This window comes from Flavonifractor hominis (assembly GCF_040095835.1).
Taxonomy (GTDB): domain Bacteria; phylum Bacillota; class Clostridia; order Oscillospirales; family Oscillospiraceae; genus Flavonifractor; species Flavonifractor hominis.
In genome coordinates this window covers 1-43,486 of the sequence record NZ_JBBMFT010000013.1, presented here as the reverse complement: position 1 = coordinate 43,486, position 43,486 = coordinate 1, and the positions used below count along the sequence as shown (strand labels likewise).

The 43,486-nt window shown below is 55.9% G+C and carries 55 protein-coding genes and 1 pseudogene; 27 read left to right on the top strand and 29 right to left on the bottom strand.

From position 1 onward, the window contains the following. Positions 1-678 (top strand): S-layer homology domain-containing protein (locus WMO45_RS13025; protein WP_349141301.1); only part of this gene is annotated, 678 nt, incomplete at its 5' end. A gap of 93 nt (positions 679-771) precedes the next feature. Here WMO45_RS13025 and WMO45_RS13020 read toward each other — a convergent pair. Together WMO45_RS13020 and WMO45_RS13015 are read right to left on the bottom strand one after the other, a co-directional pair. Further along, complete coding sequence (locus tag WMO45_RS13020) at positions 772-1,494, bottom strand: YoaK family protein (protein WP_349141300.1); 723 nt, start codon at positions 1,492-1,494, stop codon at positions 772-774. Positions 1,495-1,915: 421 nt separating this feature from the next. Continuing rightward, positions 1,916-2,086 carry a helix-turn-helix domain-containing protein gene (locus tag WMO45_RS13015; RefSeq protein WP_349141303.1) on the bottom strand — a complete coding sequence of 57 codons (171 nt, stop codon included), beginning with the start codon at positions 2,084-2,086 and terminating at the stop codon, positions 1,916-1,918. 80 nt (positions 2,087-2,166) lie between these two features. On the opposite strand from WMO45_RS13015, the gene WMO45_RS13010 reads away from it, so the two are divergent. Both WMO45_RS13010 and WMO45_RS13005 read left to right on the top strand, forming a co-directional pair. Then, positions 2,167-3,165, top strand: a complete 999-nt coding sequence (locus WMO45_RS13010; protein WP_349141299.1) for a hypothetical protein — start codon at positions 2,167-2,169, stop codon at positions 3,163-3,165. 495 nt (positions 3,166-3,660) lie between these two features. Then, a complete protein-coding gene (locus tag WMO45_RS13005) occupies positions 3,661-4,872 on the top strand; it encodes a tyrosine-type recombinase/integrase (protein ID WP_349141298.1) in 1,212 nt (403 codons plus the stop codon). Between the two features lie 71 nt (positions 4,873-4,943). Here WMO45_RS13005 and WMO45_RS13000 read toward each other — a convergent pair whose 3' ends face one another. Both WMO45_RS13000 and WMO45_RS12995 read right to left on the bottom strand, forming a co-directional pair. Then, on the bottom strand, positions 4,944-5,951 hold the full coding sequence (locus WMO45_RS13000; RefSeq protein ID WP_349141297.1) for a helix-turn-helix transcriptional regulator: 1,008 nt from the start codon (positions 5,949-5,951) through the stop codon (positions 4,944-4,946). A gap of 84 nt (positions 5,952-6,035) precedes the next feature. After that, complete coding sequence (locus WMO45_RS12995; RefSeq protein ID WP_349141296.1) at positions 6,036-6,236, bottom strand: helix-turn-helix domain-containing protein; 201 nt, start codon at positions 6,234-6,236, stop codon at positions 6,036-6,038. 153 nt (positions 6,237-6,389) lie between these two features. On the opposite strand from WMO45_RS12995, the gene WMO45_RS12990 reads away from it, so the two are divergent. Further along, positions 6,390-6,947, top strand: a complete 558-nt coding sequence (locus WMO45_RS12990; protein ID WP_349141295.1) for an SHOCT domain-containing protein — start codon at positions 6,390-6,392, stop codon at positions 6,945-6,947. Between the two features lie 34 nt (positions 6,948-6,981). Here WMO45_RS12990 and WMO45_RS12985 read toward each other — a convergent pair whose 3' ends face one another. Both WMO45_RS12985 and WMO45_RS12980 read right to left on the bottom strand, forming a co-directional pair. Continuing rightward, positions 6,982-7,569: a recombinase family protein gene (locus tag WMO45_RS12985; protein ID WP_349141294.1), complete on the bottom strand. Its 588-nt coding sequence runs from the start codon at positions 7,567-7,569 to the stop codon at positions 6,982-6,984. 56 nt (positions 7,570-7,625) lie between these two features. Continuing rightward, positions 7,626-7,904 carry a hypothetical protein gene (locus WMO45_RS12980; RefSeq protein WP_349141292.1) on the bottom strand — a complete coding sequence of 93 codons (279 nt, stop codon included), beginning with the start codon at positions 7,902-7,904 and terminating at the stop codon, positions 7,626-7,628. 318 nt (positions 7,905-8,222) lie between these two features. On the opposite strand from WMO45_RS12980, the gene WMO45_RS12975 reads away from it, so the two are divergent. Next, positions 8,223-8,459: a helix-turn-helix domain-containing protein gene (locus WMO45_RS12975; RefSeq protein WP_349141290.1), complete on the top strand. Its 237-nt coding sequence runs from the start codon at positions 8,223-8,225 to the stop codon at positions 8,457-8,459. A 282-nt stretch (positions 8,460-8,741) separates the two neighbouring features. On the opposite strand, the gene WMO45_RS12970 is transcribed toward WMO45_RS12975, so the two are convergent. The 6 genes and pseudogenes from WMO45_RS12970 to WMO45_RS12945 all read right to left on the bottom strand — a co-directional run. Further along, positions 8,742-8,879: a hypothetical protein gene (locus WMO45_RS12970; protein WP_349141289.1), complete on the bottom strand. Its 138-nt coding sequence runs from the start codon at positions 8,877-8,879 to the stop codon at positions 8,742-8,744. Further along, on the bottom strand, positions 8,876-9,067 hold the full coding sequence (locus WMO45_RS12965) for a hypothetical protein (protein ID WP_349141288.1): 192 nt from the start codon (positions 9,065-9,067) through the stop codon (positions 8,876-8,878). The genes WMO45_RS12970 and WMO45_RS12965 overlap by 4 nt, the downstream gene beginning before the upstream one ends. A 212-nt stretch (positions 9,068-9,279) precedes the next feature. Beyond that, positions 9,280-9,924 carry a hypothetical protein gene (locus tag WMO45_RS12960; protein WP_349141287.1) on the bottom strand — a complete coding sequence of 215 codons (645 nt, stop codon included), beginning with the start codon at positions 9,922-9,924 and terminating at the stop codon, positions 9,280-9,282. 81 nt (positions 9,925-10,005) lie between these two features. Further along, entirely contained in the window at positions 10,006-10,503 is a 498-nt protein-coding gene (locus tag WMO45_RS12955; protein WP_349141286.1) for a hypothetical protein, read from the bottom strand. A 40-nt stretch (positions 10,504-10,543) separates the two neighbouring features. Next, positions 10,544-10,930 carry a hypothetical protein gene (locus WMO45_RS12950; RefSeq protein ID WP_349141285.1) on the bottom strand — a complete coding sequence of 129 codons (387 nt, stop codon included), beginning with the start codon at positions 10,928-10,930 and terminating at the stop codon, positions 10,544-10,546. A gap of 457 nt (positions 10,931-11,387) precedes the next feature. Then, positions 11,388-11,561, bottom strand: a pseudogene (locus WMO45_RS12945) (ferritin family protein); the annotation flags it as partial. Between the two features lie 136 nt (positions 11,562-11,697). Between WMO45_RS12945 and WMO45_RS12940 the strand changes: the two are divergent. Then, entirely contained in the window at positions 11,698-12,909 is a 1,212-nt protein-coding gene (locus tag WMO45_RS12940; RefSeq protein WP_349141284.1) for a tyrosine-type recombinase/integrase, read from the top strand. 70 nt (positions 12,910-12,979) lie between these two features. On the opposite strand, the gene WMO45_RS12935 is transcribed toward WMO45_RS12940, so the two are convergent. From WMO45_RS12935 to WMO45_RS12910, 6 genes are all read right to left on the bottom strand, one after another. Next, positions 12,980-13,861, bottom strand: coding sequence for a DUF6414 family protein (locus tag WMO45_RS12935; protein ID WP_349141283.1), 882 nt, complete (start codon positions 13,859-13,861; stop codon positions 12,980-12,982). Positions 13,862-13,877: 16 nt separating this feature from the next. Then, the gene (locus WMO45_RS12930; RefSeq protein WP_349141281.1) at positions 13,878-14,912 is read right to left on the bottom strand and encodes a helix-turn-helix transcriptional regulator; all 1,035 of its coding nucleotides are present in this window, start codon (positions 14,910-14,912) and stop codon (positions 13,878-13,880) included. A gap of 638 nt (positions 14,913-15,550) precedes the next feature. After that, a complete protein-coding gene (locus tag WMO45_RS12925; protein ID WP_349141280.1) occupies positions 15,551-16,114 on the bottom strand; it encodes a tyrosine-type recombinase/integrase in 564 nt (187 codons plus the stop codon). 111 nt (positions 16,115-16,225) lie between these two features. Then, positions 16,226-16,525 carry a DUF6809 family protein gene (locus WMO45_RS12920; RefSeq protein ID WP_349141279.1) on the bottom strand — a complete coding sequence of 100 codons (300 nt, stop codon included), beginning with the start codon at positions 16,523-16,525 and terminating at the stop codon, positions 16,226-16,228. A gap of 13 nt (positions 16,526-16,538) precedes the next feature. Next, positions 16,539-17,192, bottom strand: a complete 654-nt coding sequence (locus WMO45_RS12915) for a SprT-like domain-containing protein (protein ID WP_349141278.1) — start codon at positions 17,190-17,192, stop codon at positions 16,539-16,541. 128 nt (positions 17,193-17,320) lie between these two features. Then, complete coding sequence (locus tag WMO45_RS12910) at positions 17,321-17,599, bottom strand: hypothetical protein (protein ID WP_080907055.1); 279 nt, start codon at positions 17,597-17,599, stop codon at positions 17,321-17,323. A gap of 211 nt (positions 17,600-17,810) precedes the next feature. Between WMO45_RS12910 and WMO45_RS12905 the strand changes: the two genes are divergently transcribed. Beyond that, positions 17,811-18,017 (top strand): helix-turn-helix domain-containing protein, encoded by a 207-nt coding sequence (locus WMO45_RS12905; RefSeq protein ID WP_349141277.1) that lies wholly within the window; start codon positions 17,811-17,813, stop codon positions 18,015-18,017. 12 nt (positions 18,018-18,029) lie between these two features. Then, a complete protein-coding gene (locus WMO45_RS12900; RefSeq protein ID WP_349141276.1) occupies positions 18,030-18,161 on the top strand; it encodes a hypothetical protein in 132 nt (43 codons plus the stop codon). Positions 18,162-19,317: 1,156 nt separating this feature from the next. Here WMO45_RS12900 and WMO45_RS12895 read toward each other — a convergent pair. Next, entirely contained in the window at positions 19,318-19,527 is a 210-nt protein-coding gene (locus WMO45_RS12895; protein ID WP_349141275.1) for a helix-turn-helix domain-containing protein, read from the bottom strand. A 100-nt stretch (positions 19,528-19,627) separates the two neighbouring features. Between WMO45_RS12895 and WMO45_RS12890 the strand changes: the two genes are divergently transcribed. Beyond that, entirely contained in the window at positions 19,628-20,290 is a 663-nt protein-coding gene (locus WMO45_RS12890; protein ID WP_349141274.1) for a hypothetical protein, read from the top strand. Positions 20,291-20,357: 67 nt separating this feature from the next. Here WMO45_RS12890 and WMO45_RS12885 read toward each other — a convergent pair whose 3' ends face one another. The 9 genes from WMO45_RS12885 to WMO45_RS12845 form a co-directional block, all read right to left on the bottom strand. Next, on the bottom strand, positions 20,358-20,798 hold the full coding sequence (locus WMO45_RS12885; RefSeq protein ID WP_349141273.1) for a hypothetical protein: 441 nt from the start codon (positions 20,796-20,798) through the stop codon (positions 20,358-20,360). A 35-nt stretch (positions 20,799-20,833) separates the two neighbouring features. Then, positions 20,834-21,046, bottom strand: coding sequence for a hypothetical protein (locus WMO45_RS12880; RefSeq protein WP_349141272.1), 213 nt, complete (start codon positions 21,044-21,046; stop codon positions 20,834-20,836). Between the two features lie 46 nt (positions 21,047-21,092). Continuing rightward, positions 21,093-21,527: a hypothetical protein gene (locus WMO45_RS12875; RefSeq protein WP_349141270.1), complete on the bottom strand. Its 435-nt coding sequence runs from the start codon at positions 21,525-21,527 to the stop codon at positions 21,093-21,095. A gap of 478 nt (positions 21,528-22,005) precedes the next feature. Then, complete coding sequence (locus WMO45_RS12870; RefSeq protein WP_349141269.1) at positions 22,006-22,548, bottom strand: NADH peroxidase; 543 nt, start codon at positions 22,546-22,548, stop codon at positions 22,006-22,008. Between the two features lie 116 nt (positions 22,549-22,664). After that, a complete protein-coding gene (locus tag WMO45_RS12865) occupies positions 22,665-23,285 on the bottom strand; it encodes a ribonuclease M5 (RefSeq protein WP_349141267.1) in 621 nt (206 codons plus the stop codon). Continuing rightward, on the bottom strand, positions 23,272-23,715 hold the full coding sequence (locus WMO45_RS12860) for a toxin-antitoxin system antitoxin subunit (RefSeq protein WP_349141264.1): 444 nt from the start codon (positions 23,713-23,715) through the stop codon (positions 23,272-23,274). The genes WMO45_RS12865 and WMO45_RS12860 overlap by 14 nt, the downstream gene beginning before the upstream one ends. Positions 23,716-23,720: 5 nt before the next feature. Next, positions 23,721-24,758, bottom strand: coding sequence for a DNA polymerase III subunit delta (gene holA / locus WMO45_RS12855; protein WP_349141262.1), 1,038 nt, complete (start codon positions 24,756-24,758; stop codon positions 23,721-23,723). A gap of 11 nt (positions 24,759-24,769) precedes the next feature. Continuing rightward, complete coding sequence (locus tag WMO45_RS12850; RefSeq protein WP_349141260.1) at positions 24,770-27,043, bottom strand: DNA internalization-related competence protein ComEC/Rec2; 2,274 nt, start codon at positions 27,041-27,043, stop codon at positions 24,770-24,772. Beyond that, positions 27,036-27,254, bottom strand: coding sequence for a helix-turn-helix domain-containing protein (locus tag WMO45_RS12845; RefSeq protein WP_349141258.1), 219 nt, complete (start codon positions 27,252-27,254; stop codon positions 27,036-27,038). The genes WMO45_RS12850 and WMO45_RS12845 overlap by 8 nt, the downstream gene beginning before the upstream one ends. Before the next feature lie 218 nt (positions 27,255-27,472). Here WMO45_RS12845 and WMO45_RS12840 point away from each other — a divergent pair, with 218 nt between their 5' ends. The 10 genes from WMO45_RS12840 to WMO45_RS12795 all read left to right on the top strand — a co-directional run bounded on the left by WMO45_RS12840 (position 27,473) and on the right by WMO45_RS12795 (position 34,859). Beyond that, positions 27,473-28,126 carry a MerR family transcriptional regulator gene (locus tag WMO45_RS12840; RefSeq protein WP_349141256.1) on the top strand — a complete coding sequence of 218 codons (654 nt, stop codon included), beginning with the start codon at positions 27,473-27,475 and terminating at the stop codon, positions 28,124-28,126. After that, positions 28,107-28,427, top strand: coding sequence for a YbjQ family protein (locus WMO45_RS12835; RefSeq protein ID WP_349141254.1), 321 nt, complete (start codon positions 28,107-28,109; stop codon positions 28,425-28,427). The genes WMO45_RS12840 and WMO45_RS12835 overlap by 20 nt, the downstream gene beginning before the upstream one ends. Before the next feature lie 67 nt (positions 28,428-28,494). Beyond that, a complete protein-coding gene (locus WMO45_RS12830; protein WP_349141252.1) occupies positions 28,495-29,463 on the top strand; it encodes a stalk domain-containing protein in 969 nt (322 codons plus the stop codon). 98 nt (positions 29,464-29,561) lie between these two features. Continuing rightward, positions 29,562-31,481 (top strand): S41 family peptidase, encoded by a 1,920-nt coding sequence (locus WMO45_RS12825; RefSeq protein ID WP_349141251.1) that lies wholly within the window; start codon positions 29,562-29,564, stop codon positions 31,479-31,481. Between the two features lie 180 nt (positions 31,482-31,661). After that, positions 31,662-31,904, top strand: a complete 243-nt coding sequence (locus tag WMO45_RS12820; RefSeq protein WP_349141250.1) for a hypothetical protein — start codon at positions 31,662-31,664, stop codon at positions 31,902-31,904. After that, on the top strand, positions 31,894-32,058 hold the full coding sequence (locus tag WMO45_RS12815; protein ID WP_349141248.1) for a hypothetical protein: 165 nt from the start codon (positions 31,894-31,896) through the stop codon (positions 32,056-32,058). The genes WMO45_RS12820 and WMO45_RS12815 overlap by 11 nt, the downstream gene beginning before the upstream one ends. A 230-nt stretch (positions 32,059-32,288) precedes the next feature. Beyond that, positions 32,289-33,011: a WecB/TagA/CpsF family glycosyltransferase gene (locus tag WMO45_RS12810; RefSeq protein WP_349141247.1), complete on the top strand. Its 723-nt coding sequence runs from the start codon at positions 32,289-32,291 to the stop codon at positions 33,009-33,011. A gap of 2 nt (positions 33,012-33,013) precedes the next feature. Continuing rightward, positions 33,014-33,688 carry a dTMP kinase gene (locus WMO45_RS12805; RefSeq protein ID WP_349141245.1) on the top strand — a complete coding sequence of 225 codons (675 nt, stop codon included), beginning with the start codon at positions 33,014-33,016 and terminating at the stop codon, positions 33,686-33,688. Positions 33,689-33,703: 15 nt separating this feature from the next. Next, positions 33,704-34,249 carry a DJ-1 family glyoxalase III gene (locus WMO45_RS12800; protein ID WP_349141244.1) on the top strand — a complete coding sequence of 182 codons (546 nt, stop codon included), beginning with the start codon at positions 33,704-33,706 and terminating at the stop codon, positions 34,247-34,249. Then, positions 34,227-34,859 carry a 5-formyltetrahydrofolate cyclo-ligase gene (locus WMO45_RS12795; protein WP_349141243.1) on the top strand — a complete coding sequence of 211 codons (633 nt, stop codon included), beginning with the start codon at positions 34,227-34,229 and terminating at the stop codon, positions 34,857-34,859. The genes WMO45_RS12800 and WMO45_RS12795 overlap by 23 nt, the downstream gene beginning before the upstream one ends. A gap of 4 nt (positions 34,860-34,863) precedes the next feature. Here WMO45_RS12795 and WMO45_RS12790 read toward each other — a convergent pair whose 3' ends face one another. Next, the gene (locus WMO45_RS12790; protein ID WP_349141242.1) at positions 34,864-35,013 is read right to left on the bottom strand and encodes a hypothetical protein; all 150 of its coding nucleotides are present in this window, start codon (positions 35,011-35,013) and stop codon (positions 34,864-34,866) included. A 102-nt stretch (positions 35,014-35,115) separates the two neighbouring features. On the opposite strand from WMO45_RS12790, the gene mltG reads away from it, so the two are divergent. The 8 genes from mltG (at position 35,116) to WMO45_RS12750 (ending at position 43,325) form a co-directional block, all read left to right on the top strand. Continuing rightward, positions 35,116-36,297, top strand: coding sequence for an endolytic transglycosylase MltG (mltG, locus tag WMO45_RS12785; RefSeq protein WP_349141241.1), 1,182 nt, complete (start codon positions 35,116-35,118; stop codon positions 36,295-36,297). Then, complete coding sequence (locus tag WMO45_RS12780) at positions 36,290-37,507, top strand: peptidase U32 family protein (protein ID WP_349141240.1); 1,218 nt, start codon at positions 36,290-36,292, stop codon at positions 37,505-37,507. The genes mltG and WMO45_RS12780 overlap by 8 nt, the downstream gene beginning before the upstream one ends. Next, positions 37,504-38,616, top strand: a complete 1,113-nt coding sequence (locus tag WMO45_RS12775; protein ID WP_349141239.1) for an acyltransferase — start codon at positions 37,504-37,506, stop codon at positions 38,614-38,616. Before WMO45_RS12780 ends, WMO45_RS12775 begins: the two co-directional genes overlap by 4 nt. A 121-nt stretch (positions 38,617-38,737) precedes the next feature. Then, on the top strand, positions 38,738-39,283 hold the full coding sequence (locus WMO45_RS12770; protein ID WP_349141238.1) for a hypothetical protein: 546 nt from the start codon (positions 38,738-38,740) through the stop codon (positions 39,281-39,283). Continuing rightward, positions 39,273-39,728: a hypothetical protein gene (locus WMO45_RS12765; protein WP_349141237.1), complete on the top strand. Its 456-nt coding sequence runs from the start codon at positions 39,273-39,275 to the stop codon at positions 39,726-39,728. The genes WMO45_RS12770 and WMO45_RS12765 overlap by 11 nt, the downstream gene beginning before the upstream one ends. 318 nt (positions 39,729-40,046) lie before the next feature. After that, on the top strand, positions 40,047-42,716 hold the full coding sequence (alaS, locus tag WMO45_RS12760; protein WP_349141236.1) for an alanine--tRNA ligase: 2,670 nt from the start codon (positions 40,047-40,049) through the stop codon (positions 42,714-42,716). Position 42,717: 1 nt separating this feature from the next. Continuing rightward, the gene (locus WMO45_RS12755; protein WP_349141235.1) at positions 42,718-42,894 is read left to right on the top strand and encodes a DUF4250 domain-containing protein; all 177 of its coding nucleotides are present in this window, start codon (positions 42,718-42,720) and stop codon (positions 42,892-42,894) included. Between the two features lie 92 nt (positions 42,895-42,986). Further along, positions 42,987-43,325, top strand: a complete 339-nt coding sequence (locus tag WMO45_RS12750; RefSeq protein WP_349141234.1) for a histidine triad nucleotide-binding protein — start codon at positions 42,987-42,989, stop codon at positions 43,323-43,325. Positions 43,326-43,486: the final 161 nt, after the last annotated feature.

Sequence of the window (43,486 nt, the reverse complement as noted above, 5' to 3'; positions counted from 1 at the left end):
GTGGTGGGCGAGGGCATGACCACCGTCACCGTCACTACGAGCGACGGCGGCTACACCGCCCAGTGCCTGGTGCAGGTTGGCTCCTACAACGACGGCAGCGACTCGGATAACGAGGACACCACGCCTCCCACCGAGACCGAGGAGCCCGGTGAGACCACCGAGCCCGGCGAGCCCGAGACGCCCGCCTTCTCCGACGTGCCCGCCACCCACTGGGCCAGCGAGGCTGTGGACTATGTGGTGAGCGAGGGCCTGTTCAACGGCACCTCCGACACCACCTTCTCCCCCGACGCCTCCATGACCCGCGCCATGTTCTTCACCGTCCTGGCCCGTCTGGACGGCGTGGACACCACCGGCGGGGCCACCTGGTATGAGAAGGCCATGGCCTGGGCGGTAGCCGAGGGCATCACTGACGGCACCAACCCCGAGGCCACCATCACCCGGGAGCAGCTGGCCGTCATGCTCTACCGCTACGCCGGCTCCCCCGCCACGGAGGGCAGCCTGAGCGGCTTTGCCGACGCCGCTTCCGTGTCCGCCTGGGCGCAGGACGCCATGGAGTGGGCCGTGGCCGAGGGCATCCTCACCGGCAAGAACGGCTCGACTCTGGATCCCCAGGGCACTGCCAGCCGCGCTGAGGTAGCCACCATGCTCATGCGCTTTACTCAGGGACAGGGCAAATAACGGCATCCAAAAAGAGCGGGCCCTCCCGGCCATGACCGGGAGGGCCCGCTCTTTTCCTCTGTGCGGATAACGTCCCCGCTTTGGGGCTCCCGCTTATACCCCCTTGGGCAGGGTCCCTTGCTTCAGATCCGCATGCAGGAGATCCATCAGGATAACAGTCAGCGGCACCAGTGCCACCCAGATCGCCCTTCCCTGGATGCGGCGGCACAGAACCGTGGAGAGCACGCCGCCCAGGGTAAAGACCGCCAGCATGCCCAAATGGCACAGGCAGCGCCGGACATACTGGTGTTCATGGGTCCGCAGCGCCATGCAGCAGGCGATGCCGGTCTGGCGCAGATGGTTGGTACAGAAGGTCGTGGCCATGGGCACCCCCTGGGCGGCCCGGAAGGTATTATACTGCATGGAGCACATGAAATTGATGGCCACCTGCGAGATCTGATAGGGGGCGCTCTCCGGCAGCAGACCCAGGAAGACCACCATCCCCATCTCCACCCCTACCAGGATGGTCTCCCAGCGGATGGGCATCCGCCAGCGCAGGGAGGTGCGGGCAGTCTCCGAGAGAAAAGCGCCCAGAAAATAGGCGCTCATGGGAATCAGATAGTACAGCGCCCTCCCCACATGGGCGTCGCCGACGGCCATGGCAAAGAGTACGAAATTGGCCGTCTGCGCGTTGCAGAACACACCGCCCCGAATGGTGTAGGTAAAGGCGCCGTAAAACCCGCCCACACACATCAAAATGGCATAGATCCACCATCGCTGACTCTCCAGATAGTCCTCCCCATCGGTATCTGCAGCCTGCCTGTGGAGCCGAAACATAACATCCCTCCGTCTGTGGGGCTCGGCCTGCCTCCCTCTCCCCGCGCCCCTTGCAACAACCCGCCACGGCAAAAAAATCCCCATGGACAAGTCCCATGGGGCCCCGATACTTTGTAGGAAATCCACCTTTACCAATTCTGCGCCAGAAAAATCTGAATCTTCTGAATCCACCGGGGCACGCCGGTGCATAAGGAAGGCATAGAAACGTCGGCGTTGGCTCGATTCATCCTGCCAGTCTGCCTTTGCCGCTTGTAATTTTCAAAGGCACTTGGAGCGGATAAATGCTCCGGCCACACCAGGACGATCGCAGCGGATGCGGGAGTTGGACGCACACAAGGCAAATGTTCTCAAAACACTATGCAGCCAGGATATTGTATTGACCACATAGGGCCGTTAAGCTTATTAAGCAGAATTATCTTCCTCAATGCAGCAAAAACGGGCGGGTTTCCCCGCCCTGCAATTCACTTTCATCGTCTCTGATATATTTCATAATATCACCCACTTCGCAGTCCAGAATACGGCAAAACACCTCGATGGTATGGGTGCTAACGCTCTCATTGCGCTTCAATCTTGTAATCTGCGCTGGACTGATATTGTATTTCTTATTGAATGTTAACCGAAAATTAGATTAACCAATATCGGTTAATATATTTACGGAGGAGGAAAAGAAACGTGAAAAAAATATGGTTCCTTGTTCTAACGGCGGCTCTCATATTGTCCTTGGCAGCTTGCGGCGGGGACACTACCAGTGATACCAACGTATCAGGCAGCAATGAAACGAATACGCCAAACAGCAGCGAAACACTCGGCAACGAGGCTGATAGCGGTAAAGAAGCAGAGGTTCCCAACAACGGAGAGTGGGACGAAATCCTTTGTTCCGGGGACGGCTATCACCTGGTAAAAAAAGAGGTTGATGCCTACGATGGCTACAAATTCACACTTGGCGTAGTGGATGATGAGGGCCAGTGGGTACAGGAAATGACCGATACCGGAACTTTTGTAGACGAAGTACGCTTCCGCGCCGAAGGCAGCAGTGAAACCCTGCGGGACAGTTCCTGCTACATGTATCTGGGAGAAGGCGTGTTTCTTGCTTCTCCAGGTGTGTCCGTATACACAAAGGACGAAGAATACCGGGTTGGTCCTTGGGAGAACAGCGTATCTTACAGCCCTACTGGACGGGCTGAGGTTGCAATCTGGGAATGCCTTCTTTGGAATGTAAAAACTAATATGCAGACAGAGATTGACGCATCCAAGATGTCCACATTCCAGGACGGATACTTGCTGTTCTGCGAAGAGGACGAGTCCGGCAGCGGTACACTCAGTGCCATGAATACGAACGGCGAAATCACCGAATTCACCTGTCAGTTCTTGCCCAATAAGCCCGGCCACAATTTCCCCGTCTATTCGGAGGGATTGTTCTATGCCTGTACTGACAAGGGGTCTCATCCCGGTTTTTTTGACATCTCGGGTAATATGGTCATTGATTTATCGTCGTATGATGTAGGTAGGATACCCTATTCCAATGAAATGGGAGTAAACGCCCCGTACTTTGAGAATGAGAAGGCTACTATTTTATTCGCCAACAATGCCGGGAGCGTGTTCCAGGCAACGATTGATAAAACAGGAGCTTTCGTGGGAGAACCCGAAAAAGTGGATGTTTCTGTTTATTAAGCACAAAAAGAGAGGACGGTACTGCTGATGTACCGTCCTCTCCCATTTTATATTCCATGTACTTGGGAAACTGGGTTTCAAACCAATCCCGCACAAACTTGTAGGGACTGGGCCGCTCCAGGGAACAGGTCTTGACCACCTCAAACTGAGCCAGTAGCTCGACCGAGTTGCACACTTCGGCAGCACAGACGCAAAAAGAGAGGGAATCGGTTTCCCGATTCCCTCTCAAAACGTGCTTGATTATCCAGTTTGGATTAGCCGAAGTAGCGCTTCAGCAGGCCCTCGAAAGCCTTGCCGTGGCGGGCCTCGTCGCGAGCCATCAGTCTCGCCGACGGGCAGGCCGCTTCGCGTCCTATGGGGGTGGCTTCGCATTTCACGGAGAAACGCAGAGTTTTCAAGGCTTTTTCTGCTGTTTTTCTTCCACACAGTTCTTTTCCCAAAAGTAAGTGATTTTAGAAAAGTGCCACTTCAAAATCCACTTTTGGGAGGCACATCATGGCAAAGCTGAATGACACGGGCGTTTACCAGCTGAAAGGTGGGAACTGGGCGTTCCGCTACACCATTACCGCTGACGGGAAAAAGAAGGATGTCCGCAAGGCAAAGGATGAATTCGGAAATCCTCTGCGCACAAAGACAGATGCAATCAGAGCCAGAAACAGAGCGACTGAGATGGAGCGGGCGGGCAAAACACCCACCCCCAAAGTCAGACGGACGGTCAAGGAAGTGTTCACGGAATTCTGTGAAACCGGCAGAACCGATAGAGCCTACCGAACAAAACAAAAGCAGGACAGTCTATGGGAAAACCATCTGAAAAATAGGTTTGGCAAGCGGTTTGTAGATGAAATTACCTCCGCAGAGATCAATGATTATCTCTCAGAACTCTATTATGTGGAAGGGTTTTCCTATCAATACACACAAGCTTTCTTGAAGATGTTCTATCTGATTTTCGGTCAGGCGTATTCCAGAAACTATCTGGATGTGGATATTTACAACAAACTTTGCGTAAACAAAGACACAAGAATCAAAATGCCGAAAATGAAAACAGAGGATGATACCGACATTGTGGCGTTCAGCCGAGAGGAACTATCCCGCTTGGATGATTATTTCAAAGGCACCAACGCAGAAACAGCCTACTTGCTGGGAAGGTATTGTGGACTGCGTATCAATGAAGCCTTTGGGCTAAAATGGGATAATGTCAATCTGGAGGTGGGAACCATCACTATTGACCGCCAGATGCAGTATCAGGATGGGTTAATCAAACTTGTCGCCCCTAAAACCCGCAATTCCAGAAGGACAATTTACCTTTGCCCCCACCTTCTGGAACATCTCAGAAAACGGGCAGAACAGAGGGAGAAAGATGCCGTGGAACTGGCTCCCCTTCGGAAGCAAAAACAGCGCTTCATTGATGACATTGACGGCAAGAAAATCTCTTCCACGGAACTGGTGAACTGTTTGCCTGATGGCACAATCCAGACAGTCAATTCCTTCAAATATCCTTCCCGTGAGATTAAAAGTAAGCTGGGCATCAACTTCAAATACCATTTTCTTCGACACACCTACGGAACCCTAATGGCAGAAATGAATACTCCTACCCACTTGCTTTGTAATCAAATGGGGCATGGCAATGTTCACACGACACAGCGATACTATATTGCCGTATCTAAGTCAGGAATTGAGATTTTGCAGAACAATCTAAATCAGCTGTGACCTGCTGGGAGCATCTTTGAACATCTTTTTACATCTGCGAACGAAAGGGAAGGTGACTGCACACCTTCCCTTCATCTTTCCACATCTTCATACATATCTGCGGTTGCTTTGATGAACTCCCGCATTTTATCTACTACGACGGCGGGTTCCAGTATTTTTACCCTCCGTCCAAAGGTGGAAATCCACGCAAAGAAGGTTGGACTGACTTCCACGGGAACGGTGATGGTGAAATGAGAATCGTCTAAAGGCATCATCATGACATCTTTGCCAAATTGGTCAATGACCACATCCGCCAGTTCATTGCGGAAGCGGATGTGGACATTGTATTCTTTCCCGCCATACATATCAAAAACCTTTGCCTTTTGGCCTGTGAGGTTCTTTTCGTGAAACGCCTCTTTTCCCTCTCTCTTTTCGGGGAGCGGGTAACTGATGCGCTCCATCCGATCTACACGGAAATAGCGAAACTTTTTGCCATCATAGGCGTAAAGATAATAGTTTCCGTTGTTCCAGTAGAGAGCATAAGGGCTGACTATCAGTTGATTGCCGTTTTTGGAATAGCTCTTGGGGGTGCTTTTGTCCGGTGAATAGTGGAAATAGCGGAACGCAATCTGACAATCCTCCGCAATGGCTTCATGGATGCGGTCGGCATCCTTCACCACGCTGTCATTCATACTGCGGACACGATCAGCCACATACGCCTGACGGTTGAGTGTGGCAAGGGTATCTTTTCCCGCAAGTCGCTTGATCTTACCCGTAATCTCACGGGCTTTTTCTTTTGTGATGAACTTGGAGGACTGCACGCCATCCACCAATAACCGCAATTCATGAGGTTCAAAGGGCGGGTTCAGAAGGCGGTAGCCCTTCTTGTGAACATCATATTCCAGTTGCAGGCCGAATTCGCTTTCCAAAATAGCAAAATCAGAATACAAAGTTTTCTTTTCTACTGGATAGCCCCGCTCGGTTAAATATTCTTCTATTTCTCTGCGGCTTACAATATGGTTTTTTCCCGCGTTGGCCTCCAAATACTGCTTTAGCAGTAAAAGGCGAATGCCAATATAATACTTTCCATAATTCGGCATATTACGCCCTCCCCCGCATTTTGCTTCATTATACTATGCTAGGAATGAAAAAAGCAACGGATGATCAAAGTGCCATCCATTGCCCTAATCTTCAATGTATTCTGCAATATCTTCCAATTTGCAATTTAGGATTTTGCATAGCTGGTTAATCGTATAGGTGCTGACATTGCCGTTTTTCCTCAGCCGATCCAACTGCCCACTGCTGATTTTATATTCTTTTATGAGTTTATATTGGGAAATTCCTCTCGTCCTCATTGTTTCCCAAAGCTTATCAAATACGATCATGCAGACACCCCCATGTCGTTATAACAATCGTATTATCAAGCCCTTGCATTGACAATTGCCCATAAACGGGCTATAATTTAGGCATCAATTTACTATATAATATTAGAAAATTGGTTGCCAGCAGCTTCAACCTAAAATGAAGGAGAAATTGTAATGAGAAAGAAAATAGCAAATGTTGTGGAGCTAATATTGCTCGTAGGTTCATTTATCATTTTAAACTTGGCGAATATTCAAGTAGTAAATCTTAGTGTCACAACTTCTACACCTGGACATATGAAGCCGTTCACTTTAATAGCTCATTACCCAATAGTTTATTATATTTTGCTATTTTTTTATGCTGTTTGTGCAGTTATGTGCATCATTTCTATTGTAACCAAAAGCGAGCACAAAGACGGAATAATGCATAGTATAGTCCCCATTCTTTGGTGTCTGGTCATTCATTACAGTGTCATCTCTCTTGGAAGTCAGGTTGGGAACTGGGCGATTATTGAAAGTAACTTCCCTATTGCAGCTTTCGAGGTTTGTGTTCTTGGCGTTGTAATCATTGGATTCGCAAAACGTTCTACTTTAATCGCGGGTTTTCCTAAGACCGTGGAAGTAAAACAGGAATTCACGAAGGCTGATGAATTAAAGAAATTCAAAGATTTATTAGATTCTGGCGCTATTACGCAGGAAGAATATGATGTAAAAAAGAAAGACCTGCTAAGCTAAGAAGGACAGGGAGCTAATTTGGCTCCCTGTCCTTCTACCTTTCCAAAAGGCCAAGATATTTATAGACTGTTGTTCTACTCAAATCACATACCCTTGCAAACTCAGATACATTCAGACTACCATTTTTGAACGCCGGATAATGCCGATAAAACGCGGCGGGAATGTCCTCTGCGGTGGCTTGCGGTCTGCCGATCTTGGCTCCCTTGGCTCTTGCATTTGCCATGCCGGAACGCACCCTTGCACGAATCATGGACAGTTCCAGTTCTGCAAAGATGCCGGACATTTGCAGAAAAGCCTTTGTCATTGGGTCGAGTTCACCGGAACGGCAGTCGATGGTGATACTCCCCAAAATCTCCAATCTCAGCTTTTGCTTCTGGATGCGGTCAATAATCTCACAGAGTTGCTTTGTCGAGCGGGACAGGCGGGAGACCTCCGTGGTGATGATTGTATCCCCTGGCGTGGCCCGCTCCAGGAGCAAGGCAAGCTGTTTTTTATCGTCAGCGTCACCGTGTTCATATTCCACAAAAAAGCTCTCTGCGCCCGCTGTTTTCAGCTCCCGCACCTGGCGGTCAATGTCCTGTTTGCTCTCGCTGGTGGAGCATCTGGCGTATCCGTATTTCATGTTCTATCCCTTCCCCGTCCCGCGGGCTTTGAGCTGCCCGCAGGACGGTTTTTGATTTAGCAAGAGACTGTGAAGCGGCGGCTGGAAACCGGCTTTGTAAAGTCTTTGTAGAGGTCCGCATACAGCCGTTTGAAGGTGGTGCTGTCAAAGCGGTTGGAAATCACGCTGGTGTAGCGGATGATATAATTTCCGGCAGTCAGTTCTTCGGTGTCGCGCTCTTCCATCTCTGCTTTAATTGCAGAACGGATGGCATCGGCCTTGGCTTTCGCCTTGGCAGCAAGGTCATCGTAGTTGTTCATGGTCTCAATCATGGAAATCAGTTCGTGCTTGCTCATAGTTCATTTCTCCTTTTGGATTTGATTTTTTGGCAAGTGGTGGTTGGCGTTAAGCATCTAGCGTTCTTCTCAGTGCGTCCCAATCTCCCTTATCCAGTTCCACTCTTGTCTTGCGTTCTTGGTTCGGCTTTCGCTTACTTCGTCCGCCTTGACTTGCCTTTGGGAATCTCTCTTAACCGTCTTCATTATAGCACGAATATTCGTGCAAATCCATTGGCAAATTGCACGAATAATAGTGCTATTTTCTGTGCGGAATTGCACTTGATTTCGTGCAGTCCTTGCGCTATAATGTGGACAATGGAAAAGGAGGCGAATTTTGTGCCGCTGTGCTACAAGATTGATATTTTGGCAGCGTTGAAGGAAAAGGGCTACAATACGAATCGAATCCGCACAGAAGGATTGCTTAGTCAATCCACACTCCAGAAATTCAGAAACAAGCAAGGAATTTCATGGGAAAACCTTGAAACTCTCTGCGCCCTTTTGGACTGCCAGCCGGGAGATTTGATTGAGTTTGTGAAAGAAGATGTTCAAGAAAAGGGGGAAATACTTCCCTGAACAGAAATCCCCTGTTTTTCGTCTGATTACCCCTTCGGTTTTACTGATCGGAAGTGTAGTTGAAAACAAATGGTTGATTGAACAGGGGGTATATTTCGGGATAAAATTTTTTCAAAACAACCTTACGGTTTTGGGGTGGGCAACGCTCTCTTGTAGAGGTATTTTCAATTCAGCTGACGGTTTTGTGGGCTGTGATTGGCAGAAGCAAGACTGACCCGCCAGACGGCATATAACGAAAAAAGGCGGGAACCGTTCAGTTTTGGAACGGTTCCCGCCTCTACATTATTTCCAGTCTTTTAAAATATCATCTAGTGCCACATCTAGTGCGGTCTTTAAGCCTTTTTCCATTGCTCGAAAAACTTCGGCCTCTAAAATAGATTGTTGCTTTTTCTTCTTTTTCTTTCTCTCCGCCTCTGTCATTTCTTTACCCTCACTTCACTACCGATTTTGATTTCAGCAAAATTATAGTTTATGCTCTGCTCGTTTGCTAAGCTCTGCATCATAGAGCGCCGATGGGCGAAAAGGATTTCTTCAGGGGTAACGCCATCCAAATACATCCCGTGGTAATATTCTGGAACTTTTCTCATTTGATACTCATATAAAGTCATCTGGGATTCCTCCTAAAAATTGTATTAAAAAAGCCTGTGGGAACCACAGGCTTTTGGGAGAGGGAAAACTTGTTTTCCCTCTCTTCTCTGTTATATTTGAAAAAATAACCTGATAATTTGACCTATCTCATCCAATACCGCTTAAAAGCAAAATTAAGTCATGCATTTAACAACAATTATAATATAGTTACTGTTAAATGCATGACTTAAAACTAATCCCCCATCTCATTTTCAATGCTTTGGACGATAAGCCCCATCATATATTCAATTTTATCATTGTAGATGCCGTTAATATCAGGGATGGCTTGCTTTCGTGCCACTCCGCCATAGTTCACCCGCATATCCCAAATGGCATCGGATGACGGGGATCCACCATTGACACTTTCCCAATATTCACGCCATGCCTGATTGTATTCTGCTCGTTCCGCTCTTCGTTGAGTCTGCCTGTTCGCAAAGTAGTAGACAAAGTTTGTCGTATTTCGATTGATAAGTCCTTTGGCATCCAATTTGCCGATATAGGTAGCTATTGTCTGGCGGGTAACGGGGTTACCTTCTTTCTTCATACGATACTCTTTGACTTCATCGGGCATCGCCATAAACTCTTCATCATTGAAGTAATAGTAATAGAAGTTGCGGACTTTGTGGAAGTCTGTCCCACCATCAAAATCCAGTTCGGTAATGCAAAAGATTTTAAAAGGGTCTTTAATGGCGGTGATGGTATAGGTGGCTCGGTTTCCTCTGCCTGACTTCTCAAAAGTTATGCCGTAGCGCTCCATTTTACGTTCAAGGCCTTGTGTGTTCCTCGTGCCGAACAATGCCGATAACTCTGCCTTTTGGTATGTTTTCAATTCCAACATAAAGTATTCCTTTCATTTTTAAGTCATCCTATCAACACTAACTAAAATATTTTACTGTTAAATGCATGACTTATTATCGAGTTAGGATGCCTTTCTTGCCCTTTCCTCTGCGTCCTTTTCGGCATCCTCCTTAGTCTCTTGAATGATGGTGTTGAAATCCACCGTTTTCACATCGTTGTAGAAGTAGAACATGGGGTTCTTGCGAAACTCGGGGAACTGTGCCACAAACCAACGGCGGACGGCAGTATAACGGGAGGTAAGGGGGAGACTTCCGCAGTATTTGATGAAAGTGTAAGCCTCGATGAACTTCTGGTTGTTGGGCAGACCGTTGATGAAGTTTTCCATATTCTCATAGGAGAGGTTTTTGAACTGATTACAGTGGAACTTCTCGCCTGTTGCCTTAGAAGTATAGGTGCGCGGGGTGGCGTGGGTCTTACGGATGACAGTCAGCCCCGGGATGTCCTTCATCAACCGCATATAGGTTTCATAATCCTTGCCCTCACCCGTGGCAACGGCTTCTTCAAAAGCCTTGGTAATAGTCAGAGTCTTGGTGGCCAGAGAAAGAGTGTAGTTTTTCATAGTAGAAATTTCCTTTCTATTATTTGTCTTTTGGACTGGATTAGGCAGTGATCTCAGCCAGCACTGCCTCTTCAATTGCATCGTTGATAGCTTCCATCTTGATACCTTCAAAGACGTTCAGGAACCACTTGCGAACCAGAGGGAACTTGCCCATTTCGGCGGCTTTCAAATACTGCTTCTGGAGATCGGTAGCGTTCGGTTGAATGGAGATAAACTTTTCGATAATGGCCTTGTTCAGCCCCTTGTAGGTTTCCTTACCCACGGCCACCTTGATTTCCTTCTCGGCAATCTGGAAGGTGGGGTTCTGCTTCATCAGCTTCATCAAAGCCTTGTATTCGGCGGAGTTGGGGACGCCGGCCTTTTTCAGAGTGGTCTTGGAAGCAGTGATGGTGTTGTTCGCAAAATCGACAGTAAACAGGTTCTTCATAGTAAATCCTTTCTGATGCTTTTGGCATCCTGCGTATTTCTTAGGTCGCCACCATTATTTTGTTTTGTGAGGTCTTGTTTCATCTCTCACTTTCTGACTGTATTATAATATCTAACCTATCCAATATAATGGGATAGGTTTAAAAGAATATGGCCTCGCTTTAAATTCTTTTTCCTTTTGGAATTGAAGCAAGATGCGTGATGATGTATAGGCGTGTTGAAAGACAAAAAAACACGTTCAAAGATGTTCAATAAAGTCCCAACATCTTGTTTCCTGAACATCTGAGCGCGTATAATACCAATATCCACTTTTCTAATATCCACTTTTGGCAGTCTGGGAGGAAGCAGGAGGCAGTTGTATCCACCCTTTTATCCACTCTATCCGGAGCGGGAGCAAAAAAGAGAGGGAACCGGTTTCCCGATTCCCTCTCAAAAAGTGCTTGATTATCCGGTTTGGATTAGCCGAAGTAACGAGCCAGCAGGCCGGCGAAAGCCTTGCCATGTCGGGCCTCGTCGCGAGCCATCTCGTGGACGGTGTCGTGGATGGCGTCCAGGTTGTGCTCCTTGGCCAGCTTAGCCAGCTCGAACTTGCCGGCGGTAGCGCCGTTCTCGGCGTCCACACGCATCTCCAGGTAGCCAAACGGCTGCGCCGTTCGGCGCCGGGAACTCTCTCACTCACACAAAACTAGTTGCACATGTGCAACTTTTCACATGCTGGAATACACCAGAACTTGCACCCCAAATTGCACACTTTGGGAGGCAAGAACTATGGGAACCGAAAACAGCGCAAGTGTATTCCAGCTTGGGAGCGGCATGTGGGCATTTCGTTATACCTACACGCAAAGCGGCAAGAGAGTATCGAAACAGGTCAGCAAGGACGAAAACGGCAACCCATTCAAAAGTCGGCGGGCGGCGACCAGAGCGCGTCAAGTCGCCATTGACAACGCCCAGAATTCCCGCAAGCCCAAACCTACGGTGCGGAAAACCATTCAAGAGGTCTATCAGGAATACTGTGCCACGGGCCGTAGTGACCGGGCCTACAACACCATCCGCAAGCAGGACAGCTTGTGGAAGAACCACCTTTCCGCTCGGTTTGGCAGCCGCTTTGTTGATGAGGTCAGCGCGGCGGAGGTGGTGGACTATCTGACGGAGCTGTATTGCGGGCGGGGCCTCTCCTATCGCTATGTGGAGAGCTTTTTAAAGCAATTCTATTTGCTTTTTGGTCAGGCATATTCCCGGAACTACCTGGATGTAGATTCCTACAACAAGCTCTGTATCAACAAGGATACCAAAATTCACATGCCCAAACTGAAAACAGATGATGATTTGGATATTGTGGCGTTCAGCCAGGAAGAGCTTATTGTGTTGGATGATTATTTCCACGGAACCAATGCGGAAACGGCGTACTTGCTGGGGCGGTATTGCGGTCTACGTATCAATGAGTGTTACGGCCTCAAATGGTCGAATGTCGATGTGGTCAACGGAACTATCTTGATTGACCGGCAAATGCAATACCAGAACGGCCTTATCAAGCTGGTGCCACTAAAAACCCGCAACGCCAAACGCACCATCTACATGTGCGATAAATTGAAAGTGTATTTTCAAAAGCTGGCAGCGCGGCGGGAACGGGATATGCTGCAATACGCCGCCCTGCGAGAACAGAATCAGCGTATCATAGAGGACTTGGGCGGAAAGAAGATTTCTTCCACGGAGCTTGTGAACTGTCTGCCCGACGGAAAAATTCAGACGGTGAACTCCATGAAATACCCCTCACGGGAACTCAAAAGCAAGTATCACATCATGTTCAAATATCACTACTTGCGGCATACATACGGAACCATGATGGCGGAAATGAATACCCCTGCTCACCTTCTCTGTAATCAGATGGGGCATGGAAATATCCAGGTCACGCAGCGGTACTACATTGCCCTTTCTAGAACGGGCATTGATATTCTACGGGATAATCTAAACCGGCTATAATCAACAACTTTCGAAAAGAACAGGGTCAAAAGTGACAACTTCTGGCCTTGTTTTAATATTTCTGGAGAAATTAATAGTATAAAGCTATGGGATGTACAATATATATTTTTTTCTTGTTATGAAACATACTTAACATGATTTTATTAATAGCGTCGTAGAGGGGCGCAAAATCGTTATCCGGTGTCACACTTTCGCTTTCTATAACAATGTTTGTGACATACCCTAAAGCTGAAATACACCCGCCATATTTAAATGCAACTATGTTGGGGTCGTCCCTAAAGTTTTCATCATCTAATGGGATAAGCATATTATCGGTCATTACAAATCTATTATATGGTAAAGTATTGCGAATTGCTTCAATCGTTTTTGCCATTTCTTTTCTTTCTGGTTCAGCGCTTTTTATTTTATTTTCCAATTCTTTAATTTGGGCTTTAATTGGTGCTGGAATTTGGGTGCCCTTCGGTACACTTTGTCTTAATTCAGTTAATAGATCGTCTATCTGTTTTTTACTTTGGTCATTTGCCAACTTTACTGCACCATTCTCAGCAAAAAGGGCCTGAAAATAATTAAAGTCCAGAAATGTTGGAACCTCATTAATTAATATATAGTCTCCGATTTTTGGGTCTTCATTTTTTATCATATCGTTACCAATAATATATTCATACACTTTTTCAAAAGCATAATCATGTAGTGCTTTTTCTTGGATATTCCTTATCATCTTTGTTGTAATTTCTGTATCCGCATCCGAAGCCTGAATATCTCCTTGGACAGAAGCTCCTATACCGAGAACTTTTGCACTCAAATCGCCAGTTATATCAGAACGCATTTCAGCAGTTGATGATAATGATGTTGTCTCTTCTTTGCCGGAATCTTTTTTTATTAATAGTCCTTGTTCTATTTGCGCCAATAAGGAATTCACAGAGTCCTGATTATAATATAAAAATCTTTTCATCCTAAGGTTACTCCCTTCAAACATACATTTCTTTAATATTGGATATAAACTCCCTCATATGTTCTGTCACGCTGGGCGGATTGATTATTTTAGCTCTTTTCCCAAATCCGCACACCCACGCAAAAAACTGATTACTAATTTCTACATCTGCGGTCACAACAAAATGTTCTTTGTCATCGGGTCTATAAAATACACCTTTGCCTATTCCAAATCGCTCAATAGCCGTATCAAGTAAGTGGTTGCGAAAACGGATGCTGACACGCGTTTGCTCCCCGCTAAACATAGAGAACACGCGGCGGGTATAGCTTTCAATGTCGATTTTAGCAAACTCTTCTGCACCCTCTCGCGGTTCATTAACAAGTTTTACTTCCTTCATACGGTCGATGCGATAGGTAGCAATTTGAAGTGCCTTTTTATTTCCAACAGGCCCATAACCCAGCAGATAATAATTCCCATCATTTATTAGTAACTTGTAAGGGCTGACCTTATAGGCGGCCCCTTTGCGGCGCTCTACCTGTGTTATCCCATCTTGAAGTGTATATTTCAAATATTTGAAGCTGATTTTCTGAGGGATATGTGGCTTGCCGTCTTGTCTGGTAGCCATGGCCTGATTAATTTTTGAGATAATTGTCATGGTTCCCTTTTGCGTTGTTTTCACTCGGTCACACAGGAACACTTCACGTTGGAGCTGTTCCGCCTGATAGGTGCTGCAAAACTCGCCCAGCGTGTCCACCAAATCTTTCGCTTGCCGGGCGGATATGAATTTGGCCGCATGGACACACTCGGCCAGCAGCCGCAAATCGTCAAACTCAAATTGACGAGACAGCAACCGGTATTTGCCGCCCTGTCCGCCTTCTATATCCATCCCGAACACATCCCGCAGGGCGGCAATATCCCGGTAGATGGCGCGGCGCTCCGCTTCAATCCCGCACTCGACTCTCAGATAGTCCACCACATCCCCGGCAGTAACGGGGTGGTTCTCGTCTGAGTTCTCCAAAAAGTATTTGGCAACATAGAGCGTTTTTACTTTTTGGTTTTCTGACTTTGCCATGTGCGCCGCCTCGCTTTCCCGGTTTTATATCCAGTGTATCACAAAATCAGGAAAAAGGCAGCAAGAAAGATACTGTTTATTATATCGACAATATGTGCGTATTATATTGCAATATGGTACTCTCAGATAACAATTTGGTTTGTATTTGGTGTTGATTTTCTTTTGAAATTAGCGGCAGGAAATAAATGAAACTGCAACACCGATAATAAACAAGTGGGGCTGAAATTTCTAAATGCCATACATCTTTTTGTAGACAATAACACACCCACCGAGTGTAGGGGTTAAACATGCTCCTCGCCGTTTGTTGGAATGAAGAGAAAATTAGAGTAAAGCAAATAAGTGAGACTTTAGTACTGGCCGAAAAATCCCTAATCTTTCTTTATTATTAGGGATTTTTCGGCCAGTACTAAACTCTTATTCGATTGGTACAGCGTAGTTTTTGACTCACCAAAACAAAAAGTGAATGTTCTATCGGCCCCAAAAATTTCTTAATAATAATAGTTAATAAGAAATTTCTGGGGCCGATAGATGCTTCATTGATTTTTTACGCTCGAAGAATTTCAGAGTTTAATTAGCGGCGAAATTGAACGGAAACCAGCACTTTATACCATTAAATGAAGTGACAAGCGACCCAGCTATTAAATAAGTTGTGCATGGTTTTGGATTGCTGTTTCTATCCTTTGTGGCTCAATACCGATATACCGTTGTGTCACGGCGGCGGAGCTGTGCTGCAATAGCCGCTGCACCAGGGCTATGTCGTAGTCGTTGGCCTTGTATATTTCCGTGGCGTACCACTTGCGGAAGCTATGAGTGCTGATTCCCTCATAGCCCAGATAGTCACACACGATATGAAGTTGCTTTTGAATGGCCCGTTCTGTGATAGGGAATATCAGCGCGTCCCTGCCTATACCGTTCCGCAAACAATAATTCTCAATATATTGCTGAATGACCAGCGGAACCGTGAACACCCGGCGCTTCCCGGTTTTCTGCTCGGTGACTTCCAGGCGGTATCTGTCACCATCCCGGACAATATCGCAGGGTCGCAGCTTCAATATATCGCTGATACGCAAGCCTAAATTTCCTTCCAGCACAAGGGCGGTGGCTATACGCTCATTGGGGCGGCAACCGCTGAACCCCTCGCGCATAGTCTGGATTATCTCTTTATATTGCCCGGTGGTGAGCGCCTTTGTTTTCTTGTTCATGGTGGCCTCCATCGTCAAAAGTTCGTTTTTTAAGGCGGTAAAGTTCGTGTATTTCGAGCGGCGGCGGGAAAGTGCCATGATTGCTTGATTTTAGTGTTCGTATTTGTAGAATTATAAGAACTCATTGACTTGTGGCAACTGTGAGCGGTATTCCCCAATCACATCCAGGATGAACCGCGCCCCAATACGCACGCCACGCACAAATGCGTCCTGCTCTGAAATATCGGCAAGCTCCATTTCTTTGTTGAAAAACTCGTCCAGGGCTTTCTTTCCTTCTGGGGAAAGCTCCTTGCGGAAGCATTCCATACAAGCGACACTTTCACGGTGGATTTTCTGGTAAGGGCTGCCCTCCTGGACAGCCCTTTCATCGGGAGTGACATTTCCCTTCCACAACTCTTCCAGCAGATACATTTCTATGTCCTCCTTAATTCCCATCAGCTAACACCATCCGCTCGTTGCAGTCCAGGCAAGCGATATTCACCGCTTTGGTGGCCCGAACGGAATTCCCGCAGCAGGGGCAGATATACTTTCTCGTGCTGGACGGGCGCGGCGGCGGGGTGGTTCCTGTGCCGCTGTGCGTCCCGGTGCCGGTGACCTGGAACCCGGCAAACTCGTTGCGGTTTATGAGAATGTCGGTCAAACCGTTCTCCAATACGAAGTCAAGCAGCGCCTCGCCGGGGGCCGTGTGTGACCATCCATATTTGTCGCTGTGGGTGACGGTCAGGCCGTGGGCCTCAGCAGCGGCCTTGAATTTCTTATTGTGGTAGGTATTGCCCCGGCTGCAATCCTGCACGCCGTTCTCGAAGTTGTAGTAGTGAACCATTTCGTGAAGCAGGGTCGCCGCCACTTCTTCGATGGGCCGGGCCAGCGTTCCGGCTCCGATATTGATTTCATGGGTGCCGCCCAACTTGGAAACCCAGGTATCTTCCCGCAGGGAGAAGTGACCATAGGCGCGGGGCGTGGATTGTATGGTGATGGTCGGCCTTGAAAGTGTACCTTCAAAAAATTCAGCATTCAGCAAGTCGAACACTTTGTTGAGATACCCGGCTACGCGGTTATAGCTTGTCAGTTCCTTCATGTCTTTTCTCTCCTGTTCTTGATTTTAGGGAGAGGGCAAGCTATAATGTTCTTGCCCTCTCCGTTCTGGTTTGGGTGGAAGCTCTTTGTCCGCTTGCTTTGGTCGGCGTTCGGACAAGGGGCTTTTCTTTATGCGCTGATGGTGAAGCGGCGGCTCTGGCTCTGCTTAGTGAAGGCTTTGTAGAGGTCACCGTACACCTTCTTGAAAGCAGTGGTATCGAAGCGATTGGAGAGAACGGAAGTCCAGCGGACGATGTACTTTCCAGCGGCCAGCTCCTCGGTGTCGCGCTCCATCATTTCGGCCTTGATGCTGTCCCGGATAGCTTCGGCCTCCGCCTTGGCCTCTTCGATAACGGCTTCCCACTCGTTCAGGGCCTCGATTTTGGCTACCAGTTCATTCTTGCTCATGGTTCATTCTCCTTTGTTTTGATTTAGGGTGTTCCCCTTAACTGATTATATATTACACCTTTTTCGAGTGTAATTCAATTCGCAAAACTCACAGATTTTACACTTGATTTATGTGTAATTTTAACACTTGAAAAAGGTGTAATCCTATGTTAGAATAAGGACAATGGAAGAGGAGCGTAATTTTTGACGCGCCCCGGAATGGAGGCCAAATATGCCAATTAAATACAAGATTGATATAATTGCCGCACTGAAAGAAGCCGGATACAATACTACCAGAATTCGGAAAGAGAAAATCATGGGGGAAGCCATGCTGCAAAAAATCCGCAGCGGTCAAATGGTGTCATGGGCCACACTCGAAACCATTTGCGGGTTGCTCAACTGTCAACCCGGCGATTTACTGGAATACACCAAAGAATAGGAAGGTGCCGTCATGCTTGGAGATACCGACCTGCCCCTTGCCCTTATCATGGAAGAGATTTTAGGCTGGGAGAAGAAGCCCGGTCAAAAGGATAAAGAAGAGGAAGAAAATCAGCAGAAAGATTCAGTTTCTAAAAAGTTTTGATACAAAAAAGAAGTCGGAGAGAAGTTTTCATAACTTCCTCCGACTTCTTACATTTATTTGAAATAACACTTGACCGTCTCATCTAACTATTCATTGAATGCCTGGATAAGCTAGTGCTCGGCTTTGGCTGTAATCTCCTTGGTGCTTCTGTCAATCACGCTTTTTGCCACAGCGTCCACGAGGGCGCGCCGGTGTATGAGAAAATCATAGAATCGCTGGCGGCGGTTCTGTTCATCCTGCCAGTCTGCCTTTGCACGCTTGTAATTTTCAAGTGCATTTGGAGCGGAACCGCTTTGTGCCGCAAGTACAGCCTCTATCCAATTAAGACGGTCTGTGCTATCCTGGCGCTCAAAGTCTTGCAAAATCTAAAATAATTCTTGAAACATGAATGTTTCCTCCTTCGGATGATTTTTGAATATACACTTTCAGGCGTGTTGCCTACACTCGGCTTTGCTGCCCGGAAGCATAAAATAGAAACCCGCTACAAGATGGAAGGCCGCTACGCCTTCACTCTTGCTTGTTTAAGCCTACAAAGAGAACGACGAATTGCAGACCTCGATTTCCTTTTTCTGTAATTATTATAACATAAAAAATTTTTTATGGCAAAGAAATGGAATAGTGCTCTCATTTCCCGTATTCTACAACAATGTTGTTGCCTCTCTTTGAAAAGTTGGCACTTTACATTTTGAAGTTGTTGTTACTTCTTAAAAGTTCTTTCGGAGTTGTCATTTTTGTTCAGGAGTTGAGCTTTTGCGGGTGAAGATTGCTTTTTGAAAGTGTAGTTTCAACTTGGAGCGGAACCATAATCGCGAGCGGGCGAGGAAATTACCCTCGCAAGAAGGTAATTGGGAAGGTGTGGGATACCCACATGCGGAGCGGGTGAAGGCTGCGGCCACACCAGGGCGGGGGATGGTTTCGGGATAGCGCATTTGTAATTCGCGGTGGCGGCTTTTCTTGGCGTTTTTCCCGACCGCTGAAAACAGACGGGAAAAACGGGCGAAAACGGCGGACACGGGAGTTCGCAGCGCGCAAAGCAAATTTTCACGAAACACTATGCAGCCAGGATATTGTATTGACTACAGGGAGCCATTAAGATTACTGTGTGGGATTAGATTTCTCATTGCAACAAAAACGGGCGGGTTTCCCCGCCCTGCAATTAACTTTCATCGTCTTTGATATATTTCATAATATCGCCCACTTCGCAGTCCAAGATACGGCAAAACATCTCAATGGTATGGGTGCTGACGCTTTCGTTGCGCTTCAATCTGGTGATTTGCGCCGGACTGACATTGTATTTCTTTATGAGGGCATATTGGGAAATCCCTTTTTCTCGCATAACATTCCACAAGTTGTCGTAAGAAATCATAACATTCAAGCCTCGCTCTCTACTTGAATGTTAACCGAAGACGATGTATAATCAGATTAACCAATATCGGTTAATATATTTATATAGGAGGAAAAGAAAAGTGAAGAAAATATTGTTCCTTGTTCTGTCAGCGATGCTTATGTTGTCCTTGGTCTCTTGTGGCGGTGGTGAAAGCAGCGACACACTTAATGGTGATGAATCCAATATAACTGGTGGGGAGACCAGTGATGCAATGAGTGATGATAAAACTGATTTAAAAATTGGAGATACAGCAAGCGCAGGTGACTGGGATTTTACTTTAACAGATGTGGAGTTTAGCGATGCCATGACAGACGAGAACAACGGCCTTTACTATCTCCGCCCAGCAGATGACGAATATAAGAGCGCAGCAGGAAATTCCTTTTACACAGCAGAAAGCGGCAATGTATTTCTGTTTTTTACCGCTGAATTATCTTATAATGGGAAGAAATCGGCGGAACTCGGAAATCAAAGTGAAAATAGCATAGGTTTTGAAATTCGTTACGGCGATGGCTATACCTTTGATACCTATGAATTTGTTATAGCCGATGGACAAGGGGCAGATGGCAGTAACTTGTACACTTATGATAGCGTCTTTGAACCCTTAGACTCAGGCCGTGAATGTAGAGGCTACTTCGAAGTTCCTCTTGAAGTTCAGAACAGTGAAACCGATTTTTTGGTGTTAGCGGTGACCTTTATGGATATAGATGGAGCAAAAACTGAACTAGTATATGACATTAGATAAAAGAACAATAACAGAGAGGACGGTACACCAGCAGCACCGTCCTCTCTGTTATTGTATTCCATTGTTTTCAAGCGCCCTTCTGCTCCTTCTTCTCTTCCTGCTTTTTCTGGAAGGCAGCGAGATCAATCACCTTGGGCGCATTGTTGCCAAAATCGGGCTGCTCCCTGTACTTGGGGAACTGGGCCTCAAACCAATCCCGCACAAACTTGTAGGGGCTGGGCTGCTGCTTGGAGCACTCCTTTACCACCTCAAACTGGGCCAGCAGCTTATCGGCGTTCTGGAACACACTCATGTACTGCTCCATGTGCTTGTAGGTCAGGTTCTTGGTCGGACGGGCCTTCTTGGGGGCGCGGCGGGTCTTGCGAATTATGGTCAGGCCGGGGAAGTCAGCCCGAATCTGCTGCAACAGCTTGTATTCCTGGGAAGTTGGGTTGCTGGCGGCGTCCTCAAAAGCCTTGGTCATGGTCAGGGTGTTGTTCACAAAGTCAACCTTGTAAGTGTTCTTCATAGTAATTTCCTCCTAAAATTCAATTCTGTTTTGTCTCAAAAGTCGATATAGAGGTCAGGGATATTGCCTTCGTAGAGCGGCGGGTTGGGGCATGCACCTTTCTGTTCGTTGTATTCGGCGGTGAACTCAGCTTCCAGTGCTTCGTCAGTCAGCGCCGTTAGGCGTTCTTCCTCTTTGTCTCGCTCGTTGTAGGTCTTGCAGAAGGACAGCAGGTAATAGGTCATGTAGCCACGGGTGAATTCCATCATATTAAGCTCCTTTTCTGATTTTTGAGAAGTGTACTTCAAATAGTGTTTACTGATTGGCAGCAAGCGGGAAATCAACGGTTTCTTTCTCGCTGGCGGTTTCCGCCTCGCTGTTGTCAGCAAAGAACGCCTTGTACTCGTCGTACTTGGGGAACTTAGTAAGAAACCAAGCCAGCACCGCACGATAGGGGTTCTGCTGGATGGCTGCGATTGCTTTCTGGTCGTTGAACTCCTTAATGAGTTCCTTGCCGTTGGCCTGCACGTTCAGGAACCGCTCCATGTTGGCGTAGGTCAGATTCTTGTAGGTGCGCTTGCTGGTGTTCTTCTTGATGGTCTTGGTCACCATCTGGGCGCTGGGGAAGTCCTGACGGTAGGCTCTCCACTCTCTGTATTCGGGAGTGCCGAAGATACGGGCCTGCTTCTCGAAAGCCTTGGTGACCTGGGCGTGGGTGTCGTCGATGTAGATGATAGCATTCTTTTTCATGGTGATATTCTCCTTTATCATATCTTTTTTGTTTTGAGAGGTTTTGTTTTTCTCTTGTTCTCTGTTCCTCTTTGTGCTTTAAGTATAGCATGGACAAAGAGAAAACCTGTACTTTAACAATGACATGTAATATAATCAAACTATGAAAAAAAGCAGCCCCAAAGGGCTGCTGAAATGGAGAGAAACCCGGCAATTTTGATTCTGTTTGGATTCCATCCAATGAAAAGTCTGTATTTTTCCTTCTGATTAGGCCAAAACTTCATAAAAGTTGATGGTTTTTCTCAAAAACTTGTTATTAAGCGGTGAAAACCGCTTGATATTGGTGCAATTCTGGTGAGTTGCACATGTGAAAGTCAAAAAAGTGTGAAGAGAGTAAAAGTTGCACACCAAGTTGCACACTTCGGCCACTCAAACGCAAAAAGAGAGGGAACCGGTTTCCCGATTCCCTCTCGAAAAGTGCTTGATTATCCGGTTTGGATTAGCCGAAGTAACGCTTCAGCAGGCCCTCGAAAGCCTTGCCGTGGCGGGCCTCGTCGCGAGCCATCTCGTGGACGGTGTCGTGGATGGCGTCCAGGTTGAGCTCCTTGGCCTTCTTGGCCAGCTCGGTCTTGCCCATGGTGGCGCCGTTCTCAGCGTCCACGCGCAGCTCCAGGTTCTTCTTGGTGGAGTCGGTCACAACCTCGCCCAGCAGCTCAGCGAACTTGGCAGCGTGCTCAGCCTCCTCAAAGGCGGCCTTCTCCCAGTACAGGCCGATCTCGGGATAACCCTCGCGGTGCGCCACGCGGGCCATGGCCAGGTACATGCCGACCTCGGTGCACTCGCCCTGGAAGTTCTCACGCAGGCCCTGCAGGATCTCCTCGGGAGCGCCCTTGGCCACGCCTACCACGTGCTCGGCAGCCCAGGTCTTATCGCCGCCCTGCAGCACGAACTTCTCCTTGGGAGCCTTGCAGATGGGGCACAGCTCGGGAGCCGCATCGCCCTCATGCACGTAACCACAGACAGAGCAAACCCACTTTTTCATATTGATTGCCTCCTAAATGTTATTTTTTGTTTTATTGTATCAAATGGTTTGTCGGAATCGTTAATCAGTAATGATTATCATTTCTGATATTAAGATAGCACAACTTAACTTTTCCGTCAAGGGTTTTTTTCATTCTTTGAAAAAATTTTTTCTCCAGCGGCGGCGGCCAGCTCCTCATAAGAATACAGGGCGTTGAGCACCTCCAGCAGGGCGTTGGGCGACAGGTGTTCGGGCAGCTCCAGCGCCCGCAGCAGGGCCTGCCGCTTTTCCGCCGCCCCCGGTCCGCCGGAGAGCCCCAGGGCAAACAGGTCCGCCTTGGTGATGGCCCGGCGGGGCGGCTCGCCGGACGCCCCTTCCTCCAGGAAGGTGGCCCCCGCCCGGCGCAGAGCCGCCTCCAGCACCTCGGGGCGCATGCCCTCCACCCCCAGTTTGCCCTCCTTGCCGGCCTGGCGCTTGCGCCGCTCCTTGCCGTAGACGTCGGGGATGTAGGCGTGCTTCACCCGCTCGGGCGGGATGCTGCCCTTCAGGAAATTGCGGATGACGAACCCCGCCCCATCGGAGTCGGTCAGGACCACCAGCCCCCGCTGTTCGGCCAAACGGCGCAGCAGCGCCAGCCGCTGCCGGTCCTTGAAGATGCCGAAGCCCGCCGTCTCCAAAATCACGGTGTCCACCAGCTGGGAGAGGGTATTCTTGTCATAGCGACCCTCGACGACGATGGCCTCTTTAATCCGCAGCATGTCCGCTCCAGTTCCGGCAGGCGTAACCGGCATACCAGCCGTGACCCAGATATTCGGTGTAGAGCACCCCGGGCCGGGCGCTGCCGTGCCAGGGGACCGAACGGACCCCCAGCCGGTCCAGCGGCTGGCTGGACAGCCAGGCCGCCGCCCGGGGACTGCCCAGGGCCACCACTGCGGCCCCCTGCTCCATGCGCACCGACTCCAGCTCCACCCCGTCCAGAGGCACCGGACCCAGCGCGTCGGCGGCCAGCTCACCGGCCTCGGCCGCGTCCCGCAGGGCCGCCAGCTCGTCGGCGCGGACGGTGAGCAGGCGCTTGGCCTCCCGCCGGATGTGGTCCACCGCCTTTTTGCGGCTGCCCGCCGCCAGATACCAGCCCGCCGCGCCCACGGCGGCGGCAGCCGCCAGGGCGGCCAGTGTGTTCTTCTTCATCTGTGTTACGCTCCTTTCTTGACGGCCAGCTCCATCAGCAGGCCAATGAGCAGTTCCTCTCCGTCCGCTCCGGTGGATTTCATGGCCAGGTCGGTCTCCCCGCAGCGGATCACCGCCCGGCGGCACCAGGCCAGGGAAAACCGCCGGGCCGACTGCATGAGCCGCTCAGCCGGGTAGGCCGAGCGCATTCCCCACAGCTCCATCAGGTACGCCGTCCCCTTGCGCTGCTCGATGGCCAGGCGGGCGGTGTACAGCTGGCGCAGCTGCTTGCCCAGCACGGACAGCAGCTTGATGGGAGCCTCCTGCATGTGCAGCAGGTCCCCCAGCACCGCCGCCGCCCGGTCAAAGTTCCCGGCGGCGATGGCGTCGGTCATCTGGAACACCACCGCGTCCAGCTGAGGGGTGGCCACCGCGTCGATGTCCTCCCGGGTAATGCGGTGATGGCGGGCGTAGGAGCCGATCTTCCCGATCTCGGAGATGAGGTTGTTCATCAGATCCCCGCACAGAAAGATGAGGTATTTGGCCTCCTCGGTGCCGATGTCGTGGTCCATGGCCCGGAAGCGGCGGGAGATCCAGTCCACCAGATCCCCCTGCCCCTGCCGGTTGAAGGGCACCACGCTGCCCCGCTCCTTGACCAGGGCGGCCAGCTTGGTGCGGGCGTCGGCCTTGTACTCGATGAGGTCGTAGACGAACACCAGGCACACGTACTCCGGCAGATCCCGCAGCACGGCGGCCAGGGCGTCCTTGTCTCCTTTATAAATGTCGTAGTCGTTGACGATGATGAGGGTGCGCTGGCTCATCATGGGCAGGCAGTCCACCATCTGCGCCAGGGTCTTGACGTCAAACTCCTTGCCGCTGATGGTGTGGAGGTTGAACTCCTCCATCCCGGCAGGGAGCAGCTTCTGCCTGATCTGCCCCAGGTAGTAGTCCCGGAGGTAGGCCTCCTCCCCGTGGAACACGTAGAGGTTGCCCACGTTCCCCTCCCGAAGGTCCTTTTTCAGCTTCTGATAGGCCGCGGTATCCGGCTTTGCTTTGGGCGGCATGGCGATTCTCCTTACGTTGCGGTAATGGTGACGGTGCCGGACCAGTCGGTCCGGTAGACGGCGCACCCGGCGGCGGCCAGACGCTCCAGCGTCTCGGGCGCGGGGTGCCCATAGGAATTGTAGCCCACGGAGATCACCGCCGTCTCCGGCCGGGCGGCCAGCAGCAGTTCCTCCGACGTGGCGTATTTGGAGCCGTGGTGGCCCACCACCAGCAGCTCTGTATCGGGCAGCGCGCCGTACTTGACCAGCCGGCGCTCCACCGTGTCGTTCATGTCTCCGGTGATGAGCGCGTCAAAGTCCCCGGCGGTGCACAGCACGCTCAGCCCCTCTTCATTGCTCCCGCCGCTGCCCAGAGGTGCGTAGATGCGCAGGGACGCTTCCCCAAGCGCCACCCGCGTGTCCTCCCCCAGCAGCAGGGTGTCAATCCCCCGTTCCGCCGCAAGGGCCAGGATCTCCTGCCGGAGGGGGTCCTCCTCCTCCACATCGGGCAGGACCAGCAGCCCCACCTCCACCCGCTCCAGCAGCTCCGGGACACCCCCGGCGTGGTCCTCATGGTAATGGGTAAGTACCAGCAGGTCAATGCGGCTGCGCCCCAGGGACTGGACATAGTCGGCGGCCACATCCCCCGCATCCTCCGCCCCGCTGCCACCGCAGTCCACCAGGGCGATCTGTCCCTGGGAGCACAGGGCCACCGAGAGCCCCTGCCCCACATCCAGCACCGACACGGTGAGGGCCCCGCCGGAGCGGTCGGCGGCCTGGAACACCAGCGCCGCACACAGCGCGGCGGTCGCCAGTCCCACCGGCAGCAGCGGACGCCCTCCCCGCCTTCTGCCCAGCAGCCAGAGCAGCAGCAGGGCGTAGGCCAGCGCCAGCCACACCCGGAGGTAGACCGACTGGGTGGACACCGAGGCAAAGGGCAGCCGGGCAATGGCCCCGGCCAGAGCCAGCAGGTAGCGCACGGGCAGCGCCACCACTTCGGCCAGCAGACGGGCCGGACCGGGCAGCACCAGGCCCAGCACGGCGGCGGCCAGTCCGCCCAGAAAGGCGTCCGACACCGCCCACAATCCCAGCAGATTGCTCAGCGGCGCGGCCAGGGAGATACTCTGAAAGTGGAGGGCCGTCAGGGGCGTGGTGAAGGCCAGCGCCCCCAGGGTCACCGCCAGGCTGGAAAGCAGGAAGTTGGCCGCCAGCGCCGCCGTCCGGGGCCAGAAGCCCTTGGGCCGGGCGGGCAGGCGGGCCTGCCCATAGGCACACAGCGGCCCGGTGAACAGACAGATGCCCGCCGTGGCGGCAAAGGAGAGCTGCAGCGAGACGCTGGCCGCGGCATAGGGGTTATAGAGCAGCAGGAGCATCAGGATGGTGGACAGGGCGGTGGGTGGGTCCTCCTCCCGCCCCAGCAGCGGAGCCAGCAGCAGCATGGACTGCATGAAGGCCGCCCGGAGCACCGATGGCGTGGCCCCCGCCACCGCGGCGAAAAAGGCCATCAGCGCAATGCCCACCACCGCCGAGCGCCGCCTGCGGCGGCCCAGCAGGGCACTCACCAGACCGGACAGGAAGCTGACGTGCAGGCCGGACACGGCCACCACGTGGGCCAGGCCCGCCCGCTGGAGGTCGGAATAGGTCCCCGCCGGCAGCTGGGATTTGTCCCCGGTGAGCAGAGCCGTCACCAGCGGAGCGGCGTCGTCGGGAAAGATCCGCGCCACGCTCTCCTGCAGGGCCCGGGACACGTAGGCCGGCCAGCTCCACACCGGAGGGCGCTCCGGACGGCGGCACTCCGCCGGGCCCCGGGCGTAAGCGATCAGCCGGATGCCCCGGGCATAATAATAGTCGGTGGGGTCCCCGGCCATGACCCCGGCCGTGCGCAGCTCGGCCGTTACACGCACGGTATCCCCCGGCCTCAGGTCGGGTGCCCCCTCCTCCAGATAGAGCAGGGCGGGGATGGATCCACCTTCCACCGGGTGGAGCCTTGCCAGGACCCGGCTGCCAAAGCCGCTGTCCTCCGGCCAGCCGGTGACCTGCGCCTCCACCGTGCCCTCACTGCCGGACAGAGCGTCAGCAGGGGCCAGGATCAGGCTCCCATACACCCCCGTCCACAAAAGTCCCGCCGCCAGGCCAAAACCCACCAGCAGCACCCGCAGCCGCCGCGTCCCATCCAGGAGCAGCCCGGTCAGGGCCGCCAGGGCGCACACCGCCGCCCCGGGGACCCGCGCCCCCTCCGGCAGCAGATACACCGCCAGGAACACCCCGGCCGACAGCGCCCCGGCAAACCACGCCAGCCTACGCACGGGGCGGGGAGGGATTGTCGGTAAGGCCCAGGATATAGTCCGTGCTTGTACCGTACAGCTGCGCCAGCTTGAGCAGGGCCCACACCGGGATCTCCCGGATGCCCTTTTCATAGCGGCGGTATACTTCACGATTTAAATTCAAATACTCTGCAATCTGGATCTGGGTCTTGTCGTGGTCCACCCGCAGATCCTCCAGGCGTCGGAAATACATTTGGCAGCACCTCAACCAAATGCTACTTTTTTGTGGCATTGTGAGGTTAATCTGCTACCGTACGAATGTAATTATACCTCTTTTCCAGCTCTTTGCAAGAACCCCTTTTTTCCGGCCAAAGAGGCTGCACCAGGTGTATCTTACGCAGTGCGAATTATTTTACTTGACATTCCACCGGGTGCAGGGTGTATGCTCAACTCAGTCAGGAGGGATCAGCGGTGAAGATCAACGAAGTGGAACAGCTGGTTGGCATCACAAAACGAAACATCCGCTTTTATGAAAAGGAGGGCCTGCTCTCCCCCGTGCGCAACGCGGACAACGGCTACCGGGACTACGGCGAGGAGGACGTGCAGACCCTGCGGAAGATCAAGCTGCTGCGGAAGCTGGACGTACCTTTGGAGGAGATCCGGAAGATGCAGCGGGGAACGCTGACCCTCACCGACGGCGTGCGCCGGCACATCATCCAGCTGGAGCGGGAGCAGGAGAACCTGTCCACCATGCGCTCGCTCTGCCAGCGGCTGGCCGAGGCCGATGTGCCCCTGGCCGCCCTGGACGCGGAGGCGTGGCTGGCGGAAATGGAGCGGATGGAGGAGGAGGAGGGAACCCAATTTGTGAACATTCGGAAACACGACACCATCACCCGCTACGCCGGGCCGGTGATCGCCGCGGCTGTCTTTATCGCCCTGATGGCCGGGCTCATCGTCCTGATGGTCTGGGCCGCCCTGACCGCCCCGGCCGAGGCCCCGCCTCTGGGACTGATGATCTTCCTGGTGGCCGTCCCCGGCGTAATCATCATCGGCGTGCTGCTGGCCCTGTGGCAGCGCATCAAACAAATTCAAGGAGGAGAAGAAGATGCTGCTTCTAAATATTGATTATATCCCCGGCAAACAGATCGAGGCCCTGGGCATCGCCAAGGGCAGCGTGGTCCAGTCCAAAAATTTCGGCAAGGATTTCATGGCCGGCATGAAGACCCTGGTGGGCGGCGAGATCACGGGCTACACCGACATGCTCAACGAGGCCCGCCAGATCGCCACCAAGCGCATGGTGGACAACGCCGAGGCCATGGGCGCCGACGCGGTGCTCAACGTGCGCTATGCCTCCTCCTCCGTCATGCAGGGGGCGGCGGAGGTCACCGCCTACGGCACCGCCGTGCGTATTTTGGGAGACAGGTAATTTCACGGGAACTTTTTTCCATCGTCTGCGTCTGAAGCATATCTGAACCAGAAAGGTGCGTGTATGTATGCCAGTCAGACGAATCCTGTGCGCCCTGCTCTCCGCTTTGCTGCTCTCGGGCGCCGCCCTGGCCGCGGAGGCCAACGCCCCCGCCCAGGAGGTCCTTTTCCCCGTCCGGGTCTGGGGCCAGATCGTGTCCCTGTCCGAGGATCGGGTCGCTCTGGAAAACAGCAATCCCGATGACCCCTATTCCTCCATCCTGCTGCACATCACCGACGAGACCCTGATCCTGGACGCGGTGGACGGCAGCACCCGGAGCGTGGAGGATCTGCGCAGCGGAGAGACGGTCTATGCCTACGCCGGGCCCGCCATGGCCCTCAGCCAGCCGCCTCAGAGCACCGCGCAGCTCATCCTCTGCCGCCTGCCCGCCGATTTCGGCGCCCCGCTCTATACCGAGATCCAGTCGGTCACCGCGGAGGAGGACGGCTCCTGTGTGGCCGCCACCTGCCACTCCACCGAGCTCCAGCTCACCGGAGAGACCAAGCTGCTGGCTGGCCCCGGCTGGGAGGGCGACGTCACGCTGGATGACATAACGCCCGGCACCCGCGTCCTCGCCTGGTACAACTCCCAGGAGACGGGCAACTCGTCCCAACTCACCCCTTACCAGGTGATGGTGTTCCCCAGCACCTATCACGGCTGGCTGACGGCAGACGAGAACGGAGTGCAGCTCAACGGCGCCACGCTGGAGCTCACCGGAGCCCAGGCCCCCTTCTCTGTGAACGGGGAGTGGATGCTCCCGCTGCGTCCGGTGGCCGAGGCGCTGGGCTATGAGGTGCTCTGGAGCCCCGATGCCCCCGAGCTGGTGGAGCTGTCCCGGGACGGTATCTCCTTCTGCCGCCTGGATCTGAACACCGGCAGCGTCACCGACAGCGTCAACGGCAGCTTTACTGCCACCCCTGTCCAGGTGACCGGTGGCGTCACCTTCCTGACCTGCAGCGACACCCTGGCGCTGTTCGGCCTGAAATACGCCGGGTAAGAAATGACAAAAAGAAACAAAATGGGAGCGGGTCTTGCACCCGCTCCCATTTTGTCGTAAAATCGGGTTACATAATGTGTAATCAGGAGGCCCTTCCTATGAAATACAGACGTTCCGCCCGATTCATCGCCCTGCCCCTGGCGCTGACCCTGCTCCTCACCCCAGCCGCCCAGGCCCTGACCCTGGACCAGGCCAGGGAGCTGCTGACCACCTACTATGTGGACGGGGTCAGCGAGCAGGTCCTGCAGCAGCCCACCATCCAGGACATGCTGGAGGCCCTGGGCGACCCCTATACCGAGTACTTTACCGCCGAGGACTACCACGCCTTCACCAGCTCCATGGAGGACACCGAGCTGGTGGGCATCGGAGTCTCCTCCCTGGTAACCGATCAGGGCCTTCTCCTCCAGCGGATCTACCCGGATACCCCCGCGGAGGAGGCCGGCCTGCTGGTGGGCGACCTGCTGACGGCGGTGGACGGCCGCTCCGTCGTGGGGGTGGACGCGGACACCGGCTCCCAGTGGCTCCAGGGGGAGGAGGGCACCCAGGTGTCCGTCACCTACCTGCGGGACGGGCAGGAACACACCGCCACCCTGACCCGCCGGGCGGTGACCATTCCGGCCACCTACTCCGAGCTGTGGGACGGCAACATCGGCTACATCGACTGTGACGCCTTCGGCAGCGAGACCATGAGCCACTTTGTGGAGGCCATGGACGGCCTCACCGACGCCGAGCACTGGATCGTGGACCTGCGGGGCAACGGCGGCGGCGACGTCAACGCCTCCATGGAGGCGGCCAGCTGCTTCACCGGTCCCAGCGTGCTGGCCTACCTGCGGGACGCCAGCGGCACTTACGGCGCCTACGGCACCAACAACGACACCCGCACGGTCTATCCCGCCCTGGTCCTCACCGACGGCGGTACCGCCAGCGCCTCCGAGCTGTTCTCCGCCGGCATCCGGGACACCAACTCCGGCCTGGTCATCGGCGGGCGCACCTACGGCAAGGGCGTGGCCCAGAGCGTGTTTGACCAGGTCTCCAACCCGGACTACTTCCCCGACGGCGACGCGCTGAAGGTAACCACCTACCGCTTCTTCGCCCTCTCGGGCGCCACTACCGACACCGTGGGCATCATCCCCCACCTGCTGGTGGACCCCGCCATCGCCCCTGAGGTGGCCACCCTGCTGTGCGCCACCGGCTCGGCGGACGGCAGCACGGAGGGCCTGCTGCGCATCGACTTCGGCTGGCGCTGGTACGTGGATCTGGACACCGCCCTGGCTCCGGAACACCGGGAGGCCTTCGTGACCCTGCTGGAGGCCCTGCCCGTCACCGCCCGGGTGCTGGTCGGCCTGGGTGGGAAGGAGCAGTGGATGGACACCACCGTCGCCGAGCTGGTGGAACAGTACGGCCTGAGCGAGTATGAGTCCCGGGGCTTCTCCGACTCCGACGAGTCCCCCTACGGCCGGCAGATCGACCTGCTGGCCACCTACGGCATCGTCTCCGGTTCGGGCGACGGCACCTTCGATCCCAAGGGCGAACTCACCCGCGCCCAGCTGTCTACCCTGCTGGCCCAGGCCCTCAACTGCAACGTCCCCACCGGGGAGAGCCTGTTCTCCGACGTATCCATGGACGCCTGGTACGGCCCCAGCGTCAACGCCATTGCCAGGCTGGGCCTGGTGGAGGGCGTGGGCGACGGCCGCTTTGATCCCGACGCGCCGGTCACCCATGAGCAGTTCATCACCATCATGGGACGGCTGGCCCAGTATCTGAGCATGTATATGGACCTCTCCATGCAGGAGATGCCTGAGACCGCCACCTCCACCGTAGCCCTCATGCCCTATGCCGAGTGGTCCCGGGACGCGGCCTGGCTGCTGGCCCTGAGCCAGCAGGGCATGGTGGGCAACTCCCTCAATCTGCTGTGGGCCCCGCTGGATGAGATCGATCCCTCCGCCGTCACCACCCGGGAGGAGGCCGCCGTGGTGACCTACACCTTGTTCTCCTATCTTGGCGTACTGCCTGTGTGATTTTTCTTGAGACCTTCCGCCTGGAGCGGAAGGTCTTTTTTTATCCATTTATTTCTAAGTACAAAAAAGTTTTCGTTTTATTTGCCAATGTTTTTCCAGAATTGTAGATATAGTAAACAATTTTTGTTTTGCTTTTTGGGTTAGCCTTGACATTTTTTACATACGAAACAAATAATTTGAGTGGTAATACGTTTTCATACAGATATCTCCGACGGCATCACCAGCTCCTTTTCACCTCCCGCCGCTTCCGAGCTTATCACAGACCTGACGGTGGGCGACAGCATCAATCAGGCCAATTGGTATGTGCAGAACCATCTGCAGCCCTGGAGCCGCATCTACTCCGATCTGACCGGCTATCTCGTGATGGACGAGGCCGACTGGTATCCCGGACTGCGGGGACGGCACCGTCTATATGGCCTATGACGACACGGATCATCCCCAGACACCGGAGTGGCTGCATACCTGGACCAAAACCCACCTGCAATTCCAGATCCGCATGTTCGGGGAAAGCCTGCCTCCCGACGAGGCGGATGCGGACAGCCGACCCGACGACCCCAGTGCTGGTGAACGCCTGTAACCTACGGTTCCGCTTTTTCCCTGCGTTTCCCTTCTCTCTATAAAGCCGGACGGCCGCGTTCCCAAGGAACACGGCCGTCCGGCTTTGCCATCTTGCAAAAACCCTGTTTTCTTCACAGAATCTTCATCTTTTCCCCCTGCTTTCCCACGCTTTCCACATAGACTTTTCCCGGTCGTTATGGTAAAATGGCATAAAATTGTGGATAGAATCCAATCGGAGGCAACAAGATCTTGAGAACAGATATCTTAGGCGTCGGGTTTGACAATCTGACGCTGGACGAGGCCGCGGCGGCGGGGGCCGCCCTGGTGGAGGCCGACGGGTTCCACTACGCCGTGACCCCCAACCCGGAGTTTTTGCTGACCGCCAAGCGGGATGACACCTTCCACCGGGCCCTGCTGGGGGCCGACCTGGTGCTGGCCGACGGGGTAGGCGTGGTCTACTCCGCCAAAATCCTGGGCCGCCCGCTCAAGGGCAAGGTGCCCGGCATCGACTTTGCCCAGCGGCTCATCGCCTGGATGGCGGCCCACGGCAAGCGGCTGTTCCTGCTGGGAGCCAAGCCCGGCGTGGCCGAGCTGGCCGCCGCCAACCTGAAGGATAAGTACCCCGGCCTTATCGTCTGCGGCACCCACGACGGGTACTTCCAGGATGACGGTCCGGTGGTGGAGGCCATCCGCGCCGCCGGGGCCGACGTGGTGTTCGTCTGCCTGGGCGCCCCCAAGCAGGAGCTGTGGATGGTCAAGAACGGCCCCGCCACCGGTGCCCACCTGATGGTGGGGCTGGGCGGCTCGCTGGACGTGTTCGCCGGCGTGGTGGAGCGGGCCCCGGAGGCCTTCCAGAAGCTGGGTCTGGAGTGGCTCCACCGCTTGATCAAGGAGCCCAAGCGCATCGGCCGCATGGCCAAGCTGCCCCTGGTGCTTCTGGACGCCGTGGGCCAGCGGCTGGGAGGAAAGTGAGTATGGCGGGAAAACTCATCGTGTTCGAGGGCACCGACGGCTCGGGCAAGTCCACCCAGTTCCGCCTGCTCTGCCAGCGGATGCAGGCCGAGCAGCATCCCTTTCAGCGGCTGATCTTCCCCCAGTACGACCAGCCCTCCTCCGCCCTGCTGCGGATGTATCTGGGCGGGGCCTTCGGCTCCCACCCCTCCGACGTGAACGCCTATGCCGCCTCCACCTTCTACGCGGTGGACCGCTACGCCTCCTGGAAGCAGGTGTGGGGAGACTACTACCGGAACGGGGGGCTGATCCTCTCCGACCGGTACACCACCTCCAACGCCGTCCACCAGGCCGGCAAGCTGCCCCAGGAGGAGTGGGAGGGCTTTTTCCAGTGGCTGTTCGACTTTGAGTGCGGCAAGCTGGGTCTGCCGTACCCCGACCTTGTGATCTACCTGGACATGCCCACCGAGCAGGCGGTGGAGCTGCTGCGCAGCCGGGAGGCCGCCACCCACACCACCGGTGACATCCATGAGGTGGACACCGCCTACCTGGCCCACTGCCGCACGGTGGCCCTGCGGGCGGCCGAATGTCTGGGCTGGGTGAAGATCCCCTGCGTGGACGGCGAGGGCCGCCTGCGCAGCGTGGATGAGATCCACAGTGATATCTGGGCCCGGGTGGCCCCAATCATATCAACATAGAAAGGTGCTGGTACCATGATCGCGATCCTGCTGGGAAAGGGTTTTGAAGAGAGCGAGGCGCTGGTCCCCGCCGACCTGCTGCGCCGGGCCGGGGCCCAGGTGCTGCTGGTGGGTCTGGACAGCCTCCAGGTCACCGGCAGCCACGGCATCACCGTGACCGCCGACACCACACTGGCCGAGCTGGACCGGGACAGCGTGCAGATGCTGATGCTGCCCGGCGGTCTGGGCGGCGTGGCCGCCATCGCGGGCAGCAACCATGCCCAGGCTCTCATCCAGTACTGCTGGGATCAGGGCCGCTGGCTGGCCGCCATCTGCGCCGCCCCCACCATTCTGGCCCGCATGGGCATCCTGGACCGCCGCAATGCCGTGTGCTATCCGGGCATGGAGGATGAGATGGGCTCGGCCATCGTGCACAAGGGCACCCCGGTGGTGGTGGACGGGCACATCGTCACCGGCGAGGCCGCCGGCTCCTCCTTCGCCTTCGGGCTGAAACTGGTGGAGATCCTGATGGGGGCCGAAGCCGCCGCCCAGGTAAAGCATGCCGTCCACTACCACGGCTGAGAAGGCCGCGCTGCGCCGCGCCCTGCGCCGGCGGGCGGATGAACTCTCTCCCGCCCAGCGGCGCAGCAGCGACGAGGCCCTCTTTGCCCGCCTGACCGCCCTGCCCCAGTGGCGTCAGGCCGATCTGCTGCTGCTCTTTCACGGCATGGGCAGCGAACCGGACACCGCCCGCCTGCTCCCCGCCCTGTGGGCCGCGGGACGCACGGTGGGCCTGCCCCGCTGCCTGCCCGGGCACGGGATGGAGTTCCGGGCCGTAGGGCCGGACACTCCACTGCGCCGCCACCCCTTCGGCATGCTGGAACCCGACGAGGCCTGTCCCCTTCTGGTCCCCACGGCCCGAAGCCTGGCGCTGGTCCCCGGAGTGAGCTTTGATCCATCCGGCGGACGGCTGGGCCAGGGAGGCGGTTATTACGACCGCTGGCTGGCCGGCTATCCCGGCCGGACGGTGGGGCTGTGCCGGGCCTGTCTGCTCTCGGAATCCCTGGCACTGGAGACCCACGACCGCCGGGTGGACCTGGTGGTCACAGAAGACGGGCTGTACGGCCCGTCCCAAAGCCACACAACGCAGAGCGGGGCGCCAGGGCCCCGCTCTGTTCCGGAGTGTACGTAACGGCTCAGCAGCAGCCGTCGTTGCAGCCGCAGTTGTTGTTGTTGCAGCCGCAGCCGCAGCTGTTGCCGCCGTTGCCGCAGCAGCAGCAGATGATGATCAGGATCAGGATGATCCACAGGCAGCCGCCGCCGCCCCAACCGTTGTTACCACACATCGTTTCATTCACCTCACTTGCTTGATCTGGCTCATACTATGCCGCCGGTCGGGCAGAGGTTCCGGCGGCGGGCCATTTTTTATTCGGTTAGGAGTTGAACCAATGTCTCAGGAAGAATATCGCAGTCAGAGTCGCCGCCCATCCTCCTCCCACGGCGGGAAGCGGGTGGCCCCCTCCTCCCGCGGCGAGGGGGAACGGCGTCCCGCCCCCCGACGCCGGCGCAAAAAGCGCCTGGGCTCCTGGGGGATCTTGATCTATGTTATTTTCGTACTGGGCGTGTCCGCCCTGCTGGCCGGGGTGGGCTGGATCTGGGCCAACGACGTGCTGGCCCTGAACAAGGCTCCCCTCACCGCCGTGGTGGAGATCGACGCCGGCGACAGCGTCAGTCAGGTGGCGGACAAGCTGGAGGAGAGCGGCCTGATCGAATATAAATTCGTCTTTAAACTCTTCTGCTCCCTCACCCATGTGACGGGCAACGCCGGGGATGAGGACGCCAAGATCACCCCGGGCACCTATGAACTCAACACCGATATGGACTACCGCGCCCTCATTTCCAGCATGGGCTCCTCCTCCGCCAACCGGATGGTCACCACCGTCACCATCCCCGAGGGCATGACGGAGGCTCAGATCTTCGCCCTGCTGGAGGAAAAGGGCGTCTCCACCGTGGAGCAGCTGGAGGACACCGCGGCCAACTACGACTTCAAGTTCTCCTTCCTCCAGGGCGTGCTGGAGCTGGGCGACCCCAAGCGGCTGGAGGGCTACCTCTTCCCCGACACCTACGAGTTCTATATGGGCGAGGACCCGGTGAGCGTGCTCAACAAGATGATCCTGCGCTTTGACCAGATGTTCACCGATGAAATGCGTCAGGACATCGCCGAGCGGGGCTACACGGTCAACGACGCGGTCATCATCGCCTCCATGATCGAGAAGGAGACCGACGGCAGCGACCAAAAGAACATCTCCTCGGTCATCTACAACCGCTTGGAGAACACCAGCTATGAGACCGCCGGCTACCTGGGCGTGGACGCCACCATCCTCTACGCCACCGGCGGCACCGAGGTGGACGTCAACGCCGACACCCCCTACAACACCCGTACCCACACCGGCCTGCCTCCCACGGCCATCGCCAGCCCCGGTATCGACGCGCTGAAGGCGGCGGTCTATCCGGAATCCACCAAGTATTACTACTATGCTCTGGGCGACGACGGAGTGCACCACTTCTTCCGCACGTACCGTGAGCTGCAGAACTTTACAGCCTCTCAGGAGCGGTATCAGAATGGATAACAAGGACATTGAATTACTCGCCCCCGCCGGGGACATGGAGCGCCTGCGCATGTCCCTGGCCTACGGGGCCGACGCGGTCTATCTGGCCGGCACCGACTTCGGCATGCGCTCCTTCGCGGGCAACTTCACCCCCGAGGAAATGCGCCAGGCGGTGGAGCTGTGCCACAGCCGTGGCGTGCGCATCCACGTCACGTGCAACACCATGCCCCGCAATGACGAGGTGGCCCGCCTGCCCCAGTGGCTGGAGTACCTCCAGGAGCTGGGGGTGGACGCCGTCATCCTGGCCGACGTGGGGGTGCTCTCCCTGCTCAAGCGCCACGCCCCCAAGCTCAAGGCCCACATCTCCACCCAGGCCAGCATCTCCAACTACCAGGCCGCCACGGCCTGGTATGAGCTGGGGGCCAGCCGGGTGATCCTGGCCCGGGAGCTCTCCCTGGACGAGATCCGGGAGATCCGGGCCAAGACCCCCCCGGAGCTGGAGCTGGAGGCCTTCGTCCACGGCGCCATGTGCGTGAGCTACTCGGGTCGATGCCTGCTGTCCAACTACATGACCGGCCGGGACGCCAACCGGGGCGCCTGCGCCCAGCCCTGCCGGTACAAGTACGCCCTGATGGAGGAAAAGCGCCCGGGCGAGTTCTTCCCCATCGGGGAGGATGCGGGCGGGACCTTCATCATGAACTCCAAGGACATGTGCATGATCGACCACATCCCCGAGCTGATGGACGCGGGCCTGGACTCCCTCAAGATCGAGGGCCGGGCCAAAAGCGCCTACTACGCCGCCGTGGTCACCGCCGCCTACCGCCACGCCATCGACGCCTGTAAGGCCGGGCAGCCCCTGGACCCCGTCTGGCGGGAAGAGGTGGAGAAGGTGAGCCACCGGCACTACTCCACCGGCTTCTACTTCGGCCAGCCGGGGCAGTACACCTCCGACGCGCGTTACATCCGGGACTGGCAGGTGGTGGCGGTGGTCACCTCCTGCGCCGCCGACGGCACGGCCCTGTGCTCCCTGCGCAACAAGTTTTCCGCCGGGGACGAGCTGGAGCTGGTGGGCCCCGGCCTGCGGCCCGTCGCCTTCCGGGCGGAGGAGCTGCGGGACGGGGAGGGTCTGTCCTGTTCCGAGGTCCGCACTCCTCAGATGCCCTTCACCCTGCGCCTGCCCTGCTACGCCCCGCCCCTGTCCCTGCTGCGGCGAAAGGCGGTGGGCCTGTGAGCGCCGGAGCGGGCCGCCGCTGGGATTACGACCTGCTGCGGGTGGCCTCCATGCTGGGCGTGGTCTACCTCCACACCGCCGCCGGCGCCCTGCGCCAGCTGGGCACCCCCCTGTGGCACTTCTCCAACCTGATCTCCTCCCTGGCCACGGCGGCCGTCCCGCTGTTTTTCATGCTCTCGGGCGCGCTGCTGCTGGCCCACCCCAAGACCGCCGAGCTGCACACCCTGTTCACCAAGCGCCTGCCCAAGGTGCTGGTGCCCCTGCTGGTGTGGTCGGCGGTGGTGGTGGCTGCCGAAGGTCTGCTCGCCGGCCCCCAGGCGGCCCTGGACAAGCTGATCCCCCTGCTCAACACCCCCGCCATGGTGCCCTACTGGTTTTTGTACGCGCTGGTGCCCATGTACCTCATCTCCCCCTTCCTCAAGGTCATGGCCGACGGGCTCAGTCCGCGCCAGTGGAACTACCTCATCGGCCTGTGGCTGGTGTTCACCATCCTGTGGAGCTCGGTCACCGACCTGCTGCCCACGGGGAACCTCCGCACCGCCCTCACCCAGCACTGGACGCTGAACCTGGACTTCATCGGCGGCTACCTGGGCTACTTCCTGCTGGGGGCCCGGCTGGAGCGGCTGGAGCGGCTGCCCTCCCGGCGGACCCTGTGGGGATCTGCGGCGGTCTGCTTTGTCATCATCGCCGCGGGCACCGCCTGGCTCAGCCAGCGCACCGGCGTATACGACGAGCGGATCAAAAGCTATCTGCACCTCTTCGCCGCCCTGCTGGCCGCCGCCCTGTTCCTGCTGGTCCGCTCCTACGGACAGGGCCGATACAGCGGCCGGGGGCTGGTGTGCCTGTCCGGACTGTCCTTCGGGGTCTATCTGGTCCACCCCCTGGCCATCCAGTTCTGGCAGCAGGCCTGGACCCGCTGGATCACCCCGGCGGTGGACACCATCCCCCTGCAGATCGGCTACTACCTGGCCATTCTGGCCAGCTGTCTGCTGGGCGTATTTCTTCTCTCCTCCGTCAAGCCCCTGTGCTGGGCCTTCACCGGACAGAAGTTTTCCGCCGCCTGCCGGGAGTGCAATCTCTTTGCCCTCCTCTGGCGAAATCCGAGCTGAGCATTTACGGGCGCGCCCTCCGGCGCGCCCGTTTTGTTTCTTAAATTTTATTGAATATCAGTAAATTTATATTGACTTTCATCTTTTCCGGTGATACCCTTGCCCCAAGGAGGTGCACAACATGGAGACATCCGGTTCCCCCGCCCAGCGGTTCGGCGGCTTTGCCTCCGGGCACTTTGTGGTCACCGCCCTCTGCGCTCCGCTGCTGTTTCTGGTGCCTGAGCTGTTGACGCGGTTCCCCACGCCCCTGTGGGCGCTGTGGATGATGGCCCTTTATGTTCCGGCGGGCTGGGTGGTGGCCGCCCTCCGGGGCTGGACTCGGCCCACACCAAAGCAGGGGGTAAAAGCCGTCCTGTATCCCGCCCTGTTCGCCTGGGGCTGGGCCTTTGGCGGATGGCTGCTGTTTATCTGTCCACTCTCCCCGGTGTGCAATGTAGGCTTTCTGATGCTGCTGAGCACCTACTTTCTGGCCTGTCCCTCGTTTATGCTCATGCTGACCGCCCTGAGCTTTTCTCTGGGCGTCCCTCTGGAGAGTTCTCTTGCCGGTGCCTCGTTTCTTTCGCTGTGGTACCTGTGCATGTTCCTGGCGGGGCTGCTGCCGCCGCTGCTGTTCTGTTTGGGGTCCCTGCTGCCCCACCGAGTAAAGGAGGATTTGGATGAAACGTAAACCGCTCCTTTTGACCGGCCTTGTGTGCCTGCTGCTGCTGGCGGGAGGGATCGGCTGGCTGCTGCTGTCCGGCTACACCTTTACGATCCGCCTGAACTGGGGCATTTCCATCCCCTTTTTGGCCCGCCCCGCTCTGTCTTACGAAAAGGATTCCGGCCCCAGTTTTCTGGGGGACGGCATCCGCTACCATGTCTTCTCCTATCAGTACGAGGACTACATCGACCAGATGTTCGCCTGGGGCAGCGTGGACCGGGAGACCCTCTATTATGACAGCTTCACCCAGGCCGCCGAGGCCTGGCTGGACCAGATCGAGGTCCCCTCGGAATACCGCCCCGACTATGACAACTGTTCCAACTGGTATCGCGCCAAGGAGGACAACAGCGAGATCCTCTTCTTCTGGGACGCGGAGCGGAACCTGCTCTACTGCCTGGAATCCTTTCTCTGATCGTCCGGCCCCTGTTCTCCCCCAAAAGGCGGTTGACAACGGCGAAAAATGTGATAGAATGGTACAGCTAAAGGCCATGACGAAACCAAGCGGATCGCGCCGCGTTCAGCGAGAGGGGATGGTGCAAGCCCTCCGCGATACGGGTCCGCAAGCCACTTCTGAGCCGCCCGGGAGGACCGGGACGAATCATCCCCGTTACCGGATGCAATGAGATGCGCCCTTGCGGCGCAGATCAGGGTGGTACCGTGGAGTCAACATTGCTCCGCCCCTGACATGGGGGCGGGGCTTATTTTTTTGCAGAAGAGGAGATTGAATCGCATGCCCAAGAAATACGGCCTGAACGAACTGCGCGAGATGTTCCTGTCCTTCTTTGAGACCAAGGGACACCTGCGCCTGCCCAGCTTTTCCCTCATCCCCCAGAACGACGCCTCCCTGCTGCTCATCAACAGCGGCATGGCGCCCATGAAGCCCTTCTTCACCGGTGAGCAGGAGCCTCCCCGCCACCGTGTGACCACCTGCCAGAAGTGCATCCGCACCGGCGACATCGAGAACATCGGCCACACCGCCCGCCACGGCACCTATTTTGAGATGCTGGGCAACTTCTCCTTCGGCGACTACTTCAAGAAGGAGGCCATCCACTGGGCCTGGGAGTTTCTGACCAGCCCCGAGTGGGTGGGTCTGGACCCCGAGCGGCTCTACCCCTCCGTCTTCGCCGGCAACGAGACCACCCCCGCCGACGACGAGGCCTTCCGGATCTGGAACGAGGAGATCGGCATCCCCGCCGAGCGCATCTTCAAGTTCGGCAAGGAGGACAACTTCTGGGAGCACGGCTCCGGCCCCTGCGGCCCCTGCTCCGAGATCTACTATGACCGCGGCGAGAAGTGGGGCTGCGGCAAGCCCGGCTGCACCGTGGGCTGCGACTGCGACCGCTATATCGAGGTGTGGAACGTGGTGTTCTCCCAGTTCGACAACGACGGCGAGAACCACTACACCGAGCTCAAGCAGAAGAACATCGACACCGGCATGGGTCTGGAGCGCCTGGCCTGCGTGTGCCAGGACGTGGCCTCCCTGTTCGACGTGGACACCGTCATGAACATCACCAACAAGGTCAGCGAGATCACCCACGCCCACTACGGCGAGACCGCCGCCAAGGACGTGTCCCTGCGGGTCATCACCGACCACATCCGCTCGGCCACCTTCATGATCTGCGACGGCGTGCTCCCCTCCAACGAGGGCCGGGGCTACGTGCTGCGCCGCCTGCTCCGCCGGGCCGCCCGCCACGGCAAGCTGCTGGGGGTCAACGATCCCTTTCTGTATGAGGTGTGCGACACCGTTATCCACGAGAACGAGGGCCACTACCCCGAGCTGCGGGAGCGGCAGGACTATATCACCAAGGTCATCCGCACCGAGGAGGAGAACTTCGCCCGCACCATCGACGGCGGCATGAAGATCTTCTCTGAGCTGCTGGAGGAGCACAAGTCCAAGGGCGAGACCGTCTTCTCCGGCGCCGACGCCTTCAAGCTGTACGACACCTACGGCTTCCCCATCGACCTGACCATCGAGATGGTGGAGGAGCAGGGCATGAGCGTGGATCAGGCCGCCTTCCAGAAGCTGATGCAGGAGCAGAAGGAGCGCGCCCGCAAGGCCCGCGAGGCTCTGGGCGACCTGGGCTGGGCCGGCGTGGAGTTCGGCAAGGACGTGCCCGAGACCGAGTTCGTTGGCTATGCCAACACCGCCATCGACGACGCCAAGGTGGTGGCCCTGGTGGTGGAGAACGAGCAGGCCGAGGAGCTGATGCCCGGCGTGGAGGGCATCGTGGTGCTGGACAAGACCCCCTTCTACGCTGAGATGGGCGGCCAGGTGGCCGACCACGGCACCATCACCGCCGGCGGCGCTGTCTTTACCGTCACCGACGTGCAGAAGAACAAGGGCGGCAAGTATATGCACTACGGCAAGCTGGCCGGCGGCGCCCTCAAGCTGGGCGACACCGTCTCCGCCGCCATCGACGTCAAGCGCCGCAAGGCCGTCATGCGCGCCCACTCCGCCACCCACCTGCTGGACAAGGCCCTGCGCACCGTGCTGGGCGACCACGTCCATCAGGCCGGCTCCCTGGTGGAGGAGGACCGGCTGCGCTTCGACTTCACCCACTTCTCCGCCCTGACCGCCGAGGAGCTGGGCCAGGTGTCCGCCATGGTCAACGAGGCGGTGCTGGAGGGCTACGACGTCCACACCGATGTGCTGCCCATCGAGGAAGCCAAGAAGCGGGGCGCCATCGCCCTGTTCGGCGAGAAGTACGGCGACACCGTCCGGGTGGTGGACATGGGCGAGGGCTACTCCGTGGAGTTCTGCGGCGGCACCCACCTGGACAACACCGCCAAGGTGGGCGTGTTCCACATTGAGAGCGAGTTCTCCGTGGCCTCCGGCGTGCGCCGCATCGAGGCCACCACCGGCGCCCAGTCCCTGAAGATCATGAACCAGAACCAGCAGAAGCTGTTCGAGGCCGCGGCGGTCCTCAAGACCAAGCCCAGCGAGCTGCGGGAGAAGGCCGAGCAGACCATCGCCGAGCTGCGGGAGCTGCGCCACATGGTGGAGAAGTTCAAGGCCAAGGAGGCCGCCGGTGAGACCGAGCGCTTCCTGATGGGCGGCCACACCGTGGGCGATCTGAAGGTCCTCACCGCCACCCTGCCCGAGGCCGATGCCCAGAAGCTGCGCCAGATGGGCGACATGCTGCGGGACAAGCAGCCCAACATCGTGGCCGTTCTCTCCGCCGTCAACGACGGCAAGATCACCTTCCTGGCCGTCTGCGGCAAGGATGCAGTGGCTCAGGGCCTGAAGGCCGGCGATCTGGTCAAGCAGGTGTGCTGCTGCTGCGGCGGCAAGGGCGGCGGCAAGCCCGACTCCGCCATGGGCGGCGGCTCCGACCTGCTCAAGCTGGACGACGCGCTGGCCAAGGTGGACAACTTCGTGGCCGAGAAGCTGGGGCTGTAAGATGAATCTGCCTCAGGACCCCTATATCCTGCTCAGCTATGTGAATACCAAGCTCCGGGACCAGTACGGCAGCCTGGAGGAGCTGTGTGAGGACCTGTCCGCCGATGTGGGCGGGCTGACCAAGACCCTGGACGCCGTGGGCTATCACTACGACGCCGGGCGCAACCAGTTTATCTGACCGCAGCGCGCGGGGGCCATGGACGGCCCCCGCGCGTTTTGCTTGCCCCGGCGGGCAAATTGGTATAAAATAGAGAAAAAGGAGGTGTTCCCATGAGCGATTGTCTGTTCTGCAAGATCGCGGCAGGCGAGATCCCGTCCAAGAAGGTCTACGAGGACGAGCAGTGCTTCGCCTTTTACGACATCGACCCCCAGGCGCCCACCCATTTCCTGGTGATCCCCAAGGCCCACATCGGCTCCTGCGGGGAGATCACCCCGGAAAACTCCGCCGTGGTAGCCCACATCTTCGCGGTGATCTCCCAGGTGACCCGTGAGCTGGGCATCACCGATTTCCGGGTGGTGTCCAACTGCGGCGAGCAGGCCGGTCAGAGCGTCCACCACCTGCACTTCCACGTGCTGGCGGGACGGGATATGACTTGGCCGCCCGGTTAATCTCAGCGTTTTGACGTGACTGCCACCCCGGCGGCACAGCCGCCGGGGCCTACGCTACAAACGTGCCACCGGCACGTTTGCTTGACGCTGCGGTGACTTGGCCGCCCGGTTAACCGGTGCGTTTTGACGTGACTGCCACCCCGGCGGCACAGCCGCCGGGG

Bases quoted from the DNA above. Each gene is read 5' to 3' on its own strand.
- WMO45_RS13020 (WP_349141300.1), bottom strand. From the start codon at position 1,494: ATGTTTCGGCTCCACAGGCAGGCTGCAGATACCGATGGGGAGGACTAT.
- WMO45_RS13005 (WP_349141298.1), top strand. From the start codon at position 3,661: ATGGCAAAGCTGAATGACACGGGCGTTTACCAGCTGAAAGGTGGGAAC.
- WMO45_RS13000 (WP_349141297.1), bottom strand. From the start codon at position 5,951: ATGCCGAATTATGGAAAGTATTATATTGGCATTCGCCTTTTACTGCTA.
- WMO45_RS12995 (WP_349141296.1), bottom strand. From the start codon at position 6,236: ATGATCGTATTTGATAAGCTTTGGGAAACAATGAGGACGAGAGGAATT.
- WMO45_RS12990 (WP_349141295.1), top strand. From the start codon at position 6,390: ATGAGAAAGAAAATAGCAAATGTTGTGGAGCTAATATTGCTCGTAGGT.
- WMO45_RS12985 (WP_349141294.1), bottom strand. From the start codon at position 7,569: ATGAAATACGGATACGCCAGATGCTCCACCAGCGAGAGCAAACAGGAC.
- WMO45_RS12980 (WP_349141292.1), bottom strand. From the start codon at position 7,904: ATGAGCAAGCACGAACTGATTTCCATGATTGAGACCATGAACAACTAC.
- WMO45_RS12970 (WP_349141289.1), bottom strand. From the start codon at position 8,879: ATGACAGAGGCGGAGAGAAAGAAAAAGAAGAAAAAGCAACAATCTATT.
- WMO45_RS12965 (WP_349141288.1), bottom strand. From the start codon at position 9,067: ATGACTTTATATGAGTATCAAATGAGAAAAGTTCCAGAATATTACCAC.
- WMO45_RS12960 (WP_349141287.1), bottom strand. From the start codon at position 9,924: ATGTTGGAATTGAAAACATACCAAAAGGCAGAGTTATCGGCATTGTTC.
- WMO45_RS12955 (WP_349141286.1), bottom strand. From the start codon at position 10,503: ATGAAAAACTACACTCTTTCTCTGGCCACCAAGACTCTGACTATTACC.
- WMO45_RS12950 (WP_349141285.1), bottom strand. From the start codon at position 10,930: ATGAAGAACCTGTTTACTGTCGATTTTGCGAACAACACCATCACTGCT.
- WMO45_RS12940 (WP_349141284.1), top strand. From the start codon at position 11,698: ATGGGAACCGAAAACAGCGCAAGTGTATTCCAGCTTGGGAGCGGCATG.
- WMO45_RS12935 (WP_349141283.1), bottom strand. From the start codon at position 13,861: ATGAAAAGATTTTTATATTATAATCAGGACTCTGTGAATTCCTTATTG.
- WMO45_RS12930 (WP_349141281.1), bottom strand. From the start codon at position 14,912: ATGGCAAAGTCAGAAAACCAAAAAGTAAAAACGCTCTATGTTGCCAAA.
- WMO45_RS12925 (WP_349141280.1), bottom strand. From the start codon at position 16,114: ATGAACAAGAAAACAAAGGCGCTCACCACCGGGCAATATAAAGAGATA.
- WMO45_RS12920 (WP_349141279.1), bottom strand. From the start codon at position 16,525: ATGTATCTGCTGGAAGAGTTGTGGAAGGGAAATGTCACTCCCGATGAA.
- WMO45_RS12915 (WP_349141278.1), bottom strand. From the start codon at position 17,192: ATGAAGGAACTGACAAGCTATAACCGCGTAGCCGGGTATCTCAACAAA.
- WMO45_RS12910 (WP_080907055.1), bottom strand. From the start codon at position 17,599: ATGAGCAAGAATGAACTGGTAGCCAAAATCGAGGCCCTGAACGAGTGG.
- WMO45_RS12905 (WP_349141277.1), top strand. From the start codon at position 17,811: ATGCCAATTAAATACAAGATTGATATAATTGCCGCACTGAAAGAAGCC.
- WMO45_RS12900 (WP_349141276.1), top strand. From the start codon at position 18,030: ATGCTTGGAGATACCGACCTGCCCCTTGCCCTTATCATGGAAGAGATT.
- WMO45_RS12895 (WP_349141275.1), bottom strand. From the start codon at position 19,527: ATGATTTCTTACGACAACTTGTGGAATGTTATGCGAGAAAAAGGGATT.
- WMO45_RS12885 (WP_349141273.1), bottom strand. From the start codon at position 20,798: ATGAAGAACACTTACAAGGTTGACTTTGTGAACAACACCCTGACCATG.
- WMO45_RS12880 (WP_349141272.1), bottom strand. From the start codon at position 21,046: ATGATGGAATTCACCCGTGGCTACATGACCTATTACCTGCTGTCCTTC.
- WMO45_RS12875 (WP_349141270.1), bottom strand. From the start codon at position 21,527: ATGAAAAAGAATGCTATCATCTACATCGACGACACCCACGCCCAGGTC.
- WMO45_RS12870 (WP_349141269.1), bottom strand. From the start codon at position 22,548: ATGAAAAAGTGGGTTTGCTCTGTCTGTGGTTACGTGCATGAGGGCGAT.
- WMO45_RS12865 (WP_349141267.1), bottom strand. From the start codon at position 23,285: ATGCTGCGGATTAAAGAGGCCATCGTCGTCGAGGGTCGCTATGACAAG.
- WMO45_RS12860 (WP_349141264.1), bottom strand. From the start codon at position 23,715: ATGAAGAAGAACACACTGGCCGCCCTGGCGGCTGCCGCCGCCGTGGGC.
- holA (WP_349141262.1), bottom strand. From the start codon at position 24,758: ATGCCGCCCAAAGCAAAGCCGGATACCGCGGCCTATCAGAAGCTGAAA.
- WMO45_RS12845 (WP_349141258.1), bottom strand. From the start codon at position 27,254: ATGTATTTCCGACGCCTGGAGGATCTGCGGGTGGACCACGACAAGACC.
- WMO45_RS12835 (WP_349141254.1), top strand. From the start codon at position 28,107: ATGCTGCTTCTAAATATTGATTATATCCCCGGCAAACAGATCGAGGCC.
- WMO45_RS12830 (WP_349141252.1), top strand. From the start codon at position 28,495: ATGCCAGTCAGACGAATCCTGTGCGCCCTGCTCTCCGCTTTGCTGCTC.
- WMO45_RS12825 (WP_349141251.1), top strand. From the start codon at position 29,562: ATGAAATACAGACGTTCCGCCCGATTCATCGCCCTGCCCCTGGCGCTG.
- WMO45_RS12815 (WP_349141248.1), top strand. From the start codon at position 31,894: ATGGCCTATGACGACACGGATCATCCCCAGACACCGGAGTGGCTGCAT.
- WMO45_RS12805 (WP_349141245.1), top strand. From the start codon at position 33,014: ATGGCGGGAAAACTCATCGTGTTCGAGGGCACCGACGGCTCGGGCAAG.
- WMO45_RS12800 (WP_349141244.1), top strand. From the start codon at position 33,704: ATGATCGCGATCCTGCTGGGAAAGGGTTTTGAAGAGAGCGAGGCGCTG.
- WMO45_RS12795 (WP_349141243.1), top strand. From the start codon at position 34,227: ATGCCGTCCACTACCACGGCTGAGAAGGCCGCGCTGCGCCGCGCCCTG.
- WMO45_RS12790 (WP_349141242.1), bottom strand. From the start codon at position 35,013: ATGTGTGGTAACAACGGTTGGGGCGGCGGCGGCTGCCTGTGGATCATC.
- mltG (WP_349141241.1), top strand. From the start codon at position 35,116: ATGTCTCAGGAAGAATATCGCAGTCAGAGTCGCCGCCCATCCTCCTCC.
- WMO45_RS12780 (WP_349141240.1), top strand. From the start codon at position 36,290: ATGGATAACAAGGACATTGAATTACTCGCCCCCGCCGGGGACATGGAG.
- WMO45_RS12770 (WP_349141238.1), top strand. From the start codon at position 38,738: ATGGAGACATCCGGTTCCCCCGCCCAGCGGTTCGGCGGCTTTGCCTCC.
- WMO45_RS12765 (WP_349141237.1), top strand. From the start codon at position 39,273: ATGAAACGTAAACCGCTCCTTTTGACCGGCCTTGTGTGCCTGCTGCTG.
- alaS (WP_349141236.1), top strand. From the start codon at position 40,047: ATGCCCAAGAAATACGGCCTGAACGAACTGCGCGAGATGTTCCTGTCC.
- WMO45_RS12755 (WP_349141235.1), top strand. From the start codon at position 42,718: ATGAATCTGCCTCAGGACCCCTATATCCTGCTCAGCTATGTGAATACC.
- WMO45_RS12750 (WP_349141234.1), top strand. From the start codon at position 42,987: ATGAGCGATTGTCTGTTCTGCAAGATCGCGGCAGGCGAGATCCCGTCC.